The organism is Blastococcus sp. SYSU DS0539 (assembly GCF_054050855.1).
Genome location: NZ_JBJHAF010000018.1, coordinates 1 through 49,871 on the forward strand (window position 1 = coordinate 1; position 49,871 = coordinate 49,871).

50 protein-coding genes are annotated in these 49,871 nt (G+C 75.7%); 35 read left to right on the plus strand and 15 right to left on the minus strand.

Annotated elements, in window-relative coordinates:
• Positions 1-92 precede the first annotated feature (92 nt).
• Positions 93-908, plus strand: a complete 816-nt coding sequence (locus tag ACI790_RS18470; protein ID WP_456571246.1) for a hypothetical protein — start codon at positions 93-95, stop codon at positions 906-908.
• A 7-nt stretch (positions 909-915) separates the two neighbouring features.
• On the opposite strand, the gene pdxY is transcribed toward ACI790_RS18470, so the two are convergent.
• The 3 genes from pdxY to ACI790_RS18485 all read right to left on the minus strand — a co-directional run bounded on the left by pdxY (position 916) and on the right by ACI790_RS18485 (position 4,256).
• Entirely contained in the window at positions 916-1,767 is an 852-nt protein-coding gene (pdxY, locus tag ACI790_RS18475) for a pyridoxal kinase PdxY (protein WP_456571247.1), read from the minus strand.
• Between the two features lie 63 nt (positions 1,768-1,830).
• A complete protein-coding gene (locus tag ACI790_RS18480; RefSeq protein WP_456571248.1) occupies positions 1,831-2,649 on the minus strand; it encodes an IclR family transcriptional regulator domain-containing protein in 819 nt (272 codons plus the stop codon).
• An 86-nt stretch (positions 2,650-2,735) separates the two neighbouring features.
• Positions 2,736-4,256: an amidohydrolase family protein gene (locus ACI790_RS18485; RefSeq protein ID WP_456571249.1), complete on the minus strand. Its 1,521-nt coding sequence runs from the start codon at positions 4,254-4,256 to the stop codon at positions 2,736-2,738.
• Between the two features lie 233 nt (positions 4,257-4,489).
• On the opposite strand from ACI790_RS18485, the gene ACI790_RS18490 reads away from it, so the two are divergent.
• The 8 genes from ACI790_RS18490 to ACI790_RS18525 all read left to right on the plus strand — a co-directional run bounded on the left by ACI790_RS18490 (position 4,490) and on the right by ACI790_RS18525 (position 11,939).
• The gene (locus ACI790_RS18490) at positions 4,490-5,686 is read left to right on the plus strand and encodes a CaiB/BaiF CoA transferase family protein (protein WP_456571250.1); all 1,197 of its coding nucleotides are present in this window, start codon (positions 4,490-4,492) and stop codon (positions 5,684-5,686) included.
• Entirely contained in the window at positions 5,683-6,525 is an 843-nt protein-coding gene (locus ACI790_RS18495; RefSeq protein ID WP_456571251.1) for a citryl-CoA lyase, read from the plus strand. The genes ACI790_RS18490 and ACI790_RS18495 overlap by 4 nt, the downstream gene beginning before the upstream one ends.
• 10 nt (positions 6,526-6,535) lie before the next feature.
• Positions 6,536-7,507, plus strand: coding sequence for a zinc-binding dehydrogenase (locus ACI790_RS18500; protein WP_456571252.1), 972 nt, complete (start codon positions 6,536-6,538; stop codon positions 7,505-7,507).
• 80 nt (positions 7,508-7,587) lie between these two features.
• Complete coding sequence (locus tag ACI790_RS18505) at positions 7,588-8,451, plus strand: dioxygenase family protein (protein ID WP_456571253.1); 864 nt, start codon at positions 7,588-7,590, stop codon at positions 8,449-8,451.
• 199 nt (positions 8,452-8,650) lie between these two features.
• Complete coding sequence (locus ACI790_RS18510) at positions 8,651-9,502, plus strand: formate/nitrite transporter family protein (protein WP_456571254.1); 852 nt, start codon at positions 8,651-8,653, stop codon at positions 9,500-9,502.
• A gap of 159 nt (positions 9,503-9,661) precedes the next feature.
• Positions 9,662-10,069 (plus strand): four-helix bundle copper-binding protein, encoded by a 408-nt coding sequence (locus ACI790_RS18515; protein WP_456571255.1) that lies wholly within the window; start codon positions 9,662-9,664, stop codon positions 10,067-10,069.
• 40 nt (positions 10,070-10,109) lie between these two features.
• Positions 10,110-11,393, plus strand: coding sequence for a cation:proton antiporter domain-containing protein (locus ACI790_RS18520; protein ID WP_456571256.1), 1,284 nt, complete (start codon positions 10,110-10,112; stop codon positions 11,391-11,393).
• A gap of 9 nt (positions 11,394-11,402) precedes the next feature.
• Complete coding sequence (locus ACI790_RS18525) at positions 11,403-11,939, plus strand: DUF421 domain-containing protein (RefSeq protein WP_456571257.1); 537 nt, start codon at positions 11,403-11,405, stop codon at positions 11,937-11,939.
• Positions 11,940-11,996: 57 nt separating this feature from the next.
• On the opposite strand, the gene ACI790_RS18530 is transcribed toward ACI790_RS18525, so the two are convergent.
• The 5 genes from ACI790_RS18530 to ACI790_RS18550 all read right to left on the minus strand — a co-directional run bounded on the left by ACI790_RS18530 (position 11,997) and on the right by ACI790_RS18550 (position 17,412).
• Positions 11,997-13,367 (minus strand): DUF2254 domain-containing protein, encoded by a 1,371-nt coding sequence (locus ACI790_RS18530; protein WP_456571258.1) that lies wholly within the window; start codon positions 13,365-13,367, stop codon positions 11,997-11,999.
• Complete coding sequence (locus ACI790_RS18535) at positions 13,364-14,551, minus strand: AI-2E family transporter (protein ID WP_456571259.1); 1,188 nt, start codon at positions 14,549-14,551, stop codon at positions 13,364-13,366. The genes ACI790_RS18530 and ACI790_RS18535 overlap by 4 nt, the downstream gene beginning before the upstream one ends.
• 172 nt (positions 14,552-14,723) lie before the next feature.
• Complete coding sequence (locus ACI790_RS18540) at positions 14,724-15,320, minus strand: GerMN domain-containing protein (RefSeq protein ID WP_456571260.1); 597 nt, start codon at positions 15,318-15,320, stop codon at positions 14,724-14,726.
• Positions 15,317-16,738: an ATP-binding protein gene (locus ACI790_RS18545; protein ID WP_456571261.1), complete on the minus strand. Its 1,422-nt coding sequence runs from the start codon at positions 16,736-16,738 to the stop codon at positions 15,317-15,319. The genes ACI790_RS18540 and ACI790_RS18545 overlap by 4 nt, the downstream gene beginning before the upstream one ends.
• Positions 16,735-17,412 (minus strand): response regulator, encoded by a 678-nt coding sequence (locus ACI790_RS18550; protein ID WP_456571262.1) that lies wholly within the window; start codon positions 17,410-17,412, stop codon positions 16,735-16,737. The genes ACI790_RS18545 and ACI790_RS18550 overlap by 4 nt, the downstream gene beginning before the upstream one ends.
• 262 nt (positions 17,413-17,674) lie before the next feature.
• Here ACI790_RS18550 and ACI790_RS18555 point away from each other — a divergent pair, with 262 nt between their 5' ends.
• The gene (locus ACI790_RS18555) at positions 17,675-18,679 is read left to right on the plus strand and encodes a potassium channel family protein (protein WP_456571263.1); all 1,005 of its coding nucleotides are present in this window, start codon (positions 17,675-17,677) and stop codon (positions 18,677-18,679) included.
• A 9-nt stretch (positions 18,680-18,688) separates the two neighbouring features.
• Here the strand turns inward: ACI790_RS18555 and ACI790_RS18560 are convergent, their stop codons facing one another.
• Positions 18,689-19,567, minus strand: a complete 879-nt coding sequence (locus ACI790_RS18560; RefSeq protein ID WP_456571264.1) for a metallophosphoesterase — start codon at positions 19,565-19,567, stop codon at positions 18,689-18,691.
• Between the two features lie 411 nt (positions 19,568-19,978).
• Here ACI790_RS18560 and ACI790_RS18565 point away from each other — a divergent pair, with 411 nt between their 5' ends.
• Positions 19,979-20,512 (plus strand): hypothetical protein, encoded by a 534-nt coding sequence (locus tag ACI790_RS18565; RefSeq protein WP_456571265.1) that lies wholly within the window; start codon positions 19,979-19,981, stop codon positions 20,510-20,512.
• A 51-nt stretch (positions 20,513-20,563) separates the two neighbouring features.
• On the opposite strand, the gene ACI790_RS18570 is transcribed toward ACI790_RS18565, so the two are convergent.
• Positions 20,564-20,707, minus strand: coding sequence for a hypothetical protein (locus ACI790_RS18570; protein WP_456571266.1), 144 nt, complete (start codon positions 20,705-20,707; stop codon positions 20,564-20,566).
• 155 nt (positions 20,708-20,862) lie between these two features.
• Here ACI790_RS18570 and ACI790_RS18575 point away from each other — a divergent pair, with 155 nt between their 5' ends.
• The 4 genes from ACI790_RS18575 (at position 20,863) to ACI790_RS18590 (ending at position 23,608) form a co-directional block, all read left to right on the plus strand.
• Positions 20,863-21,336 carry a winged helix-turn-helix transcriptional regulator gene (locus ACI790_RS18575; RefSeq protein ID WP_456571267.1) on the plus strand — a complete coding sequence of 158 codons (474 nt, stop codon included), beginning with the start codon at positions 20,863-20,865 and terminating at the stop codon, positions 21,334-21,336.
• A gap of 142 nt (positions 21,337-21,478) precedes the next feature.
• Positions 21,479-21,880 carry a VOC family protein gene (locus ACI790_RS18580; RefSeq protein ID WP_456571268.1) on the plus strand — a complete coding sequence of 134 codons (402 nt, stop codon included), beginning with the start codon at positions 21,479-21,481 and terminating at the stop codon, positions 21,878-21,880.
• A gap of 151 nt (positions 21,881-22,031) precedes the next feature.
• On the plus strand, positions 22,032-23,333 hold the full coding sequence (locus tag ACI790_RS18585) for a S8 family serine peptidase (protein ID WP_456571269.1): 1,302 nt from the start codon (positions 22,032-22,034) through the stop codon (positions 23,331-23,333).
• 41 nt (positions 23,334-23,374) lie between these two features.
• The gene (locus tag ACI790_RS18590; protein ID WP_456571270.1) at positions 23,375-23,608 is read left to right on the plus strand and encodes a hypothetical protein; all 234 of its coding nucleotides are present in this window, start codon (positions 23,375-23,377) and stop codon (positions 23,606-23,608) included.
• Positions 23,609-23,618: 10 nt separating this feature from the next.
• Here the strand turns inward: ACI790_RS18590 and ACI790_RS18595 are convergent, their stop codons facing one another.
• The gene (locus ACI790_RS18595; RefSeq protein WP_456571271.1) at positions 23,619-24,074 is read right to left on the minus strand and encodes an STAS domain-containing protein; all 456 of its coding nucleotides are present in this window, start codon (positions 24,072-24,074) and stop codon (positions 23,619-23,621) included.
• Positions 24,075-24,324: 250 nt separating this feature from the next.
• Between ACI790_RS18595 and ACI790_RS18600 the strand changes: the two genes are divergently transcribed.
• The 6 genes from ACI790_RS18600 (at position 24,325) to ACI790_RS18625 (ending at position 28,533) form a co-directional block, all read left to right on the plus strand.
• On the plus strand, positions 24,325-25,392 hold the full coding sequence (locus ACI790_RS18600) for a phosphotransferase family protein (protein WP_456571272.1): 1,068 nt from the start codon (positions 24,325-24,327) through the stop codon (positions 25,390-25,392).
• Complete coding sequence (locus ACI790_RS18605; protein ID WP_456571273.1) at positions 25,383-26,042, plus strand: histidine phosphatase family protein; 660 nt, start codon at positions 25,383-25,385, stop codon at positions 26,040-26,042. The genes ACI790_RS18600 and ACI790_RS18605 overlap by 10 nt, the downstream gene beginning before the upstream one ends.
• 80 nt (positions 26,043-26,122) lie before the next feature.
• The gene (locus ACI790_RS18610; protein ID WP_456571274.1) at positions 26,123-26,848 is read left to right on the plus strand and encodes a GAF and ANTAR domain-containing protein; all 726 of its coding nucleotides are present in this window, start codon (positions 26,123-26,125) and stop codon (positions 26,846-26,848) included.
• A 139-nt stretch (positions 26,849-26,987) separates the two neighbouring features.
• The gene (locus tag ACI790_RS18615) at positions 26,988-27,521 is read left to right on the plus strand and encodes a DUF4185 domain-containing protein (RefSeq protein WP_456571275.1); all 534 of its coding nucleotides are present in this window, start codon (positions 26,988-26,990) and stop codon (positions 27,519-27,521) included.
• Positions 27,522-27,554: 33 nt separating this feature from the next.
• The gene (gene mug / locus ACI790_RS18620; protein WP_456571276.1) at positions 27,555-28,085 is read left to right on the plus strand and encodes a G/U mismatch-specific DNA glycosylase; all 531 of its coding nucleotides are present in this window, start codon (positions 27,555-27,557) and stop codon (positions 28,083-28,085) included.
• A 7-nt stretch (positions 28,086-28,092) separates the two neighbouring features.
• A complete protein-coding gene (locus ACI790_RS18625; RefSeq protein WP_456571277.1) occupies positions 28,093-28,533 on the plus strand; it encodes an NAD(P)H-dependent oxidoreductase in 441 nt (146 codons plus the stop codon).
• On the opposite strand, the gene ACI790_RS18630 is transcribed toward ACI790_RS18625, so the two are convergent.
• Positions 28,523-30,325 (minus strand): SpoIIE family protein phosphatase, encoded by a 1,803-nt coding sequence (locus ACI790_RS18630; RefSeq protein ID WP_456571278.1) that lies wholly within the window; start codon positions 30,323-30,325, stop codon positions 28,523-28,525. The genes ACI790_RS18625 and ACI790_RS18630 overlap by 11 nt on opposite strands.
• Positions 30,326-30,481: 156 nt before the next feature.
• On the opposite strand from ACI790_RS18630, the gene ACI790_RS18635 reads away from it, so the two are divergent.
• A complete protein-coding gene (locus ACI790_RS18635; RefSeq protein WP_456571279.1) occupies positions 30,482-31,261 on the plus strand; it encodes an alpha/beta hydrolase in 780 nt (259 codons plus the stop codon).
• A gap of 49 nt (positions 31,262-31,310) precedes the next feature.
• Positions 31,311-31,853, plus strand: a complete 543-nt coding sequence (locus ACI790_RS18640; RefSeq protein ID WP_456571295.1) for a sugar O-acetyltransferase — start codon at positions 31,311-31,313, stop codon at positions 31,851-31,853.
• On the opposite strand, the gene ACI790_RS18645 is transcribed toward ACI790_RS18640, so the two are convergent.
• The gene (locus ACI790_RS18645; RefSeq protein ID WP_456571280.1) at positions 31,850-32,974 is read right to left on the minus strand and encodes a glycosyltransferase family protein; all 1,125 of its coding nucleotides are present in this window, start codon (positions 32,972-32,974) and stop codon (positions 31,850-31,852) included. The genes ACI790_RS18640 and ACI790_RS18645 overlap by 4 nt on opposite strands.
• A gap of 159 nt (positions 32,975-33,133) precedes the next feature.
• Between ACI790_RS18645 and ACI790_RS18650 the strand changes: the two genes are divergently transcribed.
• Positions 33,134-34,006 carry an ATP-grasp fold amidoligase family protein gene (locus tag ACI790_RS18650; protein ID WP_456571281.1) on the plus strand — a complete coding sequence of 291 codons (873 nt, stop codon included), beginning with the start codon at positions 33,134-33,136 and terminating at the stop codon, positions 34,004-34,006.
• A 511-nt stretch (positions 34,007-34,517) separates the two neighbouring features.
• Here ACI790_RS18650 and ACI790_RS18655 read toward each other — a convergent pair.
• Positions 34,518-34,721, minus strand: a complete 204-nt coding sequence (locus ACI790_RS18655) for a cold-shock protein (protein WP_456571282.1) — start codon at positions 34,719-34,721, stop codon at positions 34,518-34,520.
• Positions 34,722-34,983: 262 nt separating this feature from the next.
• On the opposite strand from ACI790_RS18655, the gene ACI790_RS18660 reads away from it, so the two are divergent.
• Positions 34,984-36,342 carry an alpha-amylase family glycosyl hydrolase gene (locus ACI790_RS18660; protein WP_456571283.1) on the plus strand — a complete coding sequence of 453 codons (1,359 nt, stop codon included), beginning with the start codon at positions 34,984-34,986 and terminating at the stop codon, positions 36,340-36,342.
• Positions 36,343-36,351: 9 nt separating this feature from the next.
• Here the strand turns inward: ACI790_RS18660 and ACI790_RS18665 are convergent, their stop codons facing one another.
• Entirely contained in the window at positions 36,352-36,546 is a 195-nt protein-coding gene (locus ACI790_RS18665; RefSeq protein WP_456571284.1) for a hypothetical protein, read from the minus strand.
• Between the two features lie 81 nt (positions 36,547-36,627).
• On the opposite strand from ACI790_RS18665, the gene ACI790_RS18670 reads away from it, so the two are divergent.
• From ACI790_RS18670 to ACI790_RS18715, 10 genes are all read left to right on the plus strand, one after another.
• The gene (locus ACI790_RS18670) at positions 36,628-37,473 is read left to right on the plus strand and encodes an alpha/beta fold hydrolase (RefSeq protein ID WP_456571285.1); all 846 of its coding nucleotides are present in this window, start codon (positions 36,628-36,630) and stop codon (positions 37,471-37,473) included.
• A gap of 36 nt (positions 37,474-37,509) precedes the next feature.
• Positions 37,510-37,692, plus strand: a complete 183-nt coding sequence (locus ACI790_RS18675) for a PspC domain-containing protein (protein WP_456571286.1) — start codon at positions 37,510-37,512, stop codon at positions 37,690-37,692.
• Between the two features lie 78 nt (positions 37,693-37,770).
• Positions 37,771-38,547 carry a cyclase family protein gene (locus ACI790_RS18680; protein ID WP_456571287.1) on the plus strand — a complete coding sequence of 259 codons (777 nt, stop codon included), beginning with the start codon at positions 37,771-37,773 and terminating at the stop codon, positions 38,545-38,547.
• On the plus strand, positions 38,544-40,196 hold the full coding sequence (locus ACI790_RS18685; protein ID WP_456571288.1) for a thiamine pyrophosphate-binding protein: 1,653 nt from the start codon (positions 38,544-38,546) through the stop codon (positions 40,194-40,196). The genes ACI790_RS18680 and ACI790_RS18685 overlap by 4 nt, the downstream gene beginning before the upstream one ends.
• Positions 40,197-40,422: 226 nt before the next feature.
• Entirely contained in the window at positions 40,423-41,322 is a 900-nt protein-coding gene (locus tag ACI790_RS18690) for an urea amidolyase associated protein UAAP1 (RefSeq protein ID WP_456571289.1), read from the plus strand.
• Entirely contained in the window at positions 41,319-42,002 is a 684-nt protein-coding gene (locus ACI790_RS18695; protein WP_456571290.1) for an urea amidolyase associated protein UAAP2, read from the plus strand. Before ACI790_RS18690 ends, ACI790_RS18695 begins: the two co-directional genes overlap by 4 nt.
• Positions 41,999-45,679, plus strand: coding sequence for an urea carboxylase (gene uca, locus ACI790_RS18700; protein ID WP_456571291.1), 3,681 nt, complete (start codon positions 41,999-42,001; stop codon positions 45,677-45,679). Before ACI790_RS18695 ends, uca begins: the two co-directional genes overlap by 4 nt.
• Positions 45,676-47,427, plus strand: a complete 1,752-nt coding sequence (gene atzF, locus ACI790_RS18705; RefSeq protein WP_456571292.1) for an allophanate hydrolase — start codon at positions 45,676-45,678, stop codon at positions 47,425-47,427. The genes uca and atzF overlap by 4 nt, the downstream gene beginning before the upstream one ends.
• A gap of 87 nt (positions 47,428-47,514) precedes the next feature.
• Entirely contained in the window at positions 47,515-49,005 is a 1,491-nt protein-coding gene (locus ACI790_RS18710) for a sodium:solute symporter family transporter (protein ID WP_456571293.1), read from the plus strand.
• A gap of 53 nt (positions 49,006-49,058) precedes the next feature.
• Positions 49,059-49,871 (plus strand): helix-turn-helix domain-containing protein (locus ACI790_RS18715; protein WP_456571294.1); only part of this gene is annotated, 813 nt, incomplete at its 3' end.

Here is a 49,871-nt window from a genome sequence, read left to right on the forward strand (position 1 = left end):
GTCCGGCGGACCGCCGGACGCCCACCCGCCCGGAGCCGGAGTGAGCCTCGTCCTACGGCGGAGGACGGCGGTGCGGGGGCACAGTGGAGGGCGTGTTCGACGTCGACTGGATGGGCCTGCTCACCCGTGAGGTGCTGCGCGAGCGCGGAGCCGCGCTGATCGCCGAGAGCTGCGCCTGGGCCGTCGGCCTCTCCGACCGCCCGCACTACCGGCGCCGCTCCGGTCGGATCGCGCCCAGCGGGCTGACCGTGGGGGAGCGGGCGGCCCACGGCCAGCCGCTGGGCGGCGAGGAGGACGGCCGGGTGGACCTCGAGGACGCCCGCCCCGGCAGCTTCCAGGACGCGCTGAACATGCTCGGTCCGGACGGCCGGCTCGAGGCCGAACGGTTCGACGACGAGGTGCTGGTGCCGTTCGTCGCCGACACCTGCCGGATGGCCGGCGAGCGGGCGCGCACCACCCGCCCGGCGGACTGGTCCGAGCTCGCCGACGACCTGGGCGAGGACCCCGCCGACGTCGCCGACGTGGTGCGGGCCGGGGGCTGGGAGGCGCCGCTGCGCATCGACGCCGAGCACCTCGTCCTCGCCGCGCTGCGCGACGTCCCGCTGATCGAGGTGGAGGCCGAGGGCCTGCCGCTGTCCCTGGTCCGCGCCGCCGAGGCGGCCACCCGGGGGGCCGCGCCCGCCCCGGCACCCGACGACGGACTCGACCCCGGCGCGCTCTTCCTCGCCCGGGTCGCGCTGGAGACGTCGGGCGCCACCGTCCCCGTCCCGCCGGCCGAGGCCGACCTGCTGCTGGCCGCGCTGGGGGACGCCGGTCTGGAGCCCGATGAGGTGACCAGCGTGCTGCCGCACCTGCCGGTGGAGGAGCCGACGATCACCCGGATCGCGGCCACCCTGACCGAGGACTGACGCCGGCTCAGACCTCCTCGACGGCGAAGGTGCGCGAGGGCGTGACGAACTCCTCCTGCGCGGCGACCAGCAGGATCTCACGAGAACCGGCGTCCTCGGTGCGCTGCAGGAGGCCGAACACCGAGGCCGCCGCCCGGCCCAGCGCCTCGCCCGCCGAGCGGGTGTCGAGCCAGTGGGCCAGGAAGAGCGCGGCGATCGCGTCGCCGGCCCCGTTGACCGACACCCCCAGGCGCGGCGTGCGCACCCGGAAGTGCCGGCCACCCTCCGAGGCCAGCAGGTCGACCGCGTCGTCGGGGGTGTCCTCGGCCACCAGTGACGTGGTGAGCACGACCCGCGGGCCCAGCCCCTGCACGGCGGCGACGGCGTCCTTCACCGAGGCCAGGGAGCGGGTGGCCGTGCCGGAGAGCAGGTCCAGCTCGTAGTGGTTCGGCGTCACGACGTCGGCGGCCGGAACGGCGACGTCGCGCATGAACTCCTCGATGCCCGGTCGGACGAACACCCCGCGGCCGACGTCGCCGATCACCGGGTCGCAGCAGTAGACCGCCGCCGGGTTCGCCGCGCGCACGCGGGTGACCGCACCGACGACGGCGTGCCCGATGTCGGCCGAGCCCAGGTAGCCCGAGAGCACCGCGTCGCAGCTGGCCAGGACGCCGCGCTCGGCGACGCCCTGCACCAGCTCGTCGATCGACTGACCGTCGTACACCCGGCCGGTCCACTCGCCGTAGCCGGTGTGGTTGGAGAACTGGACGGTGTGCACCGGCCACACCTCGACGCCGAGGCGCTGCAGCGGGAACACGGCCGAGGAGTTGCCCACGTGCCCGTAGGTGACGTGCGACTGGATGCTGAGGACGGCGGTCACGGGGGCACCCTGGCACACCCGCCGCCGCGACGATCGGGTGACCTGATCCTCGAGCGTCCTCCCTCAGCCGGCGGTGCGGTCGGGGGCCACCTCGGTGTGCGGGCGGGCCTGCCACATCGCCCACTCGGCGCTGATGTCGCCCGCCGTCCGCAGCAGCAGCGGGAGGTGGTCGCGCAGCAGGCGCTCGGTCGAGGTCTCGGCGGCGTGCACGGTCACGTTCATCGCGGCGCGCACCGCACCGGCGCCGTCGCGGACCGGAACCGCCACCGAGCGCACCCCCGGGGCCAGCTCCTCGTCGGCGAGCGCCCAGCCCCGGGCGCGCACCTCGGTCAGCTCCGCCCGCAGCTGCTCGGGCGACCGGCCGATCGCCGGGGGCAGCCCGGCCCGGCTGCGCTGGGCGAGGGTCTCGGCCAGCTCCTCGGGGGAGAGCGCGGCGAGCAGCACCTTCCCCTGGGAGGTCTGCGTCGCGGGGAAGCGGGTGCCGATGTCGACCCGCAGCGCGATCAGCTTGGGCACCGACACCCGGGCGACGTAGACGATGTCGGAGCCGTCGAGCTGGGCCATCGACGAGGACTCCCCGGTGCGGGCGACCAGGTCCTCCAGGTGCGGCCGGGCGATGTCCCACAGCCCCAGGGCGCCGACGTAGGCCATCCCCAGGGTCAGCACCTTCGGCGTGAGCGAGAAGACCCCGCCCCGGGAGCGGACGAAGCCGAGCTCCTCGAGGGTGAGCAGCAGCCGCCGCGCGGTGGGCCGGGCCAGCCCCGCGGCCGCCGCCACCTCGGTCAGCGACATGGTGGGGGAGTCCCGGTCGAAGCAGGCGAGGACGTCGAGACCCCGCGCCAGCGCCTCGACGAAGTCGGGCCCGGTGCCACGCCCTGCCATCTCCGTGGTCCTTCCCTCGGTGCCCCGTGCGGGCGGTCCCGCACGCCCCGCTGCGGGACGTGTGCGGGACCGCCGCCCCGGTCCGCTCAGTGGTGGCTGGTCGACTGCTCGCCGGCCGGCCGCTCGCTGGCCAGGTGCTCCTCGAACGCCTGCTCGCGGGCGGCGTGCGTGCCGTGCGACTTGTAGTCGGTGTACTGGTACGGGTTGTCGAGCACCTCGGTGTCGGGGAGGTCGGGGTACATCCCGCCGGCCCACGCCTCCTCGCCCATGGCGCCGCGCAGGTGCTCCACGGTCGCCTCGATCTCGCCGCGCACCGCGGCCAGGTCGACGTCGACCAGGCGGTGCGCGTGCTTCACGACCCGGCCGTCGACCAGCACGGTGTGGACGTCGCCGCGCTGGGCCTGGAAGGCGACGTGGCCGAAGGGGTTGAGCAGCGGGAAGGAGACCGGCGAGGCGTCGTTCTTGATCAGGACGACGTCGGCCTTCTTGCCCGGCTCCAGGCTGCCCAGGTCGTCGCGGCCCAGCGCCAGCGCCCCGCCGCGGGTGGCCCACTGGACGACGTCCTGGGCGCGCAGCTGCAGGTGGGTGACGGTGTCGCCGGTCAGGTGCGCCTCGAAGTGCTCGCGCGAGCGGTCGGCGCCCAGCGTGGTGCGCATGGCGGAGAACAGGTCACCGCTCCACCAGACGCTGGTGTCCATCGACAGCGAGACCGGGATGCCGTGCGAGCGCACCTGCCAGGTGGGCGGGTAGCCCTGCCCGGCGCTCTGCTCGGACTCGGTGGACACCGAGATCGACCCGCCGGTGGCGGCGATGCGGTGGTAGGAGTCCGGGGTCAGCGTCGCCGCGTGCACGTAGACGGTCTCCGGGGTCATGAAGCCGTGCTCGTGCATGAGCCGGATGCCGTCGTCGTTGGTCGCCCCCCAGACGCCGGCGTGCGTGGTGACCGGCAGGCCGAGCTCCCGGGCCACCTCGAACGCCGCCTTCTCGGGGAAGGACGGGTCGCCGGTGACGTCGAAGGCCAGCTGGAGGCCGAGGCTGTCGTCGGCGGCGTCGCGGTGCCGCTCGAGGAAGGCGCGGACGGCCGGGTCGGCGGTCCACTCCCACGGCGCGGCCTGGATGTTGCCGTAGGCGAGCACGAAGCGGCCCGGGACCGAGCGCAGGGCGGCGACGGCGGCCTCGGCGTGGTCCACGGTCTGCAGGCCGTGCGACCAGTCGACGGTGGTGGTGACCCCGGCCTCGATGGCCTCGAGCGCCGACAGCCGGTTGCCCGCCGCGACGTCCTCGGGACGGAACTTCTTGCCGTGCTCGAGGTAGTACCAGACGAAGTACTGGGTGAGCGTCCAGTCCGCGCCGTAGCCGCGCATCGCCGTCTGCCACATGTGCCGGTGGGTGTCGATCATCCCCGGCATCACGATGCCGCCGCGGGCGTCGATCTCCTGGGTGCCCTCGGGCACCTCCAGGGCCGGACCGACCGCGGCGATGCGGTCGTCGACGACCAGGACGTCCGCGCTGTCGAGCACCGTGCAGCCGGTGTCCATCGTCAGCACGGTCCCGCCGCGCAGGACCACCGGCCGGCCGGGTACCGGAGTGGGCTCGGGCTGGGTCATCGTCATCCTCCTGGACGTCGTCGTCGCGTCGCCGGACCGACGTCCGTAGAGCGGACACCGTGTGCGACCTGGGTCACGATGGCGTCTCCGGCCCCCGGTGTCAACACGGCCGCGACCGTCGGCGGCCAGCCCGGCGCTGCGGTTGACAGCCGCAGCGGACGCGGCAGAGACTGCGGCGACGACGGCGGACAGTAGTCCGTGAACCGCGTGGCGCGAAGGAGTGCGGACCGCAGATGAGTGCTGACGCGACGGATCCGGGGAGCACCGGCGCGGTGGCCCCCGGGCCCCTGGCCGGGCTGCTGGTGGCCGACTTCTCCCGGATCCTGGCCGGTCCGTACGCCACCATGCTGCTCGCCGACCTCGGCGCCGAGGTGGTCAAGGTGGAGGGCCCCACGGGCGACGACACCCGCACCTGGCAGCCGCCGGTGCGCGACGGCGTCTCGACGTACTACATGGGCGTCAACCGCAACAAGCGCTCGGTCGCCCTGGACCTCAAGGACCCGGCCGACGCCGACGCCGCCCGCGAGCTGGCCCGCCGCGCCGACATCGTGGTGGAGAACTTCAAGCCCGGCGGCCTGGCCCGCTTCGGCCTGGACTACGACAGCGTCGTCGCGACGAACCCCGGCGTCGTCTACGCCTCGATCAGCGGTTTCGGCAGCGGGCCCCAGGGTGCGCCCCTGCCGGGCTACGACCTGATCGTGCAGGCGATCTCGGGCTTCATGAGCCTGACCGGCGAGACCGACGGCTCGCCGTACCGCGCCGGCGTCGCCCTGTTCGACGTCATGGCCGGGCTGCACGCCACGATCGGGGTGCTGGCAGCGGTCAACCACCGGCACGCCACCGGGCAGGGCCAGCACATCGAGGTCAACCTGCTGTCCTCGGCGCTGTCCGGGCTGGTCAACCAGACCAGCGGCTACGTGGCCGGTGGCGTCGTCCCCTTCCGGATGGGCAACAGCCACCCGAGCCTGTTCCCCTACGAGCCGCTGCCCTGCGCCGACGGCGACCTGATCATCACGGCGGGGAACAACGGGCAGTTCCGCCGCCTGGTCGAGGTCCTCGGCGTCCCCGAGCTGGCCGACGACCCGCGGTTCAGCCGCAACGAGGACCGCACCGCCAACCGGGACGAGCTCCGGCCGCTGCTGGTCGAGCGGCTGCGCACCCGCAGCAAGCAGGAGTGGTTCCGCGACATCATCGGCGCCGGCGTCCCCTGCGGGCCGATCAACACGATCGACCAGGGGGTCGCCTTCGCCGAGGAGGTCGGCCTCGACCCGGTGGTCCGGGTGGGCGAGGGGGACGACGCCGTGCCCTCGGTGCGCAACCCGATCACCTTCTCCGCGACCCCGCCCGCCTACCGGCTGCCACCCCCCGACCTCGACGAGCACGGCGCGGAGATCCGCAGCTGGCTGGCCGGGCCGGAGGAGGCCCGGTGAGCGACGAGCGCCCGACCTACCCGACCGCGCTGGGCGCCTCCAGCCTGGAGTCGATCACCCTGCTGGGCAGCGACCTGGCCCAGGACGTCATGGGCAACGTCGGCTTCGGCGAGCTGGCGTTCTGGCTCGCCACCCAGCGGCGCCCGAGCACCGGGGAGACCCGGGTGTTCGAGGCGGTGCTCGCCGCGCTCGCCGACCACGGCTTCACCCCGACGGCGATCGTCACCCGCCTGACCTACCTGTCGGCCCCCGACTCGATCCAGGGCGCGCTGGCGGCCGGGCTCCTCGGGGGTGGCTCCCGATTCCTGGGTGTGACGGAAGACTGTGGCCGGTTCCTGCACGACGTCCTCGCCTCCGTCGACGGCGGCCTGCCCACCGACGACGCCGGCTGGGACGCGCTCGCCCTGGAGACGGTGACCGCGCAGCGCGCCGCCGGGCGATTCGTGCCGGGGCTGGGCCACCACGTGCACAAGCAGGGCGATCCGCGCACGCCCCGGCTGCTCGAGATCGCCGCGGAGGAGGGGCTGCACGGCCCGCACCTGTCCCTGTTCGCGGCCATCGGCCGGGTGCACCCGCAGGTGCTCGGCAAGCAGCTCCCGCTCAACGGCGCCGGCGTCTGCGGTGCGGCGCTGGCCGACCTCGGCCTGCCGCTGGAACTGCTCCGCGGCTTCGCACTGCTGGCGCGGACCGCCGGGCTGATCGGCCAGCTCGCCGAGGAGCTGCGGCACCCGGTCGCCAACGACGTCTTCCTCTCCGTCGACCTCAACAACCGGCCGGTGGACCCCGACCCGTTCGTCCCGTCGCCGCTGCCCGGCGCCGGCGACGGCGCGCGGAACTGAGACGCCGGCCGTGCGTGCCGCCGTCCTGCACACGCCGGGGGAGACCCCGGAGTTCGTCGAGCACCCCGACCCGCTGCCGGGCCCGGCGTCGGCCGTCGTGCGGGTGACCGCGGCCCCGCTGGTGCCGCTGGACCTGCTCTGCGCCTCCGGCACCTCCTACTTCGGGCGGCCCGCGGTGCCGTACGTGCCCGGGGTGCAGGGGGTGGGGGTCGTCGAGAGCGGGCCGGGTGCGGCGCCCGGCACCCGGGTGTGGTTCAGCACCACCGCCGGCATGGCCCCGGGCGACGGCAGCCTCGCGCAGCGGTGCGCGGTGGCTTCCGACGACCTCGTGCCGGTGGACGCCGACGTCCCCGACGCGGCGCTGGCCGCCCTCGGCCTCTCCGCTGTCGCGGCGTGGATGTCGCTGACCTGGCGCGGCGGGCTGCGCCCGGGCGAGCACGTGCTGGTGCTCGGCGCCGGTGGCGCGGTAGGCCAGGCCGCGGTGGGCGCGGCCCGCCTCTTCGGTGCCGGCCGGGTGGTCGCGGCCGCGCGGTCCGCCGCGGCGCGTGAGCGCGCCCTCAGCGCGGGGGCCGACGCGGTGGTCGCGCTGGACCCCGATCCCGACGCGCTGGCCGCCCGGTTCACCGAGGCCGCGGGCGGGCGGCTGGACCTCGTCGTCGACCCGGTGTTCGGGCCGGCCGCCACCGCTGCCGTCCGGGCACTGTCGCCCGGCGGGCGCCTGGTCAACCTCGGCGGTGCGTCGGGGGACGTCGCGGAGTTCTCCTCCGCGGTGCTCCGCGCCAAGTCGGTGTCGGTGCTCGGCTACACCAACAACGCGCTGAGCCCGGCCGAGCGGGCCGACGCGGTCACCGCCGTCGCGCGCGAGGCCGCTGCGGGCCGGCTGGCCGTGGCCCACGAGGAGCTCCCGCTCGCCGATGCCGCCACCGCCTGGCGACGGCAGGCGACCGGCGATCCCGGCGTCCGGCTGGTCCTGACGCCCTGAACGAGCACGGTCCCGCGGGAGCCGCGGGGGACGAGGTCGCGCGGCCGGACCCGGCCGCGCCGGACGGCAGGAGGATCGGCGTGCAACTGGTCACCGAGGACAACATCACCGACCTGGCCGTGGAGCGCTGGGCCACCGCCCGCGATCCGCGCCTGGCCGAGGTCATGACGGCGCTCGTGCGGCACCTGCACGACTTCGCCCGCGAGGTGCGGCTCACCGAGGCCGAGTGGATGGCCGCGGTGCAGTGGCTCACCGCCACGGGGAAGATCAGCAGCGAGAAGCGCGAGGAGTTCATCCTCGCCTCGGACGTGCTGGGCCTGTCGATGCTCGTCGTCCAGATGAACCACCGGCTGGACCCGCGGGCCACCCCGGCCACCGTGCTGGGCCCCTTCCACATCGAGGGCTCCCCGGAGCTCGGCTTCGCCGAGGACATGTCCGACGGCGTGCCCGGGACGCCGCTGTTCCTGCACGGGCGGGTGACCGACCTCGACGGCGCGCCGGTGGCCGGGGCGGTCCTCGACGTCTGGCAGGCCGACACCGAGGGGGCCTACGAGTCGCAGATCCCCGACATCGACGAAGCACGGCTGCGCGCCAAGTACACGACCGGGCCCGACGGCGAGTACTGCGTGCGCACGATCGCGCCCCTGGGCTACTCGATCCCGATGGACGGCCCGGTCGGTGATCTCGTCGCCCGCACCGGCATCAGCCACTTCCGGCCGGCGCACATCCACTTCCTGATCAACGTGCCGGGCTTCGAGCCGCTGATCACCCACCTGTTCCAGGAGGGGACGCAGTACCTGGACAGCGACGTCGTCTTCGGCACCAAGCAGGAGCTGGTCACCTCCTTCGATGCCCGGGAGCCGGGGCCGACGCCCGACGGCGGCTCCCTCGAGGTGCCCTGGCTGGAGTCCCGGTACGACTTCGTCCTCCAGCGTCAGGGCTGATCCGGCGCGGCGGCTCGGTGCAGTCACTGCACCGAGCCGCCGGAAGGCGGGCCGGTCCGGCGCCGTGCCGCGGGTCGCATCCGGCAGCACGGTTCGTTGCAGCGGCTGTAACGAGGGGGATCGCCATCCTCGGTTTGCCGCGGGGTCGGCCCGGCGGCAGGCTGCGGGAGCCGGCAGGCACCACCCCGAGGAGGCGACCATGGCGGCTCGTGAACCGCAGGAGATGGCCCGGGTAGCGGCCGCGACCGGCGCCAAGAAGGTGCGCCGGACGTGGGACCGGGTCCTGGTCAGCGCCTTCCTCGCCGGCGCCTACATCGCCTTCGGCGGGCTGGTGGCGATCACCGTGTCCTCCGGTCTGGACCCGGCGACCTGGGGCACGCTGCCCACCCTCTTCACCGGCGCGGCCTTCACCCTCGGGCTCGTGCTGGTCCTGATCGCCGGTTCCGACCTGGCCACCGGCAACATGATGCTGGTCCCGTTCGGGGCCATGAACGGAAAGCTCGGCCTCGGCGACGTCGCCCGCAACCTCACGCTGGTGCTCCTGGGCAACCTGGTCGGCGCCCTCGTCGTGGCGTACTTCCTCGCGGTGCAGACCGGGGTGATCGGCGACGCCGACGCGAGCGGTGCCGCCGCGCTGACCCACGAGCGGCTGGCCGGCATCGCCGAGGGCAAGGCGCTGGGCGAGACCCCGTGGCAGACCTTCCTGCGTGCGGTGGGCTGCAACTGGCTGGTCTGCCTGGCGGTGTGGATGTCGCTCGCGGCGACGACGGTCTCCGGGAAGATCCTGGCGATCTTCTTCCCGATCATGGCGTTCGTCGCGATGGGCTTCGACCACGTGGTGGCCAACATGTTCTTCCTGCCGGCGGCGATCTTCGCCGGCGTCGAGGACATCGGCTGGGGAGACGTGCTGCTGAACTGGCTGCTCGCCGGGGCCGGCAACCTGGTCGGCGCGGTGGTGTTCGTGGCGACGTCCTACTGGTACCTGTTCCTGCGCGAGACGCCGGACGCCGCACCGGCGGCGGACGCCGCGGAGCCCGCCGAGCGGGGCTGAGCCCGGCAACGGTGTGGAGGCACCCCGGGGCGGGTCCGGCGTCGTCACAAGATCGTCATGAACGACGGTGTGCCGGGCGCGAGGGCCGGGGTAGGGCGTCCGGTGGCGAGAGCCCCCGGACGCGACCGCGCACCGGGCCGATCCCGGAAGGAGTCCGACGTGACCGTCGCCGCTCAGATGCTCGACACCTACCCCAAGGACCTCGGCGGTGTGGACAAGGAAAAGCTCCTCGCCTGCATCGAGGCCTGCTTCGAGTGCGCCCAGGCCTGCACCGCCTGCGCCGACGCCTGCCTCAGCGAGGACATGGTCGCCGAGCTGACCAAGTGCATCCGCACCAACACCGACTGCGCCGACATCTGCGACACCACCGGCCGGGTGCTCTCCCGGCACACCGGCTACGACGCCAACCTGACCCGCGCCGTCCTGGAGGCCTGCGCCGCCGCGTGCAAGTCCTGCGGCGACGAGTGCGCCCAGCACGCCGAGATGCACGAGCACTGCCGCGTCTGCGCGGAGGCCTGCCGGCGCTGCGAGGCGGCGTGCCGGGAGCTCATCGCCAGCCTGGGCTGACGGTCGTGCGGAACGTCCTGGACGCGTCCGGCGGGGCGCGATGACCGTCGACGTGCTGCTGACGGCGGCGGGCGCCGTGGCGCTCGTCGCCGCGGCGTGGTCCGACTGGATCCGCCGGCTGCCCTTCAGCGAGCCGCTGCTGGCGCTCGGTCTCGGCGTCGTCCTCGGTCCAGCGGTGCTCGGCGTCCTGCCCCTGCCCGACCTGCTCGCCGACCACGCGTGGCTGCACACCGCGGCCCGGCTGCTGCTCGCCATCTCGGTCATGTCCGTGGCGCTGCGCTATCCGTTCCGCACGGCGCGCGCCCGCTGGCGGCCCGTGCTTCTACTGCTCGCAGTGGTCATGCCGGCCATGGCGGTCGTCACCGCCGGGCTGGCCGCGCTCACCCTCGGCGTCGGGCTCGCGGTGGCGGCGCTGATCGGCGCTGCCCTGGCGCCCACCGACCCGGTGCTGGCCTCGACCGTCACCACCGGCAAGCCCGCCGAGGAGGACCTGCCCGGCCGCGACCGCCAGGTGCTCTCCCTGGAGTCCGGCGCCAACGACGGCCTGGCGCTGCCGCTGGTCCTGGTCGCGCTCGCGCTGGCCGGCCCGCTGACGGCGGGGGAGGCGCTGCTGGAGTCGCTGTGGGACGTCGCCGGTGCGGTGCTGCTCGGCGCCCTGCTCGGCTGGCTGGGCGGCCAGGCGCTGAGGGCCGGCGCCGACCACGGGGCGACCGACCCCGGACCGGAGCTGGTGTTCACCATCGTGCTGGCGTTCGCCACCCTGGGCGTCGGCGGGCTGATCCGGGTCGACGGCATCCTGGCCGTCTTCGTCTGCGGCCTGGCGTTCAACGCGGTCAGCACCGGGCGGGAGCGCGAGGCGGACGTGCGCATCGACGAGGCGGTGAACCGGTTCGTCATCCTGCCGCTGTTCCTGGCCTTCGGCGCGATCCTGCCCTGGTCGGAGTGGCGCGAGCTGGGCTGGGCCGGGCTGCTGTTCGCCGTCCTCGTGCTGCTGCTGCGCCGGCCGCCGGTCGTCTACCTGCTCCGCCGCCCGCTGCACCTGGCCCGCCCGGACGCCGTCTACCTGGGCTGGTTCGGCCCGATCGGGGTGTCGGCGCTGTTCTACCTGACGCTGGAGTCCGAACGGCTGTCGCTCGACCCGGTCGTGCTGGTCGCCGGCACGCTCGTGGTCGCGGTCAGCACCGTGGTGCACGGCCTGACGGCGACGCCGGGGCGCGTCGTCTACCGCAAGGTCGCCGGCCCGAAGGGCCGCGACGAGGAGGACGGCGGGAACCGGGACGAGGATCGCGACCGATCCGCTTCGTCCCCGGGGTCGGACGGGTAGGGGGGCCACATGTGGTTCGACGCGTGGTCCGATGTCATCCGGGTGCTGCTGGTGGGGTCGGCGGCCTACGTCACCGTGGTGGTCGTCCTCCGGATGTCCGGCAAACGGACGCTGACCAAGCTCAACGCGTTCGACCTGGTGGTCACCGTGGCACTGGGTTCCACGCTGGCGACCATCCTGCTCAGCACCGACGTCGCCTGGACCGAGGGCGCCGTCGCGCTCGGCCTGCTGGCGCTGCTGCAGGCGGTGGTCGCGTGGGCCACGGTCCACTGGCCGGGGCTGCGGGCGGTCGTCACCTCGCGGCCCACGCTGGTCCTCCGGAACGGCGAGCCGGTGCACGACCGGATGCGGGAGGTCCGGGTCGGCATCGACGAGATCCGCCAGGCGGTCCGCTCCTCGGGCTCCGGTGACCTGGCCGACGTGGCGGCGGTCGTGCTGGAGAGCGACGGCTCGCTGAGCGTCATCCCGGCGAAGAAGTACGGCAGCGGGTCCGCGCTCGAGTCCGTGGCGGGGGCGGACGACATCCCCCGCGGCGCCCAGGCCTGACCCGTCCCCCGGGCGGAATGTGCACGAACCGCCGGGGGAGGGGTCCGGACCGCGCGCTCAGCCCGCCGGTGCGTCCGCGGGCCGGCGACCGGGCTCCGGCACGACCGCCCACCGGCCGTCGAGCGCGTCCTCGACGCCCGCGCGCCACAGGGCGGCCTCCCGCTCGTCGATCGAGGTGGTCTCCACGGCCAGTGTCGCGGCCCGCCCCACGAGGGTGCGCAGGTCCCGGTCCAGCCCGTGCCCGCGCACCTGCCAGGCCAGCTCGCGGAGCAGCCCGGCGATCCGCCGCAGCACCGCCGGCTGCCCGGAGGAGTACTCGAGCGTCTCCTCCAGGCCCAGGCGCAGCAGCTCCTCGGCCGTCCAGCGGTGCACCACCAGGCGCACCGTGCCGTCGTCGTCCCGGCAGACCAGCGACGGCGAGTGGCGGGGCAGCAGACCGCCGAGCAGCGCCGAGAGGTGCGACAGCGCGTGCACGGCGGTCGTCGGGTCGTTGATCCCGGGGGAGAGGGCCCGGCCGGCGATGTCGACGATCTTGCGCAGGCTGTAGGCGGCGTCCTCTTCCGGCGTCCGCTCGTAGGACAGGGTGATCGCGTCGGTGACGACGCGGGCCAGCTCGTCCGGCTCCCGCACCGGGCCGCCGCCGCGGTGCCAGGCGTGGGCCAGCGGCGTGCCCGCCACCACCGAGTCGCCCATCCGCGGCCGCAGCACCAGCACCAGGTCCCGGTCCCGAGCGGCGTCGGCCAGCCGCTGCTCGTCGACCGCCACGACGAAGCCGCTGGACAGCGCCTCCACGGGGGTGCCCGGTCCGGGGGGCAGCTCCGGCGGGGTGTCGTCCGGGTGCTGGTCGGTGCGGGCGATGGTGGCGACGGCCTCGTCGTGGACGTTGCGCAGCATCGTCTCCACCCGCAGCATCCGGGCCAGGTGGCCGAGGAACACCACCAGCGCCGCGACGCTGCCCAGCGAGAACAGGAACGCCAGCGTGATCGACAGGCGCGGCACGAAGGCCGAGCCGTCCAGCGTCGCCTCCGACGTCCGCACCGTGCGGAGCACGGTCAGCGCGTAGACGAACGTCCCGGTCAGCTGGGCGAGGGTCGCCTGCACCACCGGGTCGGTGACGAAGGTCTGCAGCAGCCGGGGGGAGTACTGGCTGCTGCCCAGCTGGAGGGCGACCACGGTGAGCGAGAAGGTCACGCCGGTGACGGAGATGAGCGAGCCGGCGATCGCGGCCAGCAGGTCGCGCGCGGCAGCCGGGCCGCCGCCGAACACGAACGCCAGCGGGGAGCCCTCGTCGGCGGTGTTGAGCGCCTCGTCGATCACCGGCAGCAGGACGCCGACGGCCACGGCCAGGGTGACGGCGAGCAGCGGGAGCGGCCACAGGGCGCCGCGGGCCAGCCGCCAGAGCCGGCCGACCGGGTTGATCCGGGTCATCCGGTCACCGCCGCCGGGGCGTCCGGCACGGCGTTCCCCGCGGTCGCCGGGGCGTCCGCCACGGGGAGCTCCGGAGCCTCGGGCTCGGCGGCCGCCGGGGCGCCGGGCGGGGCCGCCCGGTGGGTGCGGAGGTGTTCCACCACGTGGTAGGCCACCGCGGTGGTCGGCACGGCGACGACCGCCCCGGCGACGCCGAAGAGCAGCGTGCCGGCCGTGACGACCACGAGCGTGACCACCGGGTGCACCTGCACCGCACGCCGCATGATCAGCGGCTGCAGCACGTTGCCCTCGATCTGCTGCACCAGGAGCACCACGACGAGGATGATGACCGCCTCCTTCGTGCCGTTGGTCACCAGGGTGACCAGCACCGCCGCGGCGCCGCTGAGCACGGCCCCGAAGAAGGGGATGAAGGCGCCGAAGAAGGTGAGCAGGGTCAGCGACAGCCACAGCGGCACCCCGACGAGCAGCAGCGCGAGCCCGATCAGGCCGGCGTCGATCGCCGCCACGGCGACGATCCCGAGCATGTAGGCGCTCAGCGTCGCCCAGGCCCGCCGACCGGCGCCGTCGATCCGCTCCCGCTGGCGGTCGGGCACCCGCTCGAGCGCCCAGGCCCACATGGCCGCGCCGTCCTTGATCAGGAAGAAGACGACGAACAGCACCAGGATGAGTGCGCTGAGCACGGTGACCGCCAGCTGCGCCCCGGCCACGGGTCCCGGGACCACCTCCGCCAGCTGGCCGACGAGCCGGTCGCGGATGCCGTCGACCCGCGTGGGGTCCAGCTCCAGCGGGCCGGTGACCAGCCAGGTGCGCACCCGGTCGATGCCGATGGCGATGGCGGGCGCCAGATCGGTCAGCCGGCTGGTGGTGCGCAGCCACACCAGCGTGCCGATGCCGCACAGCACCGCGAGCAGCGTCAGCACCGAGACGGCCGCGGCGAGGGCGCGCGGCGCGCCGAGCTGGCGGAGCAGCCGGGCGAGCGGGCCGGCGAGCGCGGCCAGCAGCAGCGCCGCGAGCAGGGACAGCGTGACGACGGCCAGGCGGGTCATCAGCCCGATGACCAGCCAGCCGACGGCGGAGACCCCGAGCACGGCGGCGGAGCCCACCGCGATGCGTGCGGCGCGGCCGCGCAGTGCCGACGCCGCCGGGTCCGCCGGGGCTGCTGCGCCAGGGGCCAGCTCGCTCATGCTCCGCCTCCGGATCCGGCCGGCGCGAGGACACCCCACCGGTTGGTCCCGCCGACCGCGGGAACCTGACCGCGGCCGCCGCCGCCCATCCGCACCGGCCTCGTCCCCGCGCCCGCTTTCCGCGAAACGTCATGCGGGCCCGGGGCCGCGTGACGACGGCGTGACCGGCCGGTCACTCGGTGGCCGGGGCGGACGGCCCGGGCGGGACCTGCGCCGGGGTGGGGTCGGCGGTCGGCGCGACGGACCGGAAGTCGTCGCGGTCGACCGGCTGCTCGGTGAGCCCGCCGTCGGTGGGGACCTCCACGGGCACCCCGTCGAGGAGGAACCGCACCTGCGTGGTGTCGGGCAGGTCGGTCAGCGTCCAGACGACCTGGGCGACGGCGAGCAGCTGGTTCCCGCCGGTGATCCCGGTGAACTCCCGGGTCACCGACACCGAGGTGATGCCACCGGGAACGCCCTCGTCCACCCGCAGGGTCTGCGGCGCCAGCGCGGTGCGCAACCCGCCGATGACCTCCACCCGGGTCGGCCCCGAGGCCAGCCGGCCGAGCGCGGACGGGGCGTCGGCGACCGCCGTGGCGCGCTCGACCGGTGCCAGGACGGCGCCCCGGACGAAGTAGACGGTGACCGCCGGCCCGTTCGCCTCGGGCCGCTCGCCGGCCTCGCTGATCTCCGGCACCGGGATGGTGAGGACCTGCGGGCGGTCCTGCGGTTCCACACCGCAGCCGGCGAGGACGGCGAGCGCGCACAGCAGCGGAACGAGGACCCTCATGGCTGCACCTCCACCGGCAGCTCCACGACGAAGCGGGCGCCGCCCGCGGGGCTCCGCTCGATCCGGACCCCCCCGTCCATGGCCCGGACGTGCCGGCTGACCAGCGCGAGCCCGAGCCCCGAGCCGTCGGTATGCGTCCGGATGCTGCCCGACCCGCGCGCGAACCGCTCGAAGACCCGGTCCCGCTCGTCCTCGGGGACGCCCGGGCCGGCGTCGTCGACCCGCACGACGGCGGTGCCGCCGTGCCGGTCCACGGTGACGGCGGTGACCCCGCCGCCGTGCTTGTCGGCGTTGTCGAGCAGGTTGCTCAGCACCCGTTCCAGGCGTCGCTTGTCGGCGCAGACGAGGACGTCCCGGGCGTCGTCCTCGACGGTGAGCAGCTGCCGGGCGCTGCCGTCCAGGCGGTGCCGGGCGAGCACGGCGCCGACCAGCGACGCCAGGCGGACCGGCTCGGCGACCAGGTCGGCGCTGCCCGCGTCGGACCGCGAGATCTCCAGCAGGTCGGCGACCAGGCGTTCGAAGCGGAGCACCTCCGCACGGAGCAGCGCCAGGGCCTCGGCCTGGTCCCGGTCCGCGGGGTCGGCGGTCGCGTCCACGAGGTCCAGCGCGCCCAGCATGGTGGTCAGCGGGCTGCGCAGCTCGTGGCTGACGTCGGCGGCGAAGCGGGCGTCGCTGCGCACCCGGGCCTCGAGCGCGTCGGCGGTCTGGTTGAACGAGGTCGCGATCGGGACGAGGGACGGATCCCCCCGCGGGTCGATGCGCGTGCCCAGGGCGCCGCCGGCGACGGCGGCGGCCGCGCTGGAGATGCGGTCCAGCGGGCGCAGCGTCGGGCGGGTCACGTACCAGCCCACCACCAGGGACAGCGGCACCGAGCCCAGCACCGCCACCGCGAGCACCGTCGCCAGCACGCGGTAGGTCTTGTCCAGCTCGTCGAGGGGGAAGACCTCCACGTAGGCCTGCCGGAGCTCGGCCAGCGGGATGCCGACGGCCATCATCGTCTCGCCCTGGACCTCGATCCGCTGCCGCGCGGGCGTCCCCGCGACCACCGTCTCCCGCAGCGCTTCCGGAAGGGCGTCCCGGCCGACCAGCAGCGAGGTGGTGGTCCACGCCCCGTCGTCGGCGAGCAGCGACGTCGACCCGGTCTCCCGGGGCAGCTGGGCGAGCACCTGGGGGATGCCGAGGCCCTCGCTGGCCAGGGCGCGCTGCACCTGCACCGCGTTGTCGGAGGCCTGCACGAGGGTGACCCGTTCCCGCTGGACGAGCAGGTACTGCGAGACCGCCACCCAGACGGCGAGGGCCAGGACGGCGGAGAGCGCGAAGGTGACCGCGGCGAAGGCCACGGTGGCCCGCCCCCGCAGGGTCCGCGGCCGGGGGGACCAGGCCGGCCGTTCCTGGCTGGGGGCGTGCCGGACGGTCACCCCGGTACTCGGTAGCCCATGCCGCGGACGGTGGTCACCAGCGTGGGGTTGCCCGGGTCCGGCTCGATCTTCTTCCGCAGCCGGCGCACGTGGACGTCGACCAGCCGGGAGTCGCCGAAGTAGTCGTAGCCCCAGACCCGCTCGAGCAGCTCCTCGCGGCTGAGCACCCGGCCCGGCTCGGCAGCCAGCTCGCACAGCAGCCGGAACTCCGTGCGGGTGAGGTTGAGCAGCGCGCCGTCGCGGGTGACCGTGCCGTCGGCCGGTGCGATTTCCAGGTCGCCCACCCGGAGGTGGAGGCGTGGCTCCGGTGCGCGGGTGCGCCGGGCGAGCGCGCGGATCCGCGCCGACAGCTCCTTGACGACGAAGGGCTTGGAGACGTAGTCGTCGGCCCCGGCCTCGAGGCCCGCGACGACGTCGTGGCTGTCCGAGCGGGCGGTCACCATGATGACCGGTGTGTTGGAGGTGCGGCGGATCTCCCGGCACACCTCGAAGCCGTCCTTCCCGGGGAGCATGAGGTCGAGCAGGATGACGTCGAAGGTCTTCTCCGCCAGCCGCTCGAGCCCGTCCTCGCCGCTGCCGGCCTCGGTGACCTCGAGGCCTTCCCGCTGGAGCGTCATCTGCAGCATCCGGCGGATCCGCGGATCGTCCTCGATGATCAGCACGGACCGCGACATGCGCTCAGTCTGCCGACCGCACCGGCGGCCTGCAGCCCCGGCCACCCGGACGGGGGCCGCGGCGGCCGGGCACCGTCCCTGCCCCGGCCGGGACGATGTGACGACTCCGTGACGTCCGGGTCGCACCTGCCCGGGTGGGCTACCTGCCCCCGGACGGGCGGGCGGACGCCGCTCCGGCCGGGGAGGAGGAGCAGGTGCACGTCAGCCGCAGGGAACGGCCCGGTCGACGTGGCCGCTGCGCCACCGTGGCGGTCGGTCCGCGGTGAGCGACGTCCTGCTCGTCGTCGCCGGCGCGGCCGCGATCGGCCTGGTGGTCTGGGACGTCAGCTCGACCACCCTGACCCTGGGTGAGGGGGCCGGTCCGCTGACCCGGCGGCTGCTCGCCGCGGCGTGGCGGCTGCTGCTCCGGATCCACCGGCGGGGCGGGGGCCGGCCGCGGCTGCTGGGCTCGGCGGGACCGGCCCTGATGGGCGCCACCGTGGCCCTGTGGGTGGTGCTCTTCTGGGCCGGCTGGTCGCTGGTGTTCCTCGGCAGCGGTTCGGTGGTCGAGGCGCGGACCGGCCGGCCGGGATCGGTCGCCGACGTCGTCTACTTCGCGGGGTACGCCGTCTCCACGCTGGGCGTCGGCGACTACGTCGCCGCCGATCCGGCGTGGCGGGTGGTCACCGCGCTGGCCAGCTTCAGCGGCCTGGCGCTGGTCACCCTCTCCATCACCTACCTGTTCTCCGTGATGTCCGCGGTGGTCGCCCGCCGGGCGGCGGCCACCCAGCTGCACGGCCTCGGGGACAGCGCCCAGGAGATCGTGGTGGGCGGCTGGGACGGGGACCGGTTCAGCCCCGTCCTCACCCAGCAGCTGCTGCAGCTGCCGGCGCAGCTCGCCTCGGTGGCCGAGCAGCACCTGGCCTACCCCGTGCTGCACTACTTCCGCAGCGTCCGGGCCACCGCCTCGGCGCCGGTGGCGATCGCCCGGCTCGACGACGCGCTGCTGCTCCTGGGAACGGCGGTCGCGCCGGACCTCCGCCCGCCCGCCGCAGCCGTCCTGCCGGTCCGCCGCGTCATCGACCGCTACGTGGAGACGGCGACCCACGGCCGGACCCCGCTGCACGACGTCCGGCCCCCGCCGGAGCCGGGGCTGGACCGGCTGGCCGACGCCGGGATCCCGCTCGGTGACCCGGGGGAGTGGCGCCGCGCCCTCGACGCCGCGGCCCCGCGTCGCGCCCGGCTGCGCCGGCTGGTCGAGGACGCCGGCTGGGAGTGGCGGGACTGACCCCGGGGCTCATCCGCCGGGCCGCAGCTCGAAGAAGGCGACCTGCGGCGGGGCGTTGATCCGCATCGGCACGATGCTGAACCCGATGCCGCAGGTCACGAACATCCGGTTGCCGTCCTGGCCGTACCCCTCGGGCGCCCAACCGTCGGCGACGATCTTCTCCTCCGCGGTCAGCGCCAGGTAGGACCACTTCGGCCGGCCCGGCAGCGCCAGCTGCCCGCAGTGGGTGTGCCCGGCCACGGCCAGCGGGGCGGTGCCGGCGGGGAACTCCGGAAAGGCCGTCGGGTTGTGCGACAGCACGATCCGCGGGGCGTCGGCCGGCAGGCCGGCGAGGGCCGCCTCGACGTCGACCTCGCCGGGGGCGACCGGTCCGACGCCGACGACGTGCAGCGCCTGCGCGCCGGTTCCGGTGCCGGGCACGGGAGCGGACTCGTTGCGCAGCACGGTGATGCCGGCGTCCTCGAAGGCGGTGGTCAGCTCCTCGGCCGCGCCGACGCCGTAGTCGTGGTTGCCGAGGACGGCGAAGGTGGGGATGCCCGACTCGATGAGCGGGGCGAGGAGCGCCAGGACGCCGTCCACCTGCTCGGGGATGCTGGGGTCCTTGCTGTACACGTAGTCGCCGCCGAGCAGCGCCACGTCCGGGTCGGCCTCGACGATCCGGTCGACGGCCCGCTCCACCATCCCGGTGTTGGCCCACCACATGCCGATCTGCAGGTCGGAGACGACCGCCACCTCGAGGCCGCCGGCGGTGGCGGCCAGGCCGGGCAGGGGCACCTCGGCGCGCTCCTCGTCGAGGATCAGCCGCGGCTCGACCAGCAGCCCGTAGCCGACGAGGAGGGCCAGCACCGTCAGGAGTGCCGCGCCGATCCGCAGGGTCCAGCGCAACATGTCGGGGTGCCTCCGGAGTATGGGATGTGCGGCGGGACGCCGCGGTCCGGGGTGCCCGCCACCGTTCCCGGAATGCCTCCGGTGGCGTGATCGCCACGCGTTCGTCATTCCCGGGCCGGCCGCCCGAACCCGCAGCCGCCCGGACGCGCGGTCGCCGGCGCGCAGCGCCGTCACGGTTCCGTAATCACCGCCCGGCCCGGGGCGCGCCGGTCATTGCGGAACCGTGACGAAGCCGCGCGCGTCGCTCGCCTCCACCCTTCTCCGGGCAGGAACACCGGCAGGACACCACCGGTCGCGGGGAGCCCCGTGGCCGGACCCCGGCGAGAGAGGACCGACGGCCATGAGGACCAGCCGGCGCACCATCCGGGCGCACGCCGCCCCCCGCCCCGACCCGCGGATCGGGTGAGCCGGATGGCGTTCCGCACCCTGCCGGCGGCCGGGTCCGCCCGGCGCCGCGCGCCGCGGCTGACCGGCGCCGTCCTGGCGGCCACGCTCGGAGGCGCCGTCCTCGCCGGCTGCTCGGGCGTCGACGAGGAGGAGGCGGTGGGCGGCGAACCCACCACTTCGGCCGATCCGGACGTCCGTCCTCCGGGCGACCTCGAGGACCCCTACGACGGCGCCTACACCGCGAAGTTCCGCGAGGACCTCGACGCCTACGCCGGGCTGGAGGTGACCCTGACCGGCGAGGTGGTCAGCATCGTCTCCCCGGTGGCCTTCACGCTGACCGGCCCCGAGGGTGCCGACGTCGAGCCGATCCTGGTCCTCACCCGGACCGAGCCGGCGCTCATGCCGGGGGACCAGGTGGTGGTCGCCGCCGTGCCGGTGGACGAGTTCGACCTGGCCGACGCCGAGGAAGACCTGGGCGCCGACCTGCCGGACGAGGCGTTCGAGGACTGGGACGACGAGCCGTACCTCGCCGCGAGCCGGGTGCAGGCGCAGTCGTGAGGCGTCCGCACCGGCCGTGGGCCCGGCGGCCCGGTGGCCGCCGGCGGTGGGTCAGCGGCGGGCGCTGAGGGCGGCGAGCTCGTGCGCGGACTCGAGCGTCGGGGCGGCGGCGAGGGCCGAGGCCAGCGCGCGCTCCTCGCGCAGGTGGATGCGCTCGGCGTGCCGGCGGGCGAGGGCGGTGCGGATGCGGGTCATGGCGTGTCCTCCGTCAGAGCAGTGGTTCTGCTGCGAGCTCTGCAGGGGGCCGGGCGGGCCGGCCGGAGACCGTCCGCCTCCTGGGTTCGCCCTACGAACTCTGCTCCGGTGGTCGGGGTTCGGCAAGTGAACCCAGCATGGCTATGCTCACATGTGTGAGCGACGCCTCGTTCGACCGGTCCCGCTGCTCCGTCGCCGGCACGCTCGCGGTGGTGGGGGAGAAGTGGAGCCTGCTCGTGCTCCGGGAGGCGTTCCTCGGCGTCCGCCGCTTCGCCGACCTGCAGCGGGCCCTCGGCATCCCCAAGGCGGTGCTCACCGACCGGCTGGCCACCCTCGTGCAGGAGGGCATCCTGCGGCGGGAGCCCTACCAGGCCGACGGGGAGCGCCAGCGGCACGAGTACCGGCTCACCGACAAGGGGCGTGACCTCTACCCCACCCTCGTGGCGCTCATGGAGTGGGGCGACCGTCACCTCGCCGACGGCCCGCCGCCGCTCGCCCTCGACCACCGGGACTGCGGGGCCCGGGTGCGGGTCGCGCTGGTCTGCGACGACGGGCACGAGGTGGCCGGCCCGCGCGGGGTGGCCGCCCGGCCCGCGGGCGCGGGCGCCGCTGCGGAGCGCCCCGCCTGACCTCCGGTCCGTTGCGGGTGCGCCGGGTCGGCGGCGCCCGCACCGCTTGCCGACCGATGAGTTCGGGGCCGAGCGCGCGTCTTCTCCTGCGACCCCGCCGTCCGCCCGGGCGGTGGGCACCGCGACACACCGGGGAGCTCAGATGCGCATGATCTTCGTCAACCTGCCGGTCACCGACCGGAACCGCGCCGACGCCTTCTACGGCGCACTCGGTTTCCGGCGCAACGACCAGTTCTCCGACGAGCGGTGCGTCTCGTACTCCATCGAGGAGAACATCGCGGTGATGCTGCTGACGCGGGAGCGGTTCGCCGACTTCGTGACCGGCGAGGTGGGCGACCCGGCGCAGGCCACCTCGGTGCTGAACTGCCTGTCGGCCGGCAGCCGGGAGGAGGTCGACCGGCTGGCCGCGACGGCGGTCGCCGTCGGCGGCAAGCCGTGGCTGCCGGTGCAGGACCACGGGTTCATGTACGCGGCCAGCTTCGCCGACCCGGACGGCAACGTCTGGGAGGTCATGTGGATGGACCCGTCGGCGGTCCAGGGCTGATCCGTCCCGGCCGGGAAACGTCGTACCCCCCGGCCACACTGCGCCTCGCGGGCTCGGATGGCGGTCCGGTCGATCCTCGGTCACCCTGGGTCTCCGGCCGTGCACCGACGGTCGCCGAAGCAGGGGTCCGCCGCGACGCCGAGGGGGAGCAGTGATCGATCCGCAGGAGCCGGGGGAGCCGGGCCGTGTCCGGCACGGGGCGGTGGGGCCGCAGGCCCGGACCACCGGACGCCAGATCGTCGTCTTCGCCGACGACGGGGACGACGGCGGCGTCGACTGGAGCCGGGCCGGCGTGCACCAGGTCGCCGACTCCCGGGACTTCGCGGACGGGGACGTGCCGCCGGAGACGCTGCAGGAGGCCGGGGCCACGGTCTTCGCCGCGCTCGGCATCGCCGTCGTGGCGGCCGACGCGGAGCAGATCGGCGCGCTGCGCGCCGGATCGGCGCGACCGGTCCTGTCGGTCTCGCCGGAACTCGTCCACCACGTCCTCGACGACGACAGCCGGTACGTGCAGGGCTACCGCGACGGGGTGGCCGACCTCGCCGGCCGGCTGCTCCCGCCGGGGGCACCGGGTGGAGAAGGCGTGGCGGCGGGCCGCTTCGCGGACACGCCGTACGCGACGTGGGGCGTGCAGGCCGTCCGGGCGGACGTCTCGTCCCGGTCCGGTCGCGGCATCCGGGTGGCCGTGCTGGACACCGGCTTCGACCTCACCCATCCCGACTTCGCCGACCGTGTCGTGACGGCGCGCTCGTTCGTCGCCGGGGAGGACGCCCAGGACGGCCACGGCCACGGGACCCACTGCGTCGGGACCGCCTGTGGGCCGACGAGCCCGCCGGGCGGCCCCCGGTACGGCATCGCCGGCGAGGCGGAGATCTACGCCGGGAAGGTGCTGGGCAACGACGGGACCGGCACCGACGCGGGCATCCTCGCGGGCATCAACTGGGCGGTGACCAGCCGCTGCCCGATCATCTCGATGTCGCTGGGTGCCGACGTGATGCAGGCCCATCCGCCCTACTCCGCCGCCGGCGGCCGGGCGCTGCGGCAGGGATCGCTCGTCATCGCCGCGGCCGGCAACAACGCCGACCGTCGGGCGCGCAACGACGGCTTCGTCGGGGCGCCGGCCAACAGCGTCGAGATCATGGCCGTCGGTGCGGTCGACCAGGCCTTGGGCATGGCCTGGTTCTCGGCCCGGAGCCTGCCGGCCCGCGGCGGGCAGGTGGACATCGCCGGCCCCGGCTGGGAGGTCTTCTCCGCCTGGCCGATGCCGGCCCGCTACCGGACGATCAGCGGCACCAGCATGGCCACTCCGCACGTGGCCGGGGTCGCCGCGCTCTGGGCCGAGGCCACCGGGCGCCGGGGGCTGGAGCTGTGGGCGGTCCTGTGCCAGGAGAGCGAGCGGCTGCTCCAGCCGTCGGTCGACGTCGGCAGCGGCCTGGCGGTGGCCCCGGACTGATCCGGTTCCCGACGTGGCGGTTGCCGCGTAGCGTCGGCTGCATGACCGACGTCAGCGTCACCGTGGACGACGGGCACCTCGCGGCCCTCGACGGTGTGGTGCAGGGCCTGCGCGCACGAGGCATGCGGGTGGACCAGGTGCTGGACGGGCTCGGCATCATCACCGGCTCGGTGCCGCCGGGCACCCTCGGCGCGCTGACCGCGGTCTCGGGCGTGGTGTCGGTGGACGAGCAGCTGACCTCCCGGCTCCCGCCCCCGGACGCGCCGGTGCAGTAGCGCCCCGCGGTCAGAGCCGGGACGGCACTGTCCGGATCGGGTACCCCGCCCGCAGCGGGCCGGCGGACGGGAGCGGGCGGTGGCCGCCGGCTGCCGGCGGTGCTGCGTTCCCGGCGGGACGGAGGTCGAGCAGCTGGTCCAGCCCGACCAGCAGGACCAGCCGGTGCAGGCACGGGCTCGGCCGGTGCAGCACCAGCGCGGCCCCGTGCCGGTGAGCCAGGTGGTGCGCGGTGACCAGGGCGCGCAGCCCCGCCGCGTCGCAGAAGACCACGCGGGCGGCGTCGACCGCCCAGCGCCGGTGCCCGGTACCGGCCAGCGCCAGCAGCCCGTCGAGCACGTGGTGGGCGTTCTCGCGGTCGAGCTCGCCGGAGACGGTGACCGTCCCACCGACCAGGTCGACGCACAGGTGGAACGGGATCGGGTCGGCCTCCAGGGAGGGTTCCGACGGTCGTGCATCCGGTGCCATGGCAGGTCTCCCACCTGACGACCGTGTCCCCGGAGCAGCTGCTCCGGACGCACGTCGCACGGGTAGACGGTGTGCCGGGCCGGAGCTTCGACCCGGCGTCCAGGGTATCCCGGGGTCCGGTGGCCGGAACAGTTCCGCAGCCCTCCGTCGGCCGGTCTCTCACCGTCCGCGAGCGCTTGCTGACCGGGCCGGCCGGGGCGCGGACCCCGCTGCGACGTGCGCCGGATCGGGCCGTGGTGGGATGGGGGCGATGAGCGAGAACGCGACCCGACTGCGTGATGTCCGCCCCGAGGACGCCTTCGACGTGGAGGCGGTGCACGCGTGGCTGGCGCCGCGCGTGCCGGCGCTCGACGGGCGGCCCGCCCCCCGGGTGCAGCAGTTCACCGGCGGAGCCAGCAACCTGACCTACCTGCTCGACTACGGCGACCTGGACCTGGTGCTGCGCCGGCCGCCGCACGGCCACAAGGCGGCCTCGGCGCACGACATGGGCCGCGAGGTCCGCGTGCAGCAGCGGCTCCGGCCGCACCTGGACGTCGTCGCGCAGATCCACGGCTTCTGCGAGGACCCGTCGGTCATCGGCAGCGACTTCTACGTGATGGAGCGGCTGGACGGCGTCGTCCTGGGCCGGAAGCTGCCCGACGGCGTGGAGCTCGGGCCCGACCGCGCGCGGGTGCTGGGCGAGACCGCCTACGACACCCTCGCCGAGCTGCACTCGATCGACGTCGACGCCGCCGGCCTGGCCGACCTGGGCAGGGGCCCGGGATACGTGCGCCGGCAGGTGGAGGGCTGGTCGCGCCGGTTCCGCGACGCCCGGACCGACGACGTGCCCGCCGCCGAGGAGCTCATGGCCTGGCTGGCGGCCCACCAGCCCGAGGACGTGCGCGCCAGCCTGCTGCACGGCGACTGGAAGCTGGACAACCTCGTGCTCGACCTCTCCGGCACGCCGCGGATCACCGGCGTCCTCGACTGGGAGATGGCCACCGTGGGCGACCCGCTCATGGACCTCGGCGCCTCGCTGGCCTACTGGGTGACCGCCGACGACGACGAGGAGTTCGGGCTGGTCTCGACCCAGCCGAGCATCCTGCCCGGCATGCCGACCCGCGAGCAGCTCGTCGAGCGGTACCTGGCGCGCACCGGTCTGCAGCCGGGGAACTGGACGTTCTACGAGGTGTTCGGCCTGTTCCGCCTCGCGGTGATCATCCAGCAGATCTGGGCGCGGTACAGCTCCGGCCACAGCACCGACCCCCGGTTCGCCACCTTCGGGATCGCCGCGGCCGTCCTGCTCCAGCGCGCGGAGAAGCTGGCCGGATGCCGCTGATCTGCCTCGTCCGGCACGGCCAGGCATCCTTCGGTGCCGACGACTACGACGTGCTCAGCGACCTCGGCCGCGAGCAGGCGCGCTGCGTGGGAGAGGAGCTGCGCCGGCGTGAGCTGCGGAACCCGCTGGTCGTCTCCGGCACGCTCCGCCGGCAGCGAGACACCGCCGCCCTGCTCGCCGAGGCCGCCGGCTGGCCGGTCGAGGCCGCTCCCGACCCGCGGCTCGACGAGTACGACCACCTCGACCTGCTCCGGCGCTATCCGGCCGAGATCGCGGACGGGGCCGCGGACGAGTCCGCGTCCCGGCGGATGCAGCGGCTGCTCGACGCCGCCCTGCGGTCCTGGATCGCGACCGGCGACGCCGACGGCTGGCCGGCGTTCACCGCCGGGGCCACCGCCGCCGTCGGGGAGCTCGCAGCCGGGCTGGCGCGCGGCCGCGACGCCGTGGTGGTGAGCTCGGCGGGCGTGATCGCGGCCGTCGTCGCCGGGTTGCTCGCGGCACCGGCGGACGGTGTCGTGGCGCTGAACCGTGCGGCGGTGAACGCCGGCATCACCTCGGTCCTCGCCGGCGCGGGCGGGCTGTCGCTACTGGCGTTCAACGACCACGCGCACGCCACCGGGGCCCGGCGCCACCTGCTCACCTACCGCTGACGGCGCGGGCGGCGGCTGCGTGCGCGGATCCGGGTGCGCGGTCACCGTCCGCAGCCGGAACGCGCGGCTAGGGTCGCTGCATGCCCCAGCACACCGGAGCAGCAGGCCTGCACCACCTGGGTGAGGTGATGAGCCGGGTCGCCCGCGAGTTGCAGGAGGAGCACGACGACGTCGAGGGGACGCTCCGGGCCATCACCGCCGCGGCGGTGCGCACGGTGCCCGCCGCCGAGGACTGCAGCATCAGCGACGTGATCGCCCGCTCGGAGGTCGGGTCCCGGGCGGCGACCAGCGAACTGTCCCGGTCGGCCGACGAGCTGCAGGGACGGGTCGGCCAGGGGCCGTGCCTGGACGCGATCTCCGAGCACGAGGTGGTCCGGGTCGACGACGTGGCCTCCGACGGCCGCTGGCCGGACTTCGGCCGGGAGGCGGCGCCCCTGGGCGTGCGCAGCATGCTGTGCTTCCGGCTGTTCGTCGCCGGCGACCGGATGGGCGCGATGAACCTGTACGCCCGCACCCCTGCGGCCTTCGACGCCGAGAGCGAGGAGATCGGGCGGATTTTCGCCGGTCACGCGGCGGTGGCCCTGGCCGGTGCGGAGCACGAGGCGAACCTGCGCAGCGGGATGGCCAACCGGGACCTCATCGGCCAGGCCAAGGGCATCCTGATGGAACGGCACCGGCTCACGGCCGATCAGGCGTTCGGCGTGCTCGCCCGGGTGTCCCAGGAGCTGAACCGGAAGCTGGTCGACGTCGCCCGCGAGCTGACCGACACCGGGGCCGTGCCGGGCGGGGACCGCCGCCGCGACTGAGCTCCGCGACCGAGCCGGGGGCACGTCGGACTTCGGCTTCCGCGGCACCTCCGCGGCGGTCTTCGCCGTCGCCGACGACGGCGTTCCGCAGCTGCGCGAGGTCATCGAGATCACCCCCGACAGCGCCGACGGGACCCAGGTGAACTGGGGCGCGGCCGCGACGGTGGACGGCGGCTGGATGTACGTCTACGGCACCCGGCTGACCGGGGTGGCGGGCGTCTTCGGCCGGGAGCTGTACGTGTCGCGGGTGCCGGTGGGCAGCCCGGCCGACCGGAGCTCCTGGCGCTTCTGGGACGGGCCGGCCTGGCAGGCCGACCGCGGCCGCGCGGCGCCGGTGCTGGGCGCCGCGGGCGGGGTCTCGCAGACGCTGTCGGTGGACGCGGTGGGCGACGAGTGGATCGCGGTGTCCAAGCGCGACGGCGACCTCGGCGACTTCGTCTACACGTGGACGGCGCCGTCGCCCAGCGGGCCCTGGACCCCGCGGCGGGCGCTCGAGTCGCCCGCGGGCTTCGACACCGGGGAGCTGATCTACGCGCCGCTGGCGCACCCGGAGGTCGCGCTCGCCTCCGGCCGGCTGCTGGTGTCGGTGTCGCGGAACACCACCGACCTCGCCCGGCTGCTCACGAACCCCCGGGTGGGGCGGCCGGTGCTCGCCGAGATCCCCCGCCCCTGAGCCGGGGCGCGGGGGGCCCGCCAGGATGGGGCAGTGCCCGACCAGCCCCTGCCCGGCAAGCCGCTGCCCGACATCGTGGCGCCCGGGCTCGACGTGCTCTTCTGCGGCATCAACCCCTCGCTGATGTCGGCCGAGCGCGGCCACCACTTCGCCCGCCCGGGAAACCGCTTCTGGCCGGCGATCCACCTCGCCGGCTTCACGCCGCGGCGCCTCACCCCGGACGAGGACCGGGAGCTCCTGCGCTACGGGCTCGGCGTGACCAACGTGGTGGACCGGCCCACCCGGACCGCCGCCGAGCTCTCCGCCGAGGAGCTGCGGGCCGGTGCGGTGGCGCTGGAGCGGCTGATCGCCCGGTACCGGCCCCGCGTGTTCGCGGTCCTCGGCATCACCGCCTGGCGGCAGGGGTTCGGCCGGCCGAAGGCGGTCGTCGGCCGGCAGCCCGAGCGGGTGGGCGGCGCCGACACCTGGGTGGTGCCGAACCCCAGCGGGCTGAACGCGCACTTCCAGCTCCCCGACCTCGCCCGCGTCTACCGGCAGCTCCGTTCCGGCCCGGAGGCGGGATGATGCCGGGGTGCCCCGTCTCCTCGTGGTCCACCACACGCCCTCGCCCGCCCTGCAGGCCGTGCTCGACGCGGTCCGGGAGGGCGTCGCCCTCGTCGACGACGTCGAGCTGACCGTCCGGCCGGCGCTGTCGGCCGGGGCCGCCGACCTGCTCGCCGCCGACGGCGTGCTGCTCGGCACGCCGGCGAACATCGGCTACATGTCGGGGGCGCTGAAGCACTTCTTCGACACCGTCTACTACCCGTGCCTGGACGCCACGGTCGGCCTGCCGCACGGCGTCTACGTGCACGGCAACGACGACACGGCCGGGGCGCTGCGCAGCATCGAGCGGATCACCGGCGCGCTGCGCTGGAAGCAGGTCGCGGCGCCGCTGAGCCTCACCGGGGCGCCCGGCGCCGCCGAGCTGGAGGCCTGCCGCGAGCTGTCGGCGACGGTCGCGGTCAGCCTCTGACGGTGCCGGGCGCCTCGGCGAGCACGCGGAGGACCACCAGCGCGACGTCGTCCGAGTAGTCCGGCGCCAGGCGCGCCAGCAGCGTGTCCGCCACCGCCTCCACCGGGAGGCCCGGCAGGTCACCGGCTGCGGCGGCGAGCCGGCGCAGCCCGTCGTCGAGCGTCGAGCCGCGCCGCTCCACCAGCCCGTCGGTGTAGAGCACCAGGGTGGCGCCGGGCGGCAGGGGCAGCACGTGCTCCGACCGCGGCGCGTCGGGGACGACGCCGAGCAGCAGGTTGCGCGGGCGTTCCAGCAGCTCCGCGGCGCCGTCGGGGCCCACCAGCAGCGGCGGCGGATGGCCGGCGTTGGACCACCGCAGCACCCGCCCGGTGCCCGGCGCTCGCCCCGCCGGCGTCTCGATCCGGGCCAGCACCGCGCTGGCCAGCGTGGCGATGCCCAGGCCGGCCATCGCCCGGTCCACCGCCGAGAGCACCTGAGCGGGGTCGGAGCCCAGCGCGTGCGCGATGCCCCGCAGCACGTTGCGCAGCTGGCCCATGAGCGCGGCCGCCGTCCGGTCGTGTCCGGACACGTCGCCGACGACGAGGGTGGTGGCACCGTCGGGCGTGCCGAAGGCGTCGTACCAGTCGCCACCCACCCGGGCCTCCTGGGCGGCCGGCCGGTAGCGCACGGCGATGCCCAGCCCCTCCGTCCGCGGCGGGTCGGTGAGCATCGACCGCTGCAACGCCTCGGCGAGGCTGCGGGTGGCCCGGGCCTGCCGGCGTTCCTGCTCCAGCCGGGCGACCCGGTCCAGCGCCTGGCCGCACTGGGCGGCGAACGCCTCGAGCACCCGGACGTCGTCGTCCTCGAGCGGCTGCGGCCGCTGCCAGCCGACGGCCAGCGCGCCGAGCACCTGCTCCCCGGCCTGCAGGGGCAGCGCCGCCCAGGCCCGCAGCCCCGGCGCCGGCGGGGGACCGGAGCAGGTGGCGGCGTCGGGCACCAGGACCGGGGTGCCGGAGGCGGCGACGGCCAGCGCGGCGGGGGAGCCGGCAGGCAGGGGCCGGGCACCCGGCCGGTCGGCTCCGGTGGTGGCGTCGACCACCGTGAGGTCGGGCGAGTCGGGGCGGTGCAGCGCCACCGCGAGCAGGTCGGCCGACAGGCCGGGGCCACCGAGGTCGCCGAGCAGCCCGACCAGTTCCTCGCGGGTCTCCGCCGCGGCGAGCGCGGAGACGGTGCGCGCCAGCCCGGCGAGGGAGCGCGCGGTGCGCTGCTCCCGCTCGCGCAGCGCCCGCAGCGCGGCGTTGCTCTCCTCGAGTTCCCGGGTGCGGGCGAGCAGGTCGGACTCCACCTGCACCGCCCGGTCGCCGAGCCGGCCCTCCGCGGTGGCCGTCGCCACGCCGGCGCGGGCGCGGATGTAGTCGGTGACGTCGTCCGCGCGGTGCAGCAGGAGCACGACCTCGCCGTCGTCGTCGAGGACCGGCACGTTGCGCGGGCTCCAGAACCGCACGTCGTAGCTGCCGTCGGGCAGCCGGATGTCGTACTTCTGGATCGCCATGGCGTGCGGCTGCCGGGTGTCGCGCGCCTGCTCGAGCGACGCCCGCAGGTTGACCAGCCCGTCGCCCTGCGGATCGTCGGGGTTCATCGGGAAGACGTCGAACAGGTGGCGGCCGACGGTGCCTTCGAGCGTGGTCGCCGTGGCGTCGAGGCGCGCCTGGTTGGCGTGCACGATGACCAGGTCCGGCGTCAGGAGCAGGAACGGCGTGGGGGCGAGGTCGAACACGCGGCGGAAGTCGGGCACGGGCAGCTCGCCGATCACGCCACTCCGATGCTCTCGCGGGCTCCGGAGGGGTCCGGGCCCTCGCCATCCTCCCTGACCGCCGGACCCGGCGTACGGCAGGCCCGGCCGCACCCCGTGTCCCCGGACCGGGGGCGGCGGGTATCCGGCGGCCGGCGACCGGGTAGGAGGCCGGCCATGCCGACCCGACGAGCCGTGCTGGGTGCCGGAGCCGCGGCGGTGCTGTCCGTCCTGGGCACGGGGTGCACGCCCCGGACACCCGGCTCGCCGGACGGCTCGGCGACGGGGCGGGACGGTGCCGCGCTCGAGGCGCGGCCGGCCGCGCCGCCGCCGTCGGACCGGCCCGAGCCCGGTACCCGCCCTCTCGGCCTGGCATCCTCCGGCGACCCGCTGCTGCACGTCCCGACGGGGACGGGGGCGGGCCGGCTCCCGCTGGTCGTCTCCCTGCACGGCGCCGGTGGTGACGCCGAGGCCGGCCTGGCCCTGCTGCGGCCCGTGGCCGACGAGCACGGGCTGGTGGTCCTGGCGCCGGCCTCCCGGGGGCCGACCTGGGACGCCGTCGGCGGCAGCTACGGCCCGGACGCGGAGCTGATCGACCGGGCGCTGGCGGAGGTCTTCGGCACGGTGCCGGTCGACCCCGGGCGGATCGCCGTCGCCGGGTTCTCCGACGGCGCCTCGTACGCGCTGGGGCTGGGCCTGGCCAACGGCGAGCTCTTCTCGCGGATCGTCGCCTTCTCCCCGGGGTTCGTGCCGCCCGCCGCGCGGTCGGGGGATCCGGCGGTGTTCGTCTCGCACGGGGTGGACGACGAGGTGCTGCCGATCGACCGGACCAGCCGCCGGATCGTGCCCGCACTGGAGGACGACGGCTACGACGTCACCTACCGGGAGTTCCCCGGCGGGCACGCCGTTCCGCCGGAGGTGGTGCGCGAGGCCGTCGGGTGGCTCGTCGCGGGCTGACCGGTCCGGGGCGGCCGGTGACGCTGGATACCGTGCGCGGGTGGGCGAGATGAAGGACCGGATGCTGGCCGGGCTGCCGTACCGCCCCGACGACCCCGACCTCGCCGCGGACGCGCGGCGCGCCGCCGCGTTGGTGGCCACCTACAACGCCGAGGCCGATCCGCACCGCCGGCACGAGCTGCTCACCGGGCTCCTCGGCGCGCTCGGCGGCGGGACGACGATCCGCTCCGACTTCCGGTGCGACTACGGCTACCGGATCACCGTGGGGGCCTACTGCTTCGTCAACTGGGGCGCGGTCTTCCTCGACGTCGGCCCGATCGCGCTCGGCGACCACGTCCAGCTGGGCCCCAACGTGCAGCTGCTCACCGCCGTGCACCCGCTCGACCCGGCCGAGCGGCGGGCCGGCTGGCAGCAGGCGGCGCCGGTGACCATCGGGGACAACGCCTGGCTCGGGGGCGGGGTGATCGTGCTCCCGGGCGTGACGATCGGGGCAGACACCGTGGTGGGCGCCGGGTCGGTGGTCACCGCCGATCTGCCGGCGGGCGTGCTGGCCGTCGGCAACCCCGCGCGGGTGGTCCGCTCGCTGGTCTAGGCCGGACGCGACTCCCCGGCCGTGGACACCAGCCCGAGGGCCGCGCCCAGCCAGTCCCCGGCCCGCCGGCCCCAGGTGCGCTCGGCGGCCCAGGCCCGGCGCCGGGCCGCGAACTCCGCGGGCTCCTCCGCGGCGGCGCGCACGGCGGCGGCCATCTCCTCCGCCCCGGAGACGGTCGCGGTGTGCGGGGGCAGCTCGGCGGCGTGCTCCAGGTGACCCGCGGTCGCGACCAGCGGGAGCCCCCGGGCCGCGTAGTCGTAGCTCTTCATCGACGACTGGCCCAGCGCCCGGTCCGGCACGTCGGGCACCAGGCCCACCGTCGCCGCGTCGAGCACGGCGGCCAGCCGGTCGCGCGGCACAGGCCCGCGGTACGCCAACCGCCCGCCGGACTCCGCGACGAGGGCGCGGAAGCGCTCGGCGGCCGGGCGCGCCCGGTCGGGGAACACCAGCTGCCCGTGCACGGAGATCGTCCAGTCCGGCAGGGCCCGGAGCAGGGCGCGCACCAGGTCCACGTCGAAGCGCTCGGCGACGCTGCCCACGTAGACGGCGTGCCGCTCGGCGCGCGCGGCCGTCCGGGGTGCGGCGAGCAGGTCGCCGTCGGCGCCGTTGGGGACGACGACGGGTGTCCGCCCCGGGAAGAGCTCGGCGAGCAGCGGGTTGACGACGACCACCTCGTCGGCCTCCGCGGCGATCCGGCGGAGCTGGTCGGGCAGCCGACGGGCGTGGGGGAGCAGCCGGGCCCAGTCGTCGGTGCAGTCGAACACCGCCCGCCCGCGGACGGCACGGGCGGCGCGCCACTCCCAGGGCAGCATGAAGACGGTGACCTCCGGGTCCCAGCCCGACCGGCGGAGGACGGTGCCGAGCAGGGCGGCGTCGAGGCGCTCGGCGAGCGGGCCGCGGTGCCCGGGCAGGACGGTCGAGCGCTCGGACACCCGGACGCCCGGAGCGGCCGGCGCGAAGCGGGCCCGGGTCAGGTGGCCCCACCAGTTGGCCGGGTCGCTGCGCAGCCGGCGCCAGTCCGCGGGGGCCTGCAGGAAGCTCACCGGCCGGCCCTGCCGGACCAGCTCGCGGGCGATCATCTGCTCGCGCCGGATCGCCGGGTGCCACGGGTCCTTGGCCACGAAACCCACTCCGGCGGACGTCCCCGAGGCGTCGGCCGCGCTCAGTGCGGGGCCCCGTCCGTCGTCACGGCGCCACCCTAGGAGGGGACCGCCCGGTCCGCCGACCACACTGGTCGGGGAGGCCGCCCCGGACGGCCTCCCCGAACGGAGGAGGACACGGTGCCCGCGGCGTCCGACCGGCTGCACCGGTCCCTGATCCGGCGGCTCCCGATCGCGGCCAAGCGCGCCCTGCTGTACGCCGAGGCACACCGCCGCCGGCCGCACCTGGGGAACCCGCGGACCTTCACCGAGAAGCTGAACTGGCGGATCGTCCACGACCGGCGGCCGCTCATCGGCCAACTGGGCGACAAGCTGGCGATGAAGGACTACGCCGCGCGCGCCTGCCCCGGGCTGTCGATCCCGCGGGTGCTGTGGGCGGGCACCGACGTCGGCGAGCTGGCCGGGGCGGGCCTGCCCGAGCGGTGGGTGCTCAAGCCGAACCACGGCACCCTGCGGGTGCACCGCGGCGCCGGACGCCCCGACGTGGCGGCGCTGCGGCGGCTCACCGCCGACTGGCTGGACGAGCCGCTGTGGCCCGAGCGCGGCGAGTGGGTCTACAGCCAGGCCCGCCGGCTGATCCTGGCCGAGGAGTTCCTGGGCCGGCCGGGGGAGGTGCTCGTCGACCACAAGTTCCTGGTCTTCGGCGGCCGGGCGCGGCTCGTGCAGGTGGACACCGGCCGACTCACCGGGAGCCACTCCCGGCGGCTCTACACCCGGGACTGGGTGCCGGTGGAGGCGCACGAACCGCACGTGGCCACCGGGCCGGACACGGCGCCGCCGGCGGCCCTGCCGGAGATGATCGCGGTGGCCGAGACGCTGGGCGCGGCCTTCGACTTCGTCCGGGTCGACCTCTACGACGTCGCCGGGACGGTCTGGTTCAGCGAGCTGACGCCCTATCCCGGCGGCGGGCTGGACCCGTTCGACCCGGACCTGGACCGGCTGCTGGGCGGCTGGTGGACGCTGCCGGGGCGGGCGGAGGTGCGGGCGCCGTAGCCGGCGACGCGGGGGTGGTTCCCCGGCCGGACGCCGTCGCGACCGCTGCAGTGGCGACGACGGCGTCCGGCCGGGGATGCTGCAGAGCGGGGCCGGGACACCCGCGGTGCAGCGGTCTCAGGGAGCCGGGAGGTACGGGCTCACCAGCGCAGGGGGTGCGTGGACCGGGAGTGCGCGGTGCGGCAGGCCCGGCAGTTGCCCCAGGAGACGATGCAGAGGGCGGTCGTGGGGCCTCCGCACTCGGGGCACTCGACGGCGCCTGCCGAGCTGGCGCGCGCTTCGGTGAGCTCGCGCGACCGCTCCTCGTGGAGCTTCTCGTCGCCCCGGCAGGGGCAACCGAGATGGGCTTCCTCGCAGCGTCCGGTGTGTCTGGCGATGGGGTTCCCCTCGGAGTCGTGGTCGACGCCACGCCTGCGGCGTCCGTCCTCGTGGCCGGTCCGCCCCGTGAGGCGGCACCGGACGCGAAAGGGGCCACGGCGCAGTGCGCCGTGGCCCCTTCCTCACGCGTCGATCAGATCGCGCGGACGTTCTCCGCCTGCGGGCCCTTCTGGCCCTGCGTCACGTCGAACTCGACCTGCTGGCCCTCGTCGAGGGACTTGTAGCCGCTGCCGCTGATGGCGGAGTAGTGGCAGAAGACGTCGGCGCCGCCGCCGTCCTGGGCGATGAACCCGAAGCCCTTCTCCGCGTTGAACCACTTCACAGTGCCCTGAGCCATGTTCGTTCTTCTTCCGTGCTGGGGGGTGACCGCATCGGTACGTACCGGGTGCGGGGCCGCCGCACCGACCGGCAGGACCGAGAGGAACGTCAGGCAGAGACGACTGCGGACGTCCAAGAACGAAAGCAGAGGCGCAACAGCGACCGAGGTGAACTGTACGCCCTGGGCGGGCCTCGTGGGAAGGGCCTGGTCGGAGGGGCCCTCCCGGAAGGCGGTGACCCGGTCGGCGGGTGCGGTCGGCCGGTGCGCGAGCATCGTCGGCATGACGTCTCTCGGCAGCGCCGAGCCGGGCTGGGTGCACGACGCGGTCTGGTGGCACGTCTACCCGCTGGGTTTCGTCGGCGCCGAGCCGGCGGCCGATCCCGCCCGGCCGGTCCGCCACCGGCTGCGGCAGCTGCTCCCGTGGCTCGACCACGCCGTCGAGCTCGGCGCCTCGGGGCTGGCGCTCGGACCGGTGTTCGCCTCGGAGACCCACGGCTACGACACCACCGACCACCTGCGGATCGACCCCCGGCTGGGGGACGACGCGGACTTCGACGAGCTGGTCGCCGCGTGCCGGGCCCGCGGCCTGCGCCTGTTGCTCGACGGGGTCTTCAACCACGTGGGCCGCGGTCACCCCGCCTTCCGGCAGGTGCTGGCCGAGGGGCCGTCGGCGCGCACGGCGGGCTGGTTCCGGCTGCGCTGGCCGGGCGGGCCGCAGGCGTGGGCACCCGGGACGGAGCCCGGCTACGACGACTTCGAGGGGCACTCGGCCCTCGTCGCGCTGGACCACCGGTCCCCGGACGTCGTCGACCACGTGGGCGAGGTGATGGGCCACTGGCTCGACCGCGGGGCGGACGGGTGGCGGCTGGACGCCGCCTACGCCGTGCCGCCGTCGTTCTGGGCGGAGGTCGCCGGGCGGGTGCGGGCCCGGCACCCCGGCGCCTACCTGGTGGGCGAGGTCATCCACGGGGACTACGGCCGCTTCGTCGCGGAGTCCGGCCTGCACGCGGTCACCCAGTACGAGCTGTGGAAGGCCGTCTGGAGCTCGCTCAACGACGGCAACTTCTTCGAGCTCGACGCGGCCCTGGCCCGCCACACCGACGTCCTCGGCCGGTTCGTCCCGTACACGTTCCTCGGCAACCACGACGTCACCCGCATCGCCAGCCGGCTGCACGACGACCGGCACCTCGCGCACGCGCTGGTCGTGCTGCTCACGACCGGCGGCACCCCGGCGGTCTACGCGGGGGACGAGCACGCCTTCCGCGGTGTGAAGGAGGACCGGGCCGGGGGCGACGACGCCGTCCGCCCGCCGTTCCCGGCCTCGCCGGACGAGCTCTCGCCGGTGGGGCTGCCCGTGTACCACCTGCACCAGGAGCTGATCGGGCTGCGCCGCCGGCACCGCTGGCTGCACACCGCCCGCACCGCGACGCTGCACCTGGCCAACGAGCAGGTGGTCTACGAGGCCCGGGCCGACGGCGAGCGGCTCGTCGTCGCCCTGTCGGTCGCCGACGGGCCGGCCGAGCTGCCGGCCCCGGGCGCCGGGCGCGTGCTCGCCGGCCGGGCCGACGTCCTCGCGTCCGGATCACCCGGCGCCCGGGTGCGGCTGCCCGCGCACGGGTGGGCGGTGCTGGCCGGCTGACGCGCCGGCTCAGCGGCCGGCCGCCAGCTCCTTCACCGCCTTCGCCACGTACATGACCGACAGGGCCAGGAACAGCGCCCCGATCGCGGCCCGCACCTGGTCGTCGGTGACCGACGTCCGCTGGGCCACCGGCCCCGCCACGGTGTCGGCCACGCGTGCGCGCCAGCCCTTGAGGCCGGCCTTTCCGAAGGTGACTGCGTCCATCGCCGGTCCCTACCCCGCCGTCGGCGAGGTGAACGGCGCATCGGTGCATCGCCGGCCGCGGGGCGGGGCACTGGCCTGGTCATGGCTCTTCCCATCGGTGCCACCCGGAAGGTCGACGTCGGCGGCTGCTCGCTCAACGTGTGGGAGGCCGGCGACGCGGGACCGACGGTGCTGCTCGTCCACGGCATCCCGACCAACTCCCGCCTGTGGCACGACGTCGTCCCCGAGGTGTCCGCGTCCGCGCGGGTGCTGGCAGTCGACATGCTGGGCTACGGCGACTCCGACCCCTCCGGCGACCGGCCCGTCGACCTCGCCGCCCAGGCGGCGCTGCTGCTCCGGCTGCTGGACGAGCTCGGCGTGGCGCGCGCGGTCGTGGTCGGCCACGACCTCGGCGGCGGGGTGGCGCAGATCCTGGCCACCACGAGCACCGACCGGGTCGCCGGGCTGGGCGTGGTCAACGGGGTCTGCTACGACGGGTGGCCGGTTCCGGTGGTGCGGGCGATGAAGGCGGCCTGGCCCGCGCTGCCGCTCGTCCCGCCCGCGGCGCTGGCGACCGCGCTGCGGCCGGCGCTGCGCTCGCTGTTCGCCTCCCCGGAGCGGGCCGCGCCGTTCCTCGACCGCTTCGTCGAGCCGTGGTCGCGGCCGGGCGGTCCCGCTCAGCTCGCGCGCCACCTGCGGTCGCTCGACTCGGTGTACACGCAGACGGTGGCCCCGTTCCTGCCTCGGCTGGACATGCCGGCGGAGGTGGTGTGGGGCCGTCAGGACTCCCAGATGAAGCCCCGGTACGGGGCCCGGCTCGCCGACGACCTGCCGGGCGCGCGCCTCACCTGGGTCGACGACGCGAGCCACTTCGTCCCCGGGGACCGGCCGGACGTGGTCGTCGAGGCGGTGCTGCGGCTGGTCGCGCAGGCGGATGCCGGCGGGTGAGGTGTTCCCCCGGCCGGGCCCGGGTAGGGCCCCGGGATGACATCAGCGCTGGTCAGGCCACGTTCGCGGAAGATGATCGCCGGGGTGTGCGCCGCCCTGGCCAACCGGTTCGGGATCTCCCGGACCCTCGTACGGCTCGGCTTCGTGATCTTCGGGCTCGTCGGCGTCGGCGAGCTCGTCTACATCGCGCTCTGGATCATGATCCCCAAGGAGCGCTGACCCGCGCCCGGGGCGGACCGCGACCCGGTGATCATGCTTGACTGTCGCCCGTTGCCGCCCGCCTGCGAAGGAACAGCGATGTCGATCCTGGAGAGCCTTGCCGAGGCGCTGACCACCACGCGGATCGAGGTCGTCGACCTCACCGCGCCCCTGTCGGCGGAGACGCCGGTCATCCAGCTGCCGGAGCAGTTCGCCCAGACGGCGCGGTTCGAGCTGGAGGAGCTGAGCCGGTACGACGACCGGGGCCCGGCCTGGTACTGGAACAACTTCCGCACCGGCGAGCACACCGGTACGCACTTCGACGCGCCCAACCACTGGGTCACCGGCCGGCACGGCGACGACGTCGCCTCGGTGCCGGCCGGGCGGCTGATCGCCCCGGCCGTCGTGCTCGACTTCTCCGCGCAGGCCGCCGCCGATCCCGACTTCCTGCTCGAGGTCGAGCACGTGCGCGCGTGGGAGGGGGAGCACGGGCCGCTGCCCGAGGGCGGGTGGCTGCTCTACCGCACCGGCTGGGACGCCCGGTCGGCCTCGCAGCAGGCGTTCCTCAACGCCGACGACACCGGCCCGCACACCCCGGGGCTCTCCCCGGCCTGCGCGCGCTGGCTGGCCGAGGAGGCGCCGGTCATCGGGCTCGGCGTGGAGACCGTGGGCACCGACGCCGGTGCGGCGCACTCCTTCGACCCACCGTTCCCGTGCCACGCGGCGCTGATGGGCAGCGGTAAGTACGGGCTGACCCAGCTGCAGAACCTCGACCGGCTGCCGGCGACCGGGGCGCTCCTCGTCGCCGCGCCGCTGCCGATCGTCTCGGGGTCCGGCTCGCCGTCGCGGGTGCTGGCGCTGGTCGAGCGGGGATGACCCCGGCCACCGGGCGCACCGTCGCGGCGGCCGTCGGGGAGACGCTCGTCCGGCGCGGGGCCGGCACGGTCTTCGGCGTCGTCGGCTCGGGCAACTTCGTGGCGACCAACGCGATGGTCGCCGCGGGCGCCCGGTACGTGGCGGCCCGCCACGAGGGCGGCGCGGCGACGATGGCCGACGCGCACGCCCGGACCAGCGGCCGGCCGGCCGTGCTCAGCCTGCACCAGGGCTGCGGGCTCACCAACGCGCTCACCGGCATCACCGAGGCGGCGAAGAGCCGGACCCCGCTGGTGGTGCTGACGGCGGAGGCGAGCTCGCCGCGGTCGAACTTCTTCGTCGACCAGGTCGCCCTGGCCACGGCCGTCGGGGCGGTGCCGATGCGGGTGACCTCGGCGGCGGACGCGGTCGCGGTCGCCGCCGCCGCGGTGGACACCGCCCGGCTCGAGCGGCGCACCGTGGTGCTCAACCTGCCGCTGGACGTCCAGACCCTCGCCGCGGGGGAGGCGGAGCCGCCGCCCGCGGCGCAGCGGCCCGTCCCCCTGCCCGGCGACGCCGAGGTGGCGGAGCTGGCCGATGCGCTGCGCGCGGCCCGGCGACCGGTGTTCGTGGCCGGCCGCGGCTCGCGGGGGGCGGGCACGCGCCGGGCGCTGGAGGAGCTGGCCGACCGCTGCGGGGCGCTGCTGGCGACCTCGGCGGTGGCCAAGGGGTTGTTCCGCGGCAGCGACTGGGACCTCGACGTCTCCGGCGGGTTCGCCACCCCGCTGGCCGCCGAGCTGATCGGCGACGCCGACCTGATCGTCGGCTGGGGCTGCCAGCTGAACATGTGGACCATGCGGCACGGCCGGCTGATCGCCGGCGACGCCACGGTGGTGCAGGTCGACCTCGACGCGGCGGCGATCGGCGCGCAGCGGCAGGTGTCCTTCGGCGTCGTCGGCGACGTGCGCGCCGTCGCCGAGGCGGCGGCCGCCCGGCTGGGGGAGGCGGCGCCGGCCGGCTACCGCACGCCGCAGGTGCGCGCGGCGCTGGCCGGGCGGGGCCGCTGGCGGGACGAGCCGCTGCCCGGCCCCGGGGACGGCGAGCGCATCGACCCGCGCACCCTGACCGTCGCGCTCGACGACCTGCTGCCCGCCGAGCGGGTGGTGGCCGTCGACTCGGGCAACTTCATGGGCTACCCGAGCATGTTCCTCGACGTCCCCGACGAGCAGGGCTTCTGCTTCACGCAGGCGTTCCAGTCCGTCGGCCTGGGCCTGGCGACGGCGATCGGCGCGGCGCTGGCCCGGCCGGACCGGCTGCCGGTCGCGGCCCTCGGCGACGGCGGTGCGCTGATGGGCGCCGCCGAGCTGGAGACCGTCGTCCGGCTGGGGCTGCCGATGGTGGTCGTGGTCTACGACGACGCCGGCTACGGCGCCGAGGTGCACCACTTCGGCCCGGACGGGCACCCGCTGGACACCGTCCGCTTCCCGGAGACCGACTTCGCCGCCATCGGCCGCGGTCACGGCTACGCGGCGGTGACCGTGCGGCGCCCCGCCGACCTGGACGGCGTCGCGGGCTGGCTGGCCGGACCGCGGTCGGCGCCGCTGCTGATCGACGCGAAGGTGACCCGGGACCAGCCCTCCTGGTGGCTGGACGAGGCCTTCCGCGGCCACTGACGGTCCGCGGCAGCACGCCGTCGGCGCGCCGCCGGCCCGGTCCTTCCGGTGGGGCCGCGCGGCCGTGCGGTTCCGGTCACCTGACAGAAATACACCGCGACGCTTCTTAACGAGTGCCCGCACATCGGTAACTCCGCGGCAACCCGCCGCGAGCCGGCGCCCCGAAAACTGTCGAGCGACAGAAACCCCTCCGCACGAGGGGATCGCCGAGCAGGACGGAGCGCCCGTGACCAGCACCATCCGCGCGACCGCCGCAGGGACGCCGGAGGTCTCCGGCACCGCCACCACGGCCGGTGCCCGGGCACACGCCCGGGCCCAGCACGGACAGGTCGCCGAGCACATGCGGTACGTCCCGCCGGCCGGCGCCCCGGCGGCGCCCGGCGCGCAGCCCGACGACGTCCCGGCCACCGCGCTGACCTGGGCCGAAACCGTGGCGCCCGGCGGGTACACCACCGCCGTCCTCGCCCGGGGCACCCGCCTCCGGCTCACCGACCGGGACGGCGACGCCTGCGCGCACCTGCTGCTGCACCGGGCCGACGCGCCGCACGAGCGGCTCAACGTCGCCGACACCGTCAAGGTGCCGTGGCAGGCCTACCCGACGACCGGGCACCCGCTGCTCAGCGGCTTCGGCCGGGTGCTCGCGACCGTCGTCGCCGACTCGTCCGGCCGGCACGACGCGCTGACCGGCACGTCGACCCGCGCGGGCAATGCGGAGCGCTACGGGGCGTCGGCACCGGAGTCGGCGAGCCCCGCCGGACGGGAGCTGTTCACCCTCGCCGCGCTCAAGCACGGGCTCGGGGTGCGCGACCTGCCGCCGTCGATCTCCTTCTTCCAGGGCGTGCGGGTCGGCGCCGACGGCGGGTTCACCTGGCTCGGCTCGGCGGGAGCCGGGGCGTCGGTCGACCTGCTGCTGCACGCCGACGCGATCGTGCTGCTGGCCAACACCGCACACCCGCTGGACCCGCGGCCGGAGTTCACCTGCTCCCCGCTGGAGGTCCGCGCCTGGGGCGCCGTGCCCGAACTCGACCGCCTGGCGGCCGGGGAGCTCGTGGGCCCGCTGGGCCCCGAGCACCTGCAGGCCGTCGCCAACACCGACGCCGACCTCCGGGCCAGGGGAGTGCTGTGACCGTGCGAGACCTCGACCGGACCGATTCGCCGGATGCCGCGGCGGCCGCCCTGGTGGCGGGCAGCGTGGTGCTCGACGAGCACGTGCCGGCCCGCGCGGCCTGGTCGGCCGTGGTGGCCGCCGGCGACGTGCTGACCATCGTCGACCTCGCCGGCAACCAGGCCGTCGACTGCCTGCTCTACGCCGCCGGCGACACCGCCGTCCGCTACTCCGCACCGGAGACCATCCGCCGGCAGGGCCGGATCTTCCTCACCACCGGCTCGGTCCTGCGGGCCGACACCGGCGCGGCGCTGATGACGGTGGTCGCCGACGAGGTCGGCATCCACGACACCCTCGGCGGCGCCTGCTCCAAGGAGTCGAACACCCTGCGCTACGGCCAGCACACCCGCGCCCAGCACGGGTGCATGGAGAACTTCCTGCTCGAGGGCTCGCGGCACGGGCTGACCGCCCGCGACCTGGCGTCCAACATCAACTGGTTCATGAACGTCCCGGTCGATCCGGACGGCGCGCTCGGCATCGTCGACGGCCTGTCCGCGCCGGGGAAGCGGGTGGCCCTGCGGGCCGACGTCGACACGCTCGTGGTCGTCTCGAACTGCCCGCAGATCAACAACCCGTGCAACGCGTTCGACCCGACGCCGGTGCGGATGGTCGTCACCCGGCCCACCGGGGGCGCGGCATGAGCATCGACACGCTGCTCGTGGCCAACCGCGGCGAGATCGCCGTCCGGATCATCCGCTCGGCGCGCGCCCTGGGGCTGCGCACGGTGGCCGTCTTCTCCGACGCCGACCGCGGCGCGCCGCACGTGCACCTGGCCGACGACGCGGTGCGCCTCGGCCCCGCCGCCCCCGCGGAGAGCTACCTGCGGGCCGAGGCCGTGCTCGCGGCCGCCGCCCGCACCGGCGCCGGCGCCGTGCACCCCGGGTACGGGTTCCTGTCCGAGGACGCCGGGTTCGCGGCCGCGGTCCAGGCGGCCGGGCTGGTGTTCGTCGGGCCGACGCCCGAGCAGCTGCGGATCTTCGGCACCAAGCACACCGCGCGGGCGGCCGCGGAGACCGCGGGCGTGCCGATCTTCCCGGGCACCGGGCTGCTCCCGGACGCCACGGCGGCGCTCGCCGCCGCCGACGGGATCGGCTATCCGCTGATCCTCAAGGCCACCGGCGGCGGCGGGGGCATCGGCATGCAGGTCTGCCGGGACGCCGGCGAGCTGCTCGCCGCCTACGACCGGGTGAGCCGCCAGGCCGAGCGCAGCTTCCGCGCGGCCGGGGTGTTCGCCGAGCGCTACGTCGACGACGCCCGGCACGTCGAGGTGCAGGTGTTCGGGGACGGCGCCGGCCGCGTGGTGTCGCTGGGCGACCGGGACTGCTCGCTGCAGCGCCGCAACCAGAAGGTGCTGGAGGAGGCGCCGGCCCCCCGGCTGCCGGACGAGGTCCGGAAGCGGCTGCACGAGGCGTCCCGCGCGCTGGCCGCGTCGGTGGGCTACCGCTCGGCCGGCACCGTGGAGTTCGTCTACGACGCGCGGCGGGAGGAGGCCTCGTTCCTGGAGGTGAACGCCCGCCTGCAGGTGGAGCACCCGGTCACCGAGGCGGTGACGGGCGTGGACCTGGTCGCCTGGATGCTGCGGCTGGCGCAGGGCGATCCCGGTGTGCTGGACGCCCACCTGGCGCCCGGGCAGGCCACCGGGTCGGTGTCGGTGCGCGGGCACGCGGTGGAGGCCCGCGTCTACGCCGAGGACCCGGCCCGCGGCTACCAGCCCAGCGCCGGCGTGCTCACCGACGTCACCTTCCCCGCCGGCGACGGCGTCCGGGTGGACACCTGGGTGGAGCGCGGCACCGAGATCTCGCCCGCCTACGACCCGTTGCTGGCCAAGGTGATCACCTCGGGCGAGGACCGGGACCACGCGCTGGACCGGCTCGCCGACGCGCTGGAGCAGACCTCCGTGCACGGCATCGAGGTGAACCTGGGGCTGCTCTCCGCGGTTCCCGGCGACGCCGACGTCCGGGCCGGCACCCACAGCACCGCCACCCTGGCCGGCATCGCCGACCCCCGCCCACGGATCACCGTGGAGCGCCCCGGCCTGATGACCACCGTCCAGGACGCGCCCGGCCGGATCGGCCACTGGCAGATCGGCGTCCCGCCCAGCGGGCCGATGGACGACCTGTCCTTCCGCCTCGGCAACCGGGCGCTGGGCAACCCCGAGGGCGTCCCCGGGCTGGAGTGCACCGCCGGTGGCCCGGCGCTGCGCTTCAGCCACGCCACCACCGTCTGCGTGACCGGCGCCGAGTGCGGAGTCACCGTGGACGGCGCGCCGGTGCCGCTGTGGGAGCCGGTCCGGGTGCCGGCGGGCGGCCTCCTCGACGTCGGCGCGGCCGAGGGCACCGGGCTGCGCAGCTACGTGCTCGTCGCCGGTGGGCTGGACGTGCCGACCTACCTGGGCAGCGCGGCCACCTTCACCCTCGGCGGCTTCGGCGGGCACGGCGGACGGGCGCTGCGCCCCGGCGACGTGCTGCGCACGGTGCGCGGAGCCGAGACCGGCGGCGCCGCCCCGGTGCCCGTGGAGCTGCGGCCGGCGATCCCCTCCGACTGGCAGCTGGCCGTCACCGAGGGGCCGCACGCGGCGCCGGAGTTCTTCACCCGCGACGACATCGCCACGCTCTACGCCAGCGCCTACACGGTGCACTTCAACTCCGCCCGCACCGGTGTCCGCCTGGAGGGCCCGCAGCCGACGTGGGCCCGCCCGGACGGCGGCGAGGCCGGGCTGCACCCGTCGAACATCCACGACAACGCGTACTCCGTCGGCGCGCTGGACTTCACCGGCGACACCCCGATCCTGCTGGGCCCCGACGGGCCCAGCCTGGGCGGCTTCGTCTGCCCGGTGACCGTCGTGGCGGCCGACCGGTGGAAGCTCGGCCAGCTGCGTCCCGGCGACACCGTGCGGTTCGTCCCGGTGCGGGCGGCCGAGGCGCCGTCGCGGGCCGACCTGTCCACCGCCCGGCGGGCTGCTTCCGCGGCCGTGCCCGGCGCCGGCGGGGACGGCGACGACGGGGTGCTCGGCCGCCGGCCGGCCCTCGACGGCGCGCCGTCGGTGACCTACCGGCGCAGCGGGGACGACAACGTGCTCGTGGAGTACGGCGAGATCGTCCTGGACCTCGCCCTCCGGGCCCGGGTGCACGCGCTGCACACCCGGCTGGACGGGCTGCGGCTCCCCGGCGTCGTGGACCTGACGCCCGGCATCCGCTCGCTGCAGGTGCACGTCGACCCCGACGTCCTCCCGGTGCCGCGGCTGCTCGGCCTGCTGGCCGAGATCGAGGCCGACCTGCCGGCCACCTCGGAGCTGGTGGTGCCGAGCCGGTCGGTGCGGCTGCCGCTGAGCTGGGACGACCCGGCGACCCGGGAGGCGATCTCCCGGTACATGTCCGGCGTACGCGACGACGCCCCGTGGTGCCCGTCGAACATCGAGTTCATCCGGCGGATCAACGGCCTGGACAGCGCCGACGACGTGATGGGCACCGTCTTCGCCGCCGAGTACCTCACCCTCGGCCTCGGCGACGTCTACCTCGGCGCCCCGGTGGCCACCCCGCTCGATCCGCGCCACCGGCTGGTCACCACCAAGTACAACCCCGCCCGCACCTGGACGGCGGAGAACTCCGTCGGCATCGGCGGCGCCTACCTGTGCATCTACGGCATGGAGGGCCCCGGCGGCTACCAGTTCGTCGGCCGCACCACCCAGGTCTGGAGCCGGTACCGGCGCACCGCCCCGTTCGAGCCCGGCCACCCCGAGCTGCTGCGGTTCTTCGACCGGATCTCCTGGTACCCGGTGACCCCCGAGGAGCTGCTGGACCTGCGCGCCGACCTCGCCGCCGGCCGGGGCTCGGTGGAGATCACCGAGGGCACCTTCTCGCTGGCCGAGCACGAGCGGTTCCTGGCCGCGAACGCCACCTCGATCGAGGCGTTCCGCGCCCGGCAGACCGCTGCCTTCGACGCCGAGCGCACTGCCTGGACCGCGGCCGGCGAGTTCGACCGGGCGCGGCGGGCGGAGTCCGCGGCCGTCGCCGCGCCCGCCGACGAGCTCGTCGTCCCGGACGGCGCGGCCCGGGTGGACGCGCCGTTCGTGTCCAACGTCTGGCGGATCGACGTCGCCGTGGGCGACCGGGTGACCGCCGGACAACCCCTGCTGGCCCTGGAGGCGATGAAGATGGAGACGGTCGTGACCACCCCGGCCGAGGGCGTGGTCACCTCCGTCCTGGTCGGCACCGGCACCCAGGTAGCCGCGGGCACCCCGCTGGTCGTCGTGGCGCCCGAGCCGGCCGCCGGGCCGGCCGCGATCGAGCCGGCCGCCGCCGTCGGAGCCCGGGCATGACCGCCGTCGAGCGGGTGCGGGCGGCCTACCGCGCCGTCGCGGCGGTGGACCGCCCGGAGATCTGGATCCACCTGCGCCCCGAGGATGACGTCCTGGCCGAGGCCGCCGCCGTCGACGCGCGGGTGGCGGCGGCGGAGCGGCTGCCGCTGGCCGGGCTCACCGCGGCGGTCAAGAACAACGTCGACGTCGCCGGGTTGCCCACCACGGCCGGGTGCCCCGGCTACGCGACCGGACCGGCCGCCGGGGACGCGCCGGTGGTCGCCCGGCTGCGCGCCGCCGGGGCGGTCGTCGTCGGGACGACCAACCTCGACCAGTTCGCCACCGGCCTGGTCGGCACGCGCAGCCCGCACGGCGCCGTCCGCGACGCCCGGCGGCCCGACCGGATCTCCGGCGGCTCCAGCTCCGGGTCCGCGGTCGCGGTCGCGCTCGGCCTGGTCGACGTCGCCGTGGGCACCGACACCGCCGGCTCCGGCCGGGTGCCCGCTGCTCTGCAGGGCGTCGTGGGGATCAAGCCGACGGTGGGCGTGGTGCCCACCGAGGGCGTGGTCCCCGCCTGCCGGTCCTACGACTGCGTGACGGTGTTCGCGCGGGACCTGGACACCGCCGACGAGGCGATGGCGCAGATGGCGGGAGGCGCCCGCGCGTGGCCCGCGGCCACTCCGCTGGCCGCCCGGCCGCAGGCCCGCGTCGCCGTGCCCCTGGAGCTGCCGAACCTCTCGCCGTCCTGGCAGGCGGCGTTCGGCGCCGCGGCCGATCGGCTGGCCGCGGCGGGGGCGGTCGTCGAGGCGATGGACCTCGAGCCGTTCCTGGCGGCCGCACGGCTGCTCTACGACGGCGGGCTGGTCGCCGAGCGGCACGCCGCGGTGGGCGCGTTCGTCGACGCCCACGCCGACGAGGTCGACCCCACGGTGGGCGCCATCATCGGCGCCGCCGGCTCGGTCGGGGCGACTCGCCTGCTGCACGACCGCGAGCGGCTGGCCGAGCTCACCGCCGAGGCGCTGGCCCGGCTCGAGGGCTTCGACGCCCTGCTGGTGCCCACGACCACCGGGCACCCGACGCTCGCCGAGGTGGCCGCGGACCCGGTCGGGGTGAACAGCCGGCTGGGCACCTACACGAACTTCTGCAACCTGATGGACCTGTGCGCGGTGGCCGTGCCGTCGGGGACCGTGCGGGACGAGGACGGCGGCGAGTCCTGCTTCGGGGTCTCGGTGATCGCCCGCACCGGCGCGGACGCGCTCGCCCTCGACCTCGCCCGGCTGGTGCAGCGGGATCCGCCGGCCGTCGCCCGGCCGGGCACCGCCGCGGTGCCGGCCGGCCCCCGCCTGCCCTGGCCGGTGCGGGCCGGCGCTCCGACGACCCGGCTGCTCGTCGTCGGCGCGCACCTGCGCGGGCAGCCGCTGGAGCACGAGCTCGACGACCGCGGCGCCCGCTGGCTCGGCCCGGCGACCACCGCGCCGGCCTACCGGCTCGCCCGGCTGGACACCGTGCCGGCCAAGCCCGGGCTGGCCCGGGTCGGGCCGGCCGACGGCGTGGCCGTCGGCGGGCAGCTCTGGCTGGTGGGCACCGCGCAGCTGGGGGACTTCCTGGCCGCCCTCCCGGCGCCGATGTACCTCGGCCGCGTGGAGCTGGCCGACGGCTCGTCCGCCGTCGGGTTCGGCTGCTCCCCGGAGGCCTGGCACGCCGGCACCGACATCAGCGAGCACGGCGACTGGCTCACCGCCCAGCGGTCTCCGCACGGCGCGGCCTGACCCCCCTCGCGCTCCCTCCGGCAACGGCGCCGGGATCCCGCCCTCGCCCTCGCGCACCACCCCGCCCCCACCGTCTGGAGTCCTCCCGTGATCGTTGCCGGAATCGGCGTCTGCATGCTGGTGATCACCGTCAGCGGCCTGGTGTCCGCGCGCAGGGTGCGCGGCAGCTCGGCCAACTACCTGGTGGCCGGGCGGAGCCTCTCCGCCGGGCTGGTCGGCGCCGTCCTGATCTCCCAGGCCGTCGACTCCAACGCCACCCTCGGCAACGCCGACCTGGCCGCCGGCTTCGGCTGGTGGGCCGGGGCCGCGCTGCCGATCGGGCTGGCGCTCTGCCTGCTCCTCATGGGCCTGTTCTTCGCCCGCCGGATGCACGAGTCCGGCGTCGTGACCCTGCCGGAGTTCTTCCGCCGGCGGTTCGGCCGGGCCGTGGAGCTCGCGTCCTCGGTGCTCACGGTGGGCAGCTTCGCCATGCTGCTGGCCGGCAACCTCGTCGCCCTCGGGTTCCTGCTCGAGCGGTTCGTCGGCGTCAGCTACGCGGTCGGGATCGTGCTGGTCGTCCCGCTGGCCCTGCTCTACGCGATCACCGGCGGCATGTTCGCCAGCGTCTACACCGGCGTGGCCCAGGTGGCGATCAACGTCGTCGGGGTGGTGGCGCTCGTGGTGTGGATGGGCACGACGTACGGCTTCACCGCCCCGGAGGGCCTGGGCGCCGGCTCGCTGGAGCAGCTCACCTCGGCCGACTCCGGAGCGGTGATCAACTGGGCCACGATCATCGCCCTCGGGCTGGGCAACCTCGTCGCGATCGACCTCATGCAGCGGGTGTTCTCCTCCCGCAGCCCGCGCACCGCCCAGCGCGCCTGCTTCTCGGCGGCCGCCGGGATCCTGCTGTTCTGCCTGCCGCTGTCCTTCGTGGCGGTGGCCGCGGTGGCCGTGGTGGGGGACGCCGCGGCCGACGGGCCGATCCTCTACACGCTGCTGGGCGAGTACGCCCCGGCCTGGCTGGCCGTCGTCGTCATCTCCGGCATCCTGGCGGCCACCGTGACGACGGTCAGCGGGGTGCTGCTGAGCACGGCGTCGGTGCTGGTGCGCAACGTGCTGCGGATCGACGCCGGCGCAGCGGAGATGACGCCGCGGATCCTGCGCGCCACCCGGCTGGCGACGCTCCCCATGGCGGCGCTGGCCGCGCTCGTCGCGCTGCGGGTGCCGCAGACGGGCATCCTGCTGACCCTGACCTTCGACCTCCTGCTGGCCGGCCTCGTCGTGCCCTTCGTGCTGGGCCTGTTCTGGCAGCGGGGCGGAGCGGCCGCCGCGCTGGCCTCCGTCGTCGTCGGCACCGGGCTGCGGCTGGTGCTCTTCGTCCTGACGCCGACCATCTACGGGGTGGAGAACACGCTGCTGCACGTGCCCAACGGCCTGGTCACCTCCGCCGTCGACGGCTGGTCGACGATCTGGTCCGGGCTCGCCTCCCTGGCGGCCTATGTGCTGGTCGCGCTGGTCGTCCCCCGGCGGCGGGCCGCTGAGCTGCCGGCAGCCGTTCCGGCGCCGGTGCCGGTCCCCGTGCTGGCGGCGTCGCGGTGACGGCGGTGCGCGCGCCGGCCGGCAGCGCCGGTCCGGCTGGCACGATCGTCGGCGTGCGCCCCGCCACCGCCGGACGGCCCCGGATCGTCGACCGCCGGCGTCCCGGTGCCACCGCCGGCGAGGAGGTGCTCGACGCGGCGGCGGAGCTGTTCACCACGCGGGGCTACGCGGCCACCTCCACCCGGCAGATCGCCGAGGCGGTGGGCATCCGGCAGGCGTCGCTCTACCACTACTTCCGCACCAAGGACGACATCCTCGAGGTGCTGCTCAGCGGCACCGTCACCCGGCCGCTGGCCGCGGAGGCCATGCTCGCCGCGCGCCCCGACCCGCCGGACGTCCGGCTGCACGCCCTGGCGCTGGTGGACTCCCGGCAGCTGTGGGAGCGGCCGTGGAACGTCGGGATCCTGTACCTGCTGCCCGAGGTGCGCACCGAGCGCTTCGCCCGGTTCCACCAGGAGCGCGAGGAGCTCCGGGAACGCTACCGGCAGCTGGCGCGGCAGGTGCTCGCCGAGCTGCCGCCGCCGGCCGACGGCGTCCTGGTGGCCGACCCGGTCGACGACGACGTCGTGTTCCGGCTGTCCGAGACGCTGCCGAACCTGCGGGCCGACGGTCGGGGCCGGCCCGACGAGCCGCTGCGCACCGCGGACCTGGGCCTGCACGCCCTCGGCTGGCGCGGCGACTGGGCCCGGCTGCGGATGGCCTCGGGGCGGGGGGGGGGGGGGGGGGGGGGGGGGGGGGGGGGGGGGGGGGGGGGGAGGGGGGGGGGCGGGGGGGGGGGGGGGGGGGGGGGGGGGGGGGGGGGGGGGGGGGGGGGGGGGGGGGGGGGCGGGCGGGGGGGGGGGGCGCCCCCGCCCCCCCGCGCTCAT

Excerpts from the sequence above, each read along its gene's own strand:
- ACI790_RS18480 (WP_456571248.1), bottom strand. The coding sequence starts at position 2,649 with ATGGCAGGGCGTGGCACCGGGCCCGACTTCGTCGAGGCGCTGGCGCGG.
- ACI790_RS18485 (WP_456571249.1), bottom strand. The coding sequence starts at position 4,256 with ATGACCCAGCCCGAGCCCACTCCGGTACCCGGCCGGCCGGTGGTCCTG.
- ACI790_RS18490 (WP_456571250.1), top strand. The coding sequence starts at position 4,490 with ATGAGTGCTGACGCGACGGATCCGGGGAGCACCGGCGCGGTGGCCCCC.
- ACI790_RS18510 (WP_456571254.1), top strand. The coding sequence starts at position 8,651 with ATGGCGGCTCGTGAACCGCAGGAGATGGCCCGGGTAGCGGCCGCGACC.
- ACI790_RS18520 (WP_456571256.1), top strand. The coding sequence starts at position 10,110 with ATGACCGTCGACGTGCTGCTGACGGCGGCGGGCGCCGTGGCGCTCGTC.
- ACI790_RS18525 (WP_456571257.1), top strand. The coding sequence starts at position 11,403 with ATGTGGTTCGACGCGTGGTCCGATGTCATCCGGGTGCTGCTGGTGGGG.
- ACI790_RS18530 (WP_456571258.1), bottom strand. The coding sequence starts at position 13,367 with ATGACCCGGATCAACCCGGTCGGCCGGCTCTGGCGGCTGGCCCGCGGC.
- ACI790_RS18535 (WP_456571259.1), bottom strand. The coding sequence starts at position 14,551 with ATGAGCGAGCTGGCCCCTGGCGCAGCAGCCCCGGCGGACCCGGCGGCG.
- ACI790_RS18540 (WP_456571260.1), bottom strand. The coding sequence starts at position 15,320 with ATGAGGGTCCTCGTTCCGCTGCTGTGCGCGCTCGCCGTCCTCGCCGGC.
- ACI790_RS18550 (WP_456571262.1), bottom strand. The coding sequence starts at position 17,412 with ATGTCGCGGTCCGTGCTGATCATCGAGGACGATCCGCGGATCCGCCGG.
- ACI790_RS18560 (WP_456571264.1), bottom strand. The coding sequence starts at position 19,567 with ATGTTGCGCTGGACCCTGCGGATCGGCGCGGCACTCCTGACGGTGCTG.
- ACI790_RS18565 (WP_456571265.1), top strand. The coding sequence starts at position 19,979 with ATGGCGTTCCGCACCCTGCCGGCGGCCGGGTCCGCCCGGCGCCGCGCG.
- ACI790_RS18570 (WP_456571266.1), bottom strand. The coding sequence starts at position 20,707 with ATGACCCGCATCCGCACCGCCCTCGCCCGCCGGCACGCCGAGCGCATC.
- ACI790_RS18580 (WP_456571268.1), top strand. The coding sequence starts at position 21,479 with ATGCGCATGATCTTCGTCAACCTGCCGGTCACCGACCGGAACCGCGCC.
- ACI790_RS18590 (WP_456571270.1), top strand. The coding sequence starts at position 23,375 with ATGACCGACGTCAGCGTCACCGTGGACGACGGGCACCTCGCGGCCCTC.
- ACI790_RS18595 (WP_456571271.1), bottom strand. The coding sequence starts at position 24,074 with ATGGCACCGGATGCACGACCGTCGGAACCCTCCCTGGAGGCCGACCCG.
- ACI790_RS18600 (WP_456571272.1), top strand. The coding sequence starts at position 24,325 with ATGAGCGAGAACGCGACCCGACTGCGTGATGTCCGCCCCGAGGACGCC.
- ACI790_RS18605 (WP_456571273.1), top strand. The coding sequence starts at position 25,383 with ATGCCGCTGATCTGCCTCGTCCGGCACGGCCAGGCATCCTTCGGTGCC.
- ACI790_RS18610 (WP_456571274.1), top strand. The coding sequence starts at position 26,123 with ATGCCCCAGCACACCGGAGCAGCAGGCCTGCACCACCTGGGTGAGGTG.
- ACI790_RS18635 (WP_456571279.1), top strand. The coding sequence starts at position 30,482 with ATGCCGACCCGACGAGCCGTGCTGGGTGCCGGAGCCGCGGCGGTGCTG.
- ACI790_RS18640 (WP_456571295.1), top strand. The coding sequence starts at position 31,311 with ATGAAGGACCGGATGCTGGCCGGGCTGCCGTACCGCCCCGACGACCCC.
- ACI790_RS18655 (WP_456571282.1), bottom strand. The coding sequence starts at position 34,721 with ATGGCTCAGGGCACTGTGAAGTGGTTCAACGCGGAGAAGGGCTTCGGG.
- ACI790_RS18660 (WP_456571283.1), top strand. The coding sequence starts at position 34,984 with ATGACGTCTCTCGGCAGCGCCGAGCCGGGCTGGGTGCACGACGCGGTC.
- ACI790_RS18665 (WP_456571284.1), bottom strand. The coding sequence starts at position 36,546 with ATGGACGCAGTCACCTTCGGAAAGGCCGGCCTCAAGGGCTGGCGCGCA.
- ACI790_RS18670 (WP_456571285.1), top strand. The coding sequence starts at position 36,628 with ATGGCTCTTCCCATCGGTGCCACCCGGAAGGTCGACGTCGGCGGCTGC.
- ACI790_RS18675 (WP_456571286.1), top strand. The coding sequence starts at position 37,510 with ATGACATCAGCGCTGGTCAGGCCACGTTCGCGGAAGATGATCGCCGGG.
- ACI790_RS18680 (WP_456571287.1), top strand. The coding sequence starts at position 37,771 with ATGTCGATCCTGGAGAGCCTTGCCGAGGCGCTGACCACCACGCGGATC.
- ACI790_RS18685 (WP_456571288.1), top strand. The coding sequence starts at position 38,544 with ATGACCCCGGCCACCGGGCGCACCGTCGCGGCGGCCGTCGGGGAGACG.
- uca (WP_456571291.1), top strand. The coding sequence starts at position 41,999 with ATGAGCATCGACACGCTGCTCGTGGCCAACCGCGGCGAGATCGCCGTC.
- atzF (WP_456571292.1), top strand. The coding sequence starts at position 45,676 with ATGACCGCCGTCGAGCGGGTGCGGGCGGCCTACCGCGCCGTCGCGGCG.